The 57,057-nt window shown below is 66.9% G+C and carries 49 protein-coding genes, 1 tRNA gene and 1 pseudogene (2 of these 51 running past the window's edge); 16 read left to right on the forward strand and 35 right to left on the reverse strand.

Translation table 11 applies throughout. The annotated features are described in order from the left end of the window. Positions 1-35, forward strand: a tRNA-Leu gene (locus F3I62_RS20230); it begins 152 nt to the left of the window's first position. Positions 36-133: 98 nt separating this feature from the next. Here the strand turns inward: F3I62_RS20230 and F3I62_RS20510 are convergent. From F3I62_RS20510 to F3I62_RS09165, 14 genes and pseudogenes are all read right to left on the reverse strand, one after another. Next, positions 134-1,018 (reverse strand): methyl-accepting chemotaxis protein, encoded by an 885-nt coding sequence (locus F3I62_RS20510; protein ID WP_372240106.1) that lies wholly within the window; start codon positions 1,016-1,018, stop codon positions 134-136. Next, positions 992-1,999 (reverse strand): annotated as a pseudogene (locus F3I62_RS20515) (HAMP domain-containing protein); the annotation flags it as partial. The pseudogene F3I62_RS20515 and the gene F3I62_RS20510, both read right to left, overlap by 27 nt. A 225-nt stretch (positions 2,000-2,224) precedes the next feature. Then, entirely contained in the window at positions 2,225-3,520 is a 1,296-nt protein-coding gene (locus F3I62_RS09110) for an adenylosuccinate synthase (protein ID WP_160489329.1), read from the reverse strand. Positions 3,521-3,576: 56 nt separating this feature from the next. Beyond that, positions 3,577-4,764, reverse strand: coding sequence for an ATP phosphoribosyltransferase regulatory subunit (locus F3I62_RS09115; RefSeq protein ID WP_160489330.1), 1,188 nt, complete (start codon positions 4,762-4,764; stop codon positions 3,577-3,579). Positions 4,765-4,798: 34 nt separating this feature from the next. Then, positions 4,799-4,984: a DUF2065 family protein gene (locus F3I62_RS09120; RefSeq protein ID WP_160083466.1), complete on the reverse strand. Its 186-nt coding sequence runs from the start codon at positions 4,982-4,984 to the stop codon at positions 4,799-4,801. Between the two features lie 111 nt (positions 4,985-5,095). Continuing rightward, a complete protein-coding gene (gene hflC / locus F3I62_RS09125; RefSeq protein WP_160489331.1) occupies positions 5,096-5,965 on the reverse strand; it encodes a protease modulator HflC in 870 nt (289 codons plus the stop codon). Then, the gene (hflK, locus tag F3I62_RS09130; protein ID WP_160489332.1) at positions 5,965-7,113 is read right to left on the reverse strand and encodes an FtsH protease activity modulator HflK; all 1,149 of its coding nucleotides are present in this window, start codon (positions 7,111-7,113) and stop codon (positions 5,965-5,967) included. Before hflK ends, hflC begins: the two co-directional genes overlap by 1 nt. A gap of 96 nt (positions 7,114-7,209) precedes the next feature. Further along, positions 7,210-8,511 (reverse strand): ribosome rescue GTPase HflX, encoded by a 1,302-nt coding sequence (gene hflX / locus F3I62_RS09135; protein ID WP_160489333.1) that lies wholly within the window; start codon positions 8,509-8,511, stop codon positions 7,210-7,212. Between the two features lie 12 nt (positions 8,512-8,523). After that, positions 8,524-8,778 (reverse strand): RNA chaperone Hfq, encoded by a 255-nt coding sequence (gene hfq / locus F3I62_RS09140; protein WP_021701802.1) that lies wholly within the window; start codon positions 8,776-8,778, stop codon positions 8,524-8,526. Between the two features lie 97 nt (positions 8,779-8,875). Next, on the reverse strand, positions 8,876-9,850 hold the full coding sequence (miaA, locus tag F3I62_RS09145) for a tRNA (adenosine(37)-N6)-dimethylallyltransferase MiaA (RefSeq protein WP_160489334.1): 975 nt from the start codon (positions 9,848-9,850) through the stop codon (positions 8,876-8,878). Between the two features lie 35 nt (positions 9,851-9,885). After that, a complete protein-coding gene (gene mutL / locus F3I62_RS09150) occupies positions 9,886-11,763 on the reverse strand; it encodes a DNA mismatch repair endonuclease MutL (RefSeq protein ID WP_160489335.1) in 1,878 nt (625 codons plus the stop codon). Next, complete coding sequence (locus tag F3I62_RS09155) at positions 11,760-13,256, reverse strand: N-acetylmuramoyl-L-alanine amidase (protein ID WP_218572797.1); 1,497 nt, start codon at positions 13,254-13,256, stop codon at positions 11,760-11,762. The genes mutL and F3I62_RS09155 overlap by 4 nt, the downstream gene beginning before the upstream one ends. 16 nt (positions 13,257-13,272) lie before the next feature. Then, the gene (gene tsaE, locus F3I62_RS09160) at positions 13,273-13,740 is read right to left on the reverse strand and encodes a tRNA (adenosine(37)-N6)-threonylcarbamoyltransferase complex ATPase subunit type 1 TsaE (RefSeq protein WP_160489337.1); all 468 of its coding nucleotides are present in this window, start codon (positions 13,738-13,740) and stop codon (positions 13,273-13,275) included. Next, positions 13,728-15,227, reverse strand: coding sequence for an NAD(P)H-hydrate dehydratase (locus F3I62_RS09165; RefSeq protein ID WP_160489338.1), 1,500 nt, complete (start codon positions 15,225-15,227; stop codon positions 13,728-13,730). Before F3I62_RS09165 ends, tsaE begins: the two co-directional genes overlap by 13 nt. Before the next feature lie 65 nt (positions 15,228-15,292). Here F3I62_RS09165 and queG point away from each other — a divergent pair, with 65 nt between their 5' ends. After that, positions 15,293-16,357, forward strand: coding sequence for a tRNA epoxyqueuosine(34) reductase QueG (gene queG / locus F3I62_RS09170; RefSeq protein ID WP_160489339.1), 1,065 nt, complete (start codon positions 15,293-15,295; stop codon positions 16,355-16,357). Between the two features lie 70 nt (positions 16,358-16,427). Here queG and orn read toward each other — a convergent pair whose 3' ends face one another. Together orn and F3I62_RS09180 are read right to left on the reverse strand one after the other, a co-directional pair. Beyond that, positions 16,428-16,973, reverse strand: a complete 546-nt coding sequence (orn, locus tag F3I62_RS09175; RefSeq protein ID WP_160489340.1) for an oligoribonuclease — start codon at positions 16,971-16,973, stop codon at positions 16,428-16,430. Positions 16,974-17,021: 48 nt separating this feature from the next. Beyond that, on the reverse strand, positions 17,022-17,792 hold the full coding sequence (locus F3I62_RS09180; protein WP_160489341.1) for a class I SAM-dependent methyltransferase: 771 nt from the start codon (positions 17,790-17,792) through the stop codon (positions 17,022-17,024). 113 nt (positions 17,793-17,905) lie between these two features. Here F3I62_RS09180 and rsgA point away from each other — a divergent pair, with 113 nt between their 5' ends. Beyond that, positions 17,906-18,937 carry a small ribosomal subunit biogenesis GTPase RsgA gene (rsgA, locus tag F3I62_RS09185; protein WP_160489342.1) on the forward strand — a complete coding sequence of 344 codons (1,032 nt, stop codon included), beginning with the start codon at positions 17,906-17,908 and terminating at the stop codon, positions 18,935-18,937. Positions 18,938-19,018: 81 nt separating this feature from the next. Here the strand turns inward: rsgA and motB are convergent, their stop codons facing one another. Together motB and motA are read right to left on the reverse strand one after the other, a co-directional pair. Continuing rightward, positions 19,019-20,047 carry a flagellar motor protein MotB gene (gene motB / locus F3I62_RS09190; RefSeq protein WP_160489343.1) on the reverse strand — a complete coding sequence of 343 codons (1,029 nt, stop codon included), beginning with the start codon at positions 20,045-20,047 and terminating at the stop codon, positions 19,019-19,021. Positions 20,048-20,052: 5 nt separating this feature from the next. After that, positions 20,053-20,904: a flagellar motor stator protein MotA gene (gene motA / locus F3I62_RS09195; RefSeq protein ID WP_160489344.1), complete on the reverse strand. Its 852-nt coding sequence runs from the start codon at positions 20,902-20,904 to the stop codon at positions 20,053-20,055. A 118-nt stretch (positions 20,905-21,022) separates the two neighbouring features. Here motA and F3I62_RS09200 point away from each other — a divergent pair, with 118 nt between their 5' ends. The 7 genes from F3I62_RS09200 to F3I62_RS09230 all read left to right on the forward strand — a co-directional run bounded on the left by F3I62_RS09200 (position 21,023) and on the right by F3I62_RS09230 (position 30,606). Then, positions 21,023-22,540: an HDOD domain-containing protein gene (locus tag F3I62_RS09200; protein ID WP_160489345.1), complete on the forward strand. Its 1,518-nt coding sequence runs from the start codon at positions 21,023-21,025 to the stop codon at positions 22,538-22,540. Positions 22,541-22,640: 100 nt separating this feature from the next. Next, positions 22,641-23,456, forward strand: coding sequence for a rhodanese-like domain-containing protein (locus F3I62_RS09205; protein WP_160489346.1), 816 nt, complete (start codon positions 22,641-22,643; stop codon positions 23,454-23,456). A 17-nt stretch (positions 23,457-23,473) separates the two neighbouring features. Beyond that, positions 23,474-24,337 carry an archaetidylserine decarboxylase gene (asd, locus tag F3I62_RS09210; RefSeq protein WP_160489347.1) on the forward strand — a complete coding sequence of 288 codons (864 nt, stop codon included), beginning with the start codon at positions 23,474-23,476 and terminating at the stop codon, positions 24,335-24,337. A 3-nt stretch (positions 24,338-24,340) separates the two neighbouring features. Next, positions 24,341-25,342: an HPP family protein gene (locus F3I62_RS09215; RefSeq protein ID WP_256667719.1), complete on the forward strand. Its 1,002-nt coding sequence runs from the start codon at positions 24,341-24,343 to the stop codon at positions 25,340-25,342. Positions 25,343-25,476: 134 nt separating this feature from the next. Continuing rightward, on the forward strand, positions 25,477-27,285 hold the full coding sequence (locus F3I62_RS09220; RefSeq protein WP_160489348.1) for a molecular chaperone: 1,809 nt from the start codon (positions 25,477-25,479) through the stop codon (positions 27,283-27,285). 65 nt (positions 27,286-27,350) lie between these two features. Then, positions 27,351-29,417, forward strand: a complete 2,067-nt coding sequence (locus F3I62_RS09225; protein WP_160489349.1) for an EAL domain-containing protein — start codon at positions 27,351-27,353, stop codon at positions 29,415-29,417. A gap of 115 nt (positions 29,418-29,532) precedes the next feature. Further along, complete coding sequence (locus F3I62_RS09230) at positions 29,533-30,606, forward strand: NAD(P)-dependent alcohol dehydrogenase (RefSeq protein ID WP_160489350.1); 1,074 nt, start codon at positions 29,533-29,535, stop codon at positions 30,604-30,606. 33 nt (positions 30,607-30,639) lie between these two features. Here the strand turns inward: F3I62_RS09230 and serB are convergent, their stop codons facing one another. Then, on the reverse strand, positions 30,640-31,854 hold the full coding sequence (gene serB, locus F3I62_RS09235) for a phosphoserine phosphatase SerB (protein WP_160489351.1): 1,215 nt from the start codon (positions 31,852-31,854) through the stop codon (positions 30,640-30,642). Positions 31,855-32,020: 166 nt separating this feature from the next. On the opposite strand from serB, the gene F3I62_RS09240 reads away from it, so the two are divergent. Together F3I62_RS09240 and F3I62_RS09245 are read left to right on the forward strand one after the other, a co-directional pair. Further along, a complete protein-coding gene (locus F3I62_RS09240) occupies positions 32,021-33,565 on the forward strand; it encodes a histidine kinase (RefSeq protein ID WP_160489352.1) in 1,545 nt (514 codons plus the stop codon). Next, positions 33,562-34,116, forward strand: a complete 555-nt coding sequence (locus F3I62_RS09245) for a metal-dependent hydrolase (RefSeq protein ID WP_160489353.1) — start codon at positions 33,562-33,564, stop codon at positions 34,114-34,116. Before F3I62_RS09240 ends, F3I62_RS09245 begins: the two co-directional genes overlap by 4 nt. Here F3I62_RS09245 and waaA read toward each other — a convergent pair. Continuing rightward, entirely contained in the window at positions 34,084-35,364 is a 1,281-nt protein-coding gene (gene waaA, locus F3I62_RS09250) for a lipid IV(A) 3-deoxy-D-manno-octulosonic acid transferase (protein ID WP_160489354.1), read from the reverse strand. The two genes, F3I62_RS09245 and waaA, sit on opposite strands and share 33 nt — an antisense overlap. A gap of 150 nt (positions 35,365-35,514) precedes the next feature. Between waaA and F3I62_RS09255 the strand changes: the two genes are divergently transcribed. The 3 genes from F3I62_RS09255 to F3I62_RS09265 are packed head-to-tail and all read left to right on the forward strand — an operon-like array spanning position 35,515 to position 38,468. Next, complete coding sequence (locus F3I62_RS09255) at positions 35,515-36,690, forward strand: FAD-binding oxidoreductase (RefSeq protein ID WP_160489355.1); 1,176 nt, start codon at positions 35,515-35,517, stop codon at positions 36,688-36,690. Then, a complete protein-coding gene (locus tag F3I62_RS09260; protein ID WP_160489356.1) occupies positions 36,687-37,505 on the forward strand; it encodes an aldo/keto reductase in 819 nt (272 codons plus the stop codon). The genes F3I62_RS09255 and F3I62_RS09260 overlap by 4 nt, the downstream gene beginning before the upstream one ends. A 57-nt stretch (positions 37,506-37,562) precedes the next feature. Then, on the forward strand, positions 37,563-38,468 hold the full coding sequence (locus F3I62_RS09265) for a metal ABC transporter ATPase (RefSeq protein WP_160489357.1): 906 nt from the start codon (positions 37,563-37,565) through the stop codon (positions 38,466-38,468). 45 nt (positions 38,469-38,513) lie between these two features. Here F3I62_RS09265 and hldE read toward each other — a convergent pair whose 3' ends face one another. The 4 genes from hldE to msbA all read right to left on the reverse strand — a co-directional run bounded on the left by hldE (position 38,514) and on the right by msbA (position 44,125). Further along, entirely contained in the window at positions 38,514-39,935 is a 1,422-nt protein-coding gene (gene hldE, locus F3I62_RS09270; protein ID WP_160489358.1) for a bifunctional D-glycero-beta-D-manno-heptose-7-phosphate kinase/D-glycero-beta-D-manno-heptose 1-phosphate adenylyltransferase HldE, read from the reverse strand. A gap of 62 nt (positions 39,936-39,997) precedes the next feature. Beyond that, on the reverse strand, positions 39,998-41,398 hold the full coding sequence (locus tag F3I62_RS09275) for a PIG-L deacetylase family protein (protein ID WP_160489359.1): 1,401 nt from the start codon (positions 41,396-41,398) through the stop codon (positions 39,998-40,000). A 4-nt stretch (positions 41,399-41,402) separates the two neighbouring features. After that, positions 41,403-42,299, reverse strand: a complete 897-nt coding sequence (locus F3I62_RS09280; RefSeq protein WP_160489360.1) for a GNAT family N-acetyltransferase — start codon at positions 42,297-42,299, stop codon at positions 41,403-41,405. Next, entirely contained in the window at positions 42,299-44,125 is a 1,827-nt protein-coding gene (gene msbA / locus F3I62_RS09285) for a lipid A export permease/ATP-binding protein MsbA (RefSeq protein WP_160489361.1), read from the reverse strand. Before msbA ends, F3I62_RS09280 begins: the two co-directional genes overlap by 1 nt. A 34-nt stretch (positions 44,126-44,159) precedes the next feature. Between msbA and F3I62_RS09290 the strand changes: the two genes are divergently transcribed. Beyond that, positions 44,160-44,771, forward strand: a complete 612-nt coding sequence (locus F3I62_RS09290) for a lipopolysaccharide kinase InaA family protein (RefSeq protein WP_160489362.1) — start codon at positions 44,160-44,162, stop codon at positions 44,769-44,771. A 190-nt stretch (positions 44,772-44,961) separates the two neighbouring features. On the opposite strand, the gene F3I62_RS09295 is transcribed toward F3I62_RS09290, so the two are convergent. The 11 genes from F3I62_RS09295 to waaC all read right to left on the reverse strand — a co-directional run. Continuing rightward, positions 44,962-46,140 carry an O-antigen ligase family protein gene (locus F3I62_RS09295; RefSeq protein ID WP_160489363.1) on the reverse strand — a complete coding sequence of 393 codons (1,179 nt, stop codon included), beginning with the start codon at positions 46,138-46,140 and terminating at the stop codon, positions 44,962-44,964. Position 46,141: 1 nt separating this feature from the next. Next, positions 46,142-47,248 carry a capsular biosynthesis protein gene (locus tag F3I62_RS09300; protein WP_160489364.1) on the reverse strand — a complete coding sequence of 369 codons (1,107 nt, stop codon included), beginning with the start codon at positions 47,246-47,248 and terminating at the stop codon, positions 46,142-46,144. Positions 47,249-47,290: 42 nt separating this feature from the next. Then, positions 47,291-48,406 carry a hypothetical protein gene (locus tag F3I62_RS09305; RefSeq protein WP_256667720.1) on the reverse strand — a complete coding sequence of 372 codons (1,116 nt, stop codon included), beginning with the start codon at positions 48,404-48,406 and terminating at the stop codon, positions 47,291-47,293. 154 nt (positions 48,407-48,560) lie between these two features. Next, positions 48,561-49,469: a glycosyltransferase family 2 protein gene (locus F3I62_RS09310; RefSeq protein ID WP_160489365.1), complete on the reverse strand. Its 909-nt coding sequence runs from the start codon at positions 49,467-49,469 to the stop codon at positions 48,561-48,563. After that, complete coding sequence (locus tag F3I62_RS09315; protein ID WP_160489366.1) at positions 49,456-51,210, reverse strand: carbamoyltransferase; 1,755 nt, start codon at positions 51,208-51,210, stop codon at positions 49,456-49,458. Before F3I62_RS09315 ends, F3I62_RS09310 begins: the two co-directional genes overlap by 14 nt. 12 nt (positions 51,211-51,222) lie before the next feature. After that, on the reverse strand, positions 51,223-52,665 hold the full coding sequence (locus F3I62_RS09320) for a lipopolysaccharide kinase InaA family protein (RefSeq protein ID WP_160489367.1): 1,443 nt from the start codon (positions 52,663-52,665) through the stop codon (positions 51,223-51,225). Continuing rightward, positions 52,662-53,411, reverse strand: coding sequence for a lipopolysaccharide kinase InaA family protein (locus F3I62_RS09325; RefSeq protein ID WP_160489368.1), 750 nt, complete (start codon positions 53,409-53,411; stop codon positions 52,662-52,664). Before F3I62_RS09325 ends, F3I62_RS09320 begins: the two co-directional genes overlap by 4 nt. Then, positions 53,408-54,142 carry a lipopolysaccharide kinase InaA family protein gene (locus F3I62_RS09330; protein WP_160489369.1) on the reverse strand — a complete coding sequence of 245 codons (735 nt, stop codon included), beginning with the start codon at positions 54,140-54,142 and terminating at the stop codon, positions 53,408-53,410. The genes F3I62_RS09325 and F3I62_RS09330 overlap by 4 nt, the downstream gene beginning before the upstream one ends. Continuing rightward, positions 54,142-54,963: a lipopolysaccharide core heptose(I) kinase RfaP gene (rfaP, locus tag F3I62_RS09335; RefSeq protein ID WP_160489370.1), complete on the reverse strand. Its 822-nt coding sequence runs from the start codon at positions 54,961-54,963 to the stop codon at positions 54,142-54,144. Before rfaP ends, F3I62_RS09330 begins: the two co-directional genes overlap by 1 nt. Further along, on the reverse strand, positions 54,960-56,081 hold the full coding sequence (locus F3I62_RS09340) for a glycosyltransferase family 4 protein (RefSeq protein ID WP_160489371.1): 1,122 nt from the start codon (positions 56,079-56,081) through the stop codon (positions 54,960-54,962). Before F3I62_RS09340 ends, rfaP begins: the two co-directional genes overlap by 4 nt. Beyond that, positions 56,081-57,057, reverse strand: partial view of a lipopolysaccharide heptosyltransferase I gene (waaC, locus tag F3I62_RS09345; protein WP_160489372.1) — the 3' portion only. The gene runs 28 nt beyond the window's last position; 977 of the gene's 1,005 nt are visible here — the last part of the coding sequence; the start codon falls outside the window, past its right edge; its stop codon occupies positions 56,081-56,083. The genes F3I62_RS09340 and waaC overlap by 1 nt, the downstream gene beginning before the upstream one ends.

Raw genomic sequence — 57,057 nt, forward strand, 5'->3', positions numbered from 1 at the left:
ACACCGTGGAAGTTCGAGTCTTCTCCTGGGCACCACTCTTCAAAACAAAACCGAGCCTCTGGCTCGGTTTTGTCTTTTCTGGCTTCTGAAAACCCGTCACGAGGCGAGCTCACATGAGCTCGCCCTTGCACAATCAGACCTTGAACTGGGCGAAGCTGGCCTTGAGCTGGTTCACCAGCCCCTCCACCACGCGACCGCTGGCCGCCGTCGCACTGACCTCGCGCGCCGCACGCTGCGCCTCACTGTGAATCACCTCGACGCGGCCACGCACCGCACTGGCACCATCGGCCTGATGCGCCGCCGCGCGACTGGCGCTATCGATGGCGCCATGCACCTCATCCACCGATGCCTGCACCGACTGCTGCAGCCGGGCACTGTCACGCAGTGCCTGCAGGCCTTCGGCCGCCTGCTCGCCAGCCTGACCGATCACCGCCACCGCCTCGCGCGCGCCCTCCTGCAACGCCGTGATATGCGCCTGGATGTCGCCGGTAGACTGCTGGGTCTTGCTGGCCAGGGCACGCACCTCGTCGGCCACCACAGCAAAACCGCGACCGCTCTCGCCGGCACGCGCCGCCTCGATGGCCGCGTTCAGCGCCAGCAGGTTGGTCTGCTCGGCGATCGAACGGATCACCGTCAGCACCACCTCGATCTGCTCGCTCTGCTGTGCCAAACGCTCGATCACCGCCGAACCATTATCCACCCGCGCCACCAGCGCCTCGATCAGGCCACCGACCCGCTGGGCAATCGCGGCGTTGTCATGCGCCGCCTGGCGAATCGCCCCCACGCGCTGCTGCGCCTCATGCATCGCCTGGTTTTCCGCCTGGGCGGCGCCGGCCATCTCCTCCAGCGCCTGCAGACTGCCGGCCACTTCATCGCGCTGACGCGACGAGGCCGCCTCGGCCGATGCACTGCGCTGGGCAAGACTGCGGATTTCCTCGCCGGTACGCTGCGCCACCTCGCCCGCCTCGCGCACGATGGGCTGCAACTTGGCGATGAAGCGATTGACCGCCTCGGCCATGTCGCCCACCTCGTCGCGACTATCCAGCTGCACCCGCCGGGTCAGATCGCCCTCGCCCGCCGCCAGATCACGCAACGCCGCGATCAGCAGCTGCAAGCGGCTGAGCACGCGCCAACCGAGAACCAGCGCGACCACCACGATCACCAGCAAACCGACTACCAGCAGCCCCACGGCGATCCGCCAGCGCAGCCCCTCGGTCGCCGCGCGCACGGTCTCGCTGCCGTTGCGCGCCATGTCCTGGGTCGCCTCTTCCGCCAGCTTGAGGCGCTGCTGCAGGGCCTGGGCGCTTTCCTGCGCCGCCCCGGCCAGGCTGCTGTCCACCAGCGCCCCGGCATTGCCGACCAGCGTCGCGAAGCGACCGTCGAGGGCGACCAGCTCCTTCTCCACCGCATCCAGGGAAATGCCCAGCTGGATCTTGCCGATGGGTGCACCCATCGGATTGATCTCGACCTCGACCATGTGCACCCGAGGATCACGCGAGGCCGCATCGACCAGGCGCTCCAGCGGCGTCTTGCCCTGCCCGGCGGCAACCAGCCCGCGCACCTGTTCGCTGCTGCGATTGAAGTTGCGGGTCAGGCGCTGCCCCTGGGCGTCGTAGTACACCGCGAACAGCACCGCCGGATCGCGCTGAGCAATGCGCGTGAAGGCGGTCAGCGCCGGCGCATCGTTGTCCCAGATCGCCTTGGGAGCGACACCGGCCAGCAGCTGCGCCAGCGAACTGCCGGATTGCTTGAGGTTTTCCTCGAGCACCTGGCGCAGCTGCGCCTGCTCGTTCTTCAGCTGGGTGGAAAGGCCATCACCCAGACGCTGCCGGGTATTGCTGGAAAGCGCAGCCATGCCGTCGCGCATCTCCTGCTCGGCCTTGCCCAGCTCGCCGGCCAGGCGCTCGCTTTCGCCGCCGAGACGCCGGCTCAGATCGGCGACTAGGCCGTCGACACTGGCATGGGTCAGCCATACGGCCAGACCGACCTGCACCAGCATGGCGACACTCAATGTAATGAAGACCGGCCGCAACAGGCGGCTGCGCAACAACGAGAATAGAACGGACACTGCTCAACTCCTTCCGTCGGAACGACCCATATACCTACATCGGCGGCGGGCCGCAAAGCTGTAACCCAAAGCAAGGTATAGGCCAGCCCCGGTACTTTCGCGCCAAACAAAAAGGCCGCTCGAAAGCGGCCTTTTGTCACTCAGCACAAGCTCAGATCAAGCGAACGGGTGACGCAGCACGATGGTCTCGTTGCGGTCCGGGCCGGTGGAGACGATGTCGATCGGCGCACCAACCAACTCTTCCACGCGCTTGATGTAGGCACGCGCCGCCGCCGGCAGCTCGTCGAGGCTCTTGGCGCCGAGGGTGGATTCGCTCCAGCCCGGCATTTCCTCGTACACCGGCTGCAGGCCGATGTAGCTGTCGGCGTCGGTCGGCGCATCGACCAGCAGCTTGCCCTCGGCATCCTTGTAACCGGTGCAGATCAGGATGGTTTCCAGGCCATCGAGCACGTCCAGCTTGGTCAGGCACAGGCCGGAGATGCTGTTGATCTCGATGGCGCGACGCAGGATCACGGCATCGAACCAGCCGCAGCGACGGGCACGACCGGTGGTGGAGCCGAACTCGTGGCCACGCTTGGCCAGGAAGGCGCCCGTCTCGTCGAACAGCTCGGTGGGGAACGGACCGGAACCGACACGGGTGGTGTAGGCCTTGGTGATACCGAGGATGTAGTCCAGGTACAGCGGGCCGAAACCGGAACCGGTGGCGGTGCCGCCGGCGGTGGTGTTGGAGCTGGTGACGTAGGGGTAGGTGCCGTGGTCGATGTCCAGCAGAGAGCCCTGGGCGCCTTCGAACATGATGTCCTTGTCGGCGCGACGCAGGTCATGCAGGGTGGCGGTCACGTCGGCCATCATCGGGCGCAGCAGCTCGGCGTAGGCCATGCACTCGTCGAGGGTGGTCTGGAAATCCACCGCCGGCTCTTTGTAGTAATTGGTCAGGACAAAGTTGTGGTAGTCGAGCAGCTCGCCCAGCTTGGAGGCGAAGCGCTCGCGATGGAACAGGTCGCCGACGCGCAGGCCGCGACGAGCCACCTTGTCTTCGTAGGCCGGGCCGATGCCGCGACCGGTGGTGCCGATCTTGGCATCGCCCCGGGCCTTCTCACGGGCCTGATCGAGGGCCACGTGATAGGACAGGATCAGCGGGCAGGACGGGCTGATACGCAGGCGCTCGCGCACCGGCACACCCTTCTCTTCCAGCTTGGTGATCTCGCGCATCAGGGCGTCGGGAGCGACCACCACGCCGTTGCCGATCAGGCACTGCACGCCTTCGCGCAGGATGCCGGACGGAATCAGGTGCAGCACGGTCTTCTCGCCGTCGATGACCAGGGTATGGCCGGCGTTGTGGCCGCCCTGGTAGCGCACAACGGCAGCTACCTGCTCGGTCAGCAGATCGACGATCTTGCCCTTGCCCTCATCACCCCACTGGGTGCCCAGGACCACGACATTCTTACCCATAACACTTGTCCTCTATTCGAAAAGCTCGGTGCCGGCCACGGCCGACGGAAAATCACTCAGGACGCCAGGGGCGCCACCTGCCAACGGCCATCGCGCAGCTGCAACTGGCGGTCGCAGCCCGCCTCGACGGCACCACCCGACTCCTGGCCCGGCAATGCCTGCACCACGCGCACCCCCTCACGACGCAGACGCTGCACGGCCTGCCACAGGTAGACATCATGGTGGTCCGGCGCCCAGACGCCAGGCGCCGGCTCGGCGACCTGCATGTCGCCGAGGCTGACCAGGGTCTTCAGGTCGGTGGAAAACCCGGTGGCCGGCCGCGCGCGACCGAAATCGGCACCGATGTCGTCATAGCGACCGCCCTGGGCGATCGACTGCCCCATACCGGGAACGAACGCGGCGAACACCGCGCCGGTGTGGTAACGATAGCCGCGCAGCTCGCCCAGATCGAAATACAGCGGCAGCTCGGGATAGCGCAGCTCCAGCTCGTCGGCAATCGCCACCAGCTCGTCGAGCGCGGCATGCACCTCGGCCGGCGCCTCGACCAGGCAGGCCTGGGCCAGCTCCAGCACTTCGCGACCGCCGCACAGCTCGGCCAGCGCGCGCAGCATGGAGGCCAGCTCGGCCGGCAGGCCGGCGGTCAGCGCCGCCACTTCATCCACGGCCTTGCGCTGCAGGGCGTCGAACAACTGCTGCTCGACCTCGCCGGACAGCTCGGCGGCACGGGCCAGACCGCGGTAGATGCCGACATGACCGAGGTCCATGTGCACATCCGGTACGCGGGCCAGCTCGAGCATGTCGAGCATCAGGCTGATGACTTCCACATCGCTGGCCGGGCTGGCGTCGCCATACAGCTCGGCGCCCAGCTGGATCGGGCTGCGCGAGGTGGACAGTGCGCGCGGCTGCGCATGCAGCACGCTGCCGGCATAGCACAGGCGGCTCGGCCCTTCGCGGCGCAGGGTGTGCGCATCGATGCGCGCCACCTGCGGCGTAATGTCGGCACGAAAGCCCATCAGGCGCCCGGATTGCGGATCGGTCACCTTGAAGGTGCGCAGATCCAGATCCTGGCCAGCTCCGGTCAGCAGGGATTCGAGGTATTCGATGTGCGGGGTCACGACGAATTCGTAACCCCAGCGCTGGAACAGATCCAGCACCTGGCGGCGTGCCGCCTCGATGCGCGCCGCTTCCGGCGGCAGTACTTCTTCGATGCCATCTGGCAGCAGCCAGCGGTCTACCGTTGCCATTTCGCCATTCCCCTCTCGGTACGGGCGGCAGCCTTCAGTGAAGCAAATACAGGAGGGCGGTTCCCAGCAGCATGCTGGCGAGCCCCATCAGGCGCAGCCGACCATCAGACAGCTGCGTCAACTGCGTAAGCGCCGTGCGCCAACGCCGCGGATAGAGGAAGGGCAAGACGCCTTCCAGCACCAACATCAGGCACAACGCGATGCCGAATTCCTGCCACATGATTCCCGCAGACGCAAAAAAGCCGGGCTGTTTACCCGGCTGGCTCATGATAACACGTTTTCCGAAACGGTCACCCCGGCGGGCCGAATGGCCGCACCGGGGATACGCCGATCAGGGCTTGGAGCGCTCCATGTAACGGAAGAACTCGCTGTCCGGATCCAGCACCAGCACGTCGCTCTTGCTGGAGAAGCTGTCGCGGTAGGCACCCAGGCTACGGTAGAACGCGTAGAACTCCTGGTCCTGGCCGTAGGCCGCCGCATAGATGGACGCCGCCTTGGCATCGCCATCACCGCGCACTTCCTCGGACTCGCGATAGGCTTCGGCCAGCAGCACGCGCTTCTGCCGGTCGGCATCGGCACGAATGCCCTCGGCCAGCTCCTTGCCCTTGGCACGATGCTCGCGAGCCTCGCGCTCGCGCTCGGAAGCCATGCGATCGAACACGCTGCGGTACACCTCTTTCGGCAGGTCGATGGCCTTGACACGCACGTCGACCACCTCGATGCCCAGCTCCTTCTGCGCCATGCCGTTGAGCGACTTGGTGATGGCGGCCATCAGCGCATCGCGCTCACCGGAAACCACCTCATGCAGGGAGCGGGTACCGAACTGGTTGGACAGCGCGGAGACCAGACGCTGCGACAGGCGGTCGTCGGCGATCTGCTTCATGCCGGAAGTCGCGGTATAGAAGCGCTCGGCATCCGCCACCCGCCACTTGGCATAGGCATCGACCATGACCGCCTTCTTTTCCAGGGTCAGCACACGCTGGATCGGCGATTCCAGGGTCAGCAGGCGGCCGTCGAACTTGCGCACCTGGTTGACCATCGGAATCTTCACGTGCAGACCGGGCTGCACATCGGCCACCTGGATCTTACCGAACTGCAGGAGCACGGCCTTTTCCGTCTGGGTGACGATGTAGAAGCTGTTCCAGGCAACGACCGCCAGGACCACGCCGGCGATCAGGGCAAACAGAGATTTATTGCTCATCAGCGGCTCTCCCGCGTACGCAGATCGCGACGCTCCAGATCATTGATGATCCGCGTGGTCGTTTCACTGCTGGCCGGCTGTGCGGCACTGGCCGCGCCAGTCGCTCCACGGCTGTCGATCATCTTGTCCAGCGGCAGGTACAGCAGGTTGCTCTGCCCGTCCTTACCGGTCACCAGCACCTTGCTGGTATTGCGGTAAACCTCCTGCATGGTGTCCAGATACAGGCGCTGACGGGTGATTTCCGGGGCCTTGCGGTATTCCGCGACCAACTTGGTGAAGCGATCCGCCTCACCCTGGGCACGCGACACCACTTCATCCCGGTAACCGTTGGCGTCCTCGATGATGCGCTGGGACTGACCGCGCGCTTCCGGTACCACGCCGTTGGCATAGGTTTCCGCCTGGTTCTTCTCGCGCTGCTCGTCTTCGCGGGCGCGGATCACGTCGTCGAAGGCATCCTTGACCTCGGCCGGAGCCGTGGCGCGCTGGATGTTGACCTGGGTGACGGTGATGCCGGTGCCGTAGGTATCGAGGAAGGTCTGCAGACGCTTGCTCACCTCCAGCGACATCTGCTCGCGACCGAGGGTGATCACCTCATCCATCGACGTGGAGCCGGCGACATGCCGCAGGGCACTCTCGGTGGCGTGCTGCAGGCTGATCTCCGGCTGATCGACGTTCAGCACGAAGGCTTCCAGGTTGCTGATCTTGTACTGCACGGTCAGCGGCACCTCGACGATGTTCTCGTCTTCGGTGAGCATCTGCCCCTGCACGGAGAACGTCCGCTCGCGCGTCACGTTTTCCTGGAATTTCTTGTCGATCGGCGGGAAGTAGATGTTCAGACCCTGGCCGACCGTCTCGTGGTACTTGCCGAGACGCAGGATGACTGCCTGCTCCTGGGCATCGACGATGTAGATCGCGTTCCACAGCCAAACCGCAAACAGCAGTGCCACGCCGATACCCAGCAGGCCGAAGCCGCCGCCCTCGCCCTCGCCGCCACTGCGTTTCTTGCCGCCACCGAAGATCCCGTTGAGGCTCTCCTGCAGCTTGCGGAAGGCCTCATCGAGATCCGGCGGGCCCTGGCGTCCACCGCCTTTGCGGCCGCCCCAGGGATCCTGATTGTTCGAATTGCCACCCGGCTCATTCCAAGCCATAGCGCTCTCCATCTGATAAAGCGAAGACGCGCCCGCGGCGCGCCGCCCAATGCTACAGAATGCCCGCCTGCCGCCGCAAAAACGATGGCACAGGCTTTATTGCAAAGTGTGTTGCGCGAGGAACTCCTGCGGTTCCCAGCCGGCACGACTAACCAGGCGATTCAGCTCGACCCGCGGCAGGCGGATGGCCAGCAGAATATCGCCGTTTTCGTCATGGGCCTCGCTCTGTACCGCATTCAAGGCGAAAAACTGCGCGCGTAGCCGCCCCAGACGCTGCGACAGGCGCAGGGTGCCGACGAACAGATCCTCGCCGAGCAGCTCGGCAATCGCCTGGCGCAGCAGGTCCAGGCCGGCACCGTCGCGCGCCGACAGCCATACTCGCACCGGCTTGCCGTCGCCGTCGCGCTGAATCTGCGGCTCGACGTGCTCCAGCAGGTCGATCTTGTTGTACACCTCGAGCATCGGCAGCTCGTTGGCACCGATCTCGCCGAGCACGGCCATGACCTGCTCGATCTGCTGATCGCGCTCCGGCTCGTAGGCATCGATCACGTGCAGCAGCAGGTCGGAGTTGCTCGACTCCTCGAGGGTGGCGCGAAACGCCTCCACCAGCTTGTGCGGCAGGTGACGAATGAAGCCAACGGTATCGGCCAGCACCACCGGCCCCAGGTCGTCCAGCTCGAGACGGCGCAAGGTCGGGTCGAGGGTGGCGAACAGCTGGTCGGCGGCATAGACCTCGGACGTGGTCAGCGCATTGAACAGGGTGGACTTGCCGGCGTTGGTATAGCCGACCAGGGAGACCGACGGGATATCCGCGCGCTTGCGCCCACGCCGAGCCTGCTCGCGCTGGCTGCGGACCTTCTCCAGGCGCTGCTTGATCTGACGGATGCGCACCCGCAGCAGGCGCCGGTCGGTCTCCAGCTGGGTTTCCCCCGGACCGCGCAGACCGATACCGCCCTTCTGCCGCTCGAGGTGGGTCCAGCCGCGGACCAGGCGCGTGCTCATGTGGTCGAGCTGAGCCAGCTCGACCTGCAACTTGCCTTCATGGGTGCGCGCGCGCTGGGCGAAGATATCGAGGATCAGGCCGGTGCGATCGAGCACCCGGCATTCGAAGGCACGCTCGAGGTTACGTTCCTGGCTGGGAGTCAGGGTGTGGTTGAAGATGACCAGATCGGCCTCTTCGGCCTTGACCAGGTCGCGCAACTCCTCGACCTTGCCGCTGCCGACCAGGTACTTGGCAGTCGGCTGATGGCGCGGCACGTTGGCGAAGGCCACCACGTCCGCACCAGCAGAAAGCGCCAGCTCGCGAAATTCCTGCGGATCTTCGCGCGCCTCGGGATTCTGGCCATCGAGGTGAACGAGAATGGCCCGCTCACCACCACCGTGGCGCTCAAAAAACAAGGCAGACTCCCGTCAAGCGTTGCCCGGCTCGACTTGCTCGCCTTCGGTCGCACTCGGCAGGCGCACCGGACGGCTCGGCACCACGGTAGAAATGGCGTGTTTGTAGACCATCTGGCTGACGGTGTTCTTCAGCAGAATGACGAATTGGTCGAAGGATTCGATCTGGCCCTGCAGCTTGATGCCGTTCACCAGATAGATGGAAACCGGTACGCGTTCCTTACGCAGGGTATTCAGGTAAGGGTCTTGTAGCGAATGCCCTTTTGACATATGCCGCACTCCTGTAGGGGTCAAAATGTAGTAAAGCAAAAATGGCTTATGCCGTATCGCGCTCAATAAGCAAGGATAGACGGCCGCCGAAAAGGTCTCACGTCAATATGGAGACCGCTTTCAGGTATTTCAAGGCACAAAAAAGATTGTCATCGGCCAGACTGTCCAGCCAATGCAGATCTGCCCAACTGCGCAACCAGGTGAACTGCCGCTTGGCCAGTTGGCGCGTGGCGATGATCCCCCGCTCCGTCATTTCCTCGCGATTCAGCTTGCCGTCCAGATAATCCCACACCTGGCGGTAACCGACCGCGCGAATCGACGGCAGGCCCGCGTGCAAATCGCCCCGCGAGCGCAATGCTTCGACCTCTTCGATGAAGCCGTGTTCCAGCATCTGCCGAAAACGCAGAGCTATCCGCTCGTGCAACACGTGCCGCTGCACCGGCGCAATGGCCAGCTGCGCCACAGTATAAGGCAAATGTGCCATGCCAGGGGCGTCTAAACCGCGATTTTCCGCGGCCTGGCGCTGCCTATGCGCGGTCATGCTCAGGCCGCTGACCCGATAGACTTCCAGCGCCCGGATCAGGCGCTGCGGATCATTGGGATGGATGCGCGCCGCCGACTCCGGGTCGACCTCGGCCAGTTCGCGATGCAGGGCCGGCCAGCCGAGCAGCGCGGCGCGCGCCTCCAGCTCGGCGCGCACCGCCGGATCGGCGCCGGGCATGTCGGCCAGCCCCTCCAGCAGCGCCTTGAAATACAGCATGGTGCCACCCACCAGCAGCGGAATCCGGCCGCGCGCGCTGATCTCGGCCATAGCGGCCAGGGCATCGGCGCGGAACTCGGCGGCGGAATAGCTCTCGGCCGGGTCGCGGATATCGATCAGACGGTGCGGGTAGCGCGCCAGTGTCTCCCGGTCCGGCTTGGCAGTGCCGATGTCCATGCCGCGATAGATCAGCGCCGAATCGACGCTGACCAGCTCGCACGGCAGGGCATCGGCCAGGGCCAGGGCCAGATCGGTCTTGCCGGCGGCGGTCGGCCCCATCAGGAAGATGGCGGGAGGCAGGCGTTCGGACATCGGGTAAAGGCGCTCCAGGCGCAGGCGGCAACGCCTCAGCGACCGCGAAGAAAGAGCTTGTCGAGATCGTCCATGCCCAGCTGGGTCCAAGTCGGCCGCCCATGGTTGCACTGGCCGCTGCGCTCGGTGTGCTCCATGTCGCGCAGCAGGCCGTTCATCTCGGGCAGGGTCAGGCGCCGGTTGGCACGCACCGCACCGTGGCAGGCCATGGTCGCCAGCAGCTCGTTGAGATGGGCCTGGATGCGATCGCTGGTGCCGTATTCGAGCAGGTCGGCGAGCACGTCGCGCACCAACTGGGTGGCCTCGGCCTGCTTGAGCAGGGCCGGTATCTGCCGGATCGCCAGGCTCTCCTCGCCCAGGCGCTGCAGCTCGAAGCCCAGGCGCTGGAACCAGTCGGCATGCTCCTCGGCGCAATCGGCCTCGCGCTGGCTCAGGGCGATGGACTCCGGCACCAGCAATGGCTGGCCGCGCAGCCCCTCGCTGGCCATGGCGGTTTTCAGCCGCTCGTAAGTGATCCGCTCGTGGGCCGCGTGCATGTCCACCAAGACCATGCCCTGGGCATTCTCGGCAAGGATGTAGACGCCCTTGAGCTGGGCCAGGGCATAGCCCAGCGGCGGAATGTCGCCCTGGGGCTGCGGCAGGCCGACCGGCACCGCGTCGGGCAACGGCGCGAAATACTCGCGATAGGCACCCTGCGCCTCGGCGGCCGGCAGCGCCGCCTCGGGGCGCGGCGCCTGGTAGCCGGCACCAGGCGAGCGCCATACGGAGGTCGGCGCCGCCGGCTGCTCCAGCATATTGGCCGCCAGGCCCATCTCGCCTTGCGGGCCGAACTCGCCGGCGGCTTGGCCGCTCGGGCGCACCATCTGGCTCACCGCCGCGGGCGCCGCCAGTTGGTCTTCCGGGCGCACCTCGCCCAAGGCGCGGTGCAGGGTGCCGTAGAGGAAGTCATGAACCATGCGGCTGTCGCGAAAGCGCACTTCATGCTTGGTCGGGTGCACGTTGACATCGACCACCGTCGGGTCGATCTCGAGGAACAGCACGAAGGTCGGGTGACGACCATTGAACAGCACGTCGCGGTAGGCCTGGCGCACCGCGTGGGCGACCAGCTTGTCGCGCACCATGCGCCCGTTGACGTAGAAATACTGCAGGTCGGCCTGGCTGCGCGAGAACGTCGGCAAGCCGACCCAGCCCCACAGGCGCAGGCCGCTGCGCTCGATCTCGATCGGCAGCGCCTGCTCGAGGAACGCCGGGCCGCACACGCTCGCCACGCGCCGCGCGCGGCTAATCTCGTCCGGCGCCTCGTGCAGGGCGAACACCGTCTTGCCGTTGTGGCGCAGGTGGAAGGCCACGTCGAAACGGGCCAGGGCCAGGCGCTTGATCACCTCCTGCAGGTGATCGAATTCGGTTTTCTCGGCACGCAGGAACTTGCGCCGCGCCGGGGTATTGAAGAACAGGTCACGCACCTCCACCGAGGTGCCGACCGGGTGCGCCGCCGGCTGCACCCGCGCCGCCATGTCGCGCCCCTCGGTTTCCACCTGCCAGGCCTGCTCGGCCTCCGGGGTGCGCGAGGTCATGGTCAGGCGCGCCACCGAGCTGATCGAAGCCAGAGCCTCGCCACGGAACCCCAGGCTGATCACGCTTTCCAGGTCTTCCAGTTCGCGGATCTTGCTGGTGGCATGCCGCGCCAGGGCCAGCGGCAGGTCATCGGCGGGAATGCCGCCGCCATCGTCGCGCACCCGCAGCAGCTTGATGCCGCCTTGCTCCACCTCGACATCGATGCGCTTGGCACCGGCGTCCAGGCTGTTTTCCAGCAGTTCCTTGATCACCGAGGCCGGACGTTCGACCACCTCGCCGGCGGCAATCTGGTTGGCCAGCCGCGGACTGAGCAGCTGGATGCGCGCACCGCCGCTCACGGCTGGGCCGCCAACGCGGTAGCCGGGATGCGCAGGGTCTGACCGACCTTGATCACGTCCGAACGCAGCGAGTTGGCGCTGCGCAGCGCGGCCAGGCCGACCTGGTAGCGCTGGGCGATCAGCGCCAGGCTTTCGCCGGACGTCACCACGTGCTCGCGCGGCCCCGGGGCGATCTTGCCGGTGTCACGCAGCCAGGCGATGTAGGTGCCGGGCGGTGGGTTCTGCTGGAAGAACTGCCGTACCCCGGTGGTGATCGAGCGAGCCAGGGCCTGCTGATGGCCGTGGCTGGACAGCTTGCGTGCCTCGTTGGGGTTGGAGATGAAGCCGGTTTCGACCAGGATCGACGGAATGTCCGGCGATTTCAGCACCATGAAGCCGGCCTGCTCGACCCGGCGCTTGTGCAGCGGGGTGATGCTGCCCATGTGGCTGAGTACCTTCTGCCCGACGTTGAGGCTGGAGGACAGCGAGGCGGTCATCGACAGGTCGAGCAGCACCCCGGCGAGCATGCGGTCCTTGTCGTCGAGGCTGACGTTGCCGGCGCCACCGATCAGGTCCGACTGGTTTTCGCTGTCGGCCAGCCAGCGCGCGGTTTCCGAGGTGGCGCCGCGATCCGACAGGGCGAACACCGAGGCGCCGAAAGCCGAAGCCCGGGGCGCGGCATCGGCATGGATGGAGACGAACAGGTCGGCGCCCTTCTTGCGCGCAATCTCGGTGCGTTTGCGCAGCGGAATGAAGTAATCGCCGGTGCGCACCAGCTCGCCGCGGAAGCCCTTCTCGGCATTGATCTGCCGCTGCAGCTCCTTGGCGATGGCCAGGGTCACGTTCTTCTCGAACACGCTCTTGTTCGGCCCGAGCGCGCCCGGGTCTTCGCCGCCATGGCCGGCATCGATGGCCACCACGATCTCGCGCTTGCCGCTGGGCATCGGCGGCAGCTTGGCGGGCGCCGTGCTGGCCACCTCGGCAACCGGCACCTGCGCCGGCGGGTTGGCACTGCCTGCGGTATTGGCTGGAGCTGGCGTGCTGGCGTTGTTGCCGCCGGGCGGCGCACTGGGCGCGACCGCGGCCGAGCCGGCAGGCACCGATTCCTGATCGAACAGGTCGACGACCAGGCGATGGCCATACTGTTGATTGGGCGCCAGGCTGAAGCTTTTCGGCGCAACCGTCGCCGACAGGTCGAGGACCAGGCGCAGGTCGGTCGGCGAGCGCTGGGCCGAGCGCACCGCGGTGATCGGCGTGTTGCCCAGCGACAGCTGATCCAGGCGGCCGACCATCTGCGCGCCGTTGATATCGATGACGATGCGATTCGGTGCGGCCAGGGTGAACACGCTGTGCTGCACCGGGCCGGACAGGTCGAAGACCAGGCGGGTGTTATCCGGCGCGCGCCACAGGCGCACGCTGCGCACTTCCGTGGCGGCCAGCACGTCGGCAGCCAGCGCCGCCAAGACTATCCCTACCCCGCTGAACAGCGCACGAATGCGCATAGCCTTCCCCATTTTTATATACAGACTCTTATAAGGCGGCAGATAAGGCAGCACACCACGCCTCGGCGCGGGCGCTGTGCGGTTGCAGCAGCAACGCACGGCCGGCTTCATGTGGGGTAATGGTAATGTCCAGGTCGGCCTTTGGCAAAACGCCGGCACCGCGCTGCGGCCACTCGATCAGGCACAGGGCGTCCGCGCCGAAATAGTCGCGGATGCCGAGAAATTCCAGCTCCTCCGGGTCGGCCAGGCGATACAGGTCGAAGTGGAAGATACGCGTGTCGCCCAGCTCATAGGGCTCGACCAGGGTGAAGGTCGGGCTCTTCACCGCCCCCTGATGCCCAAAGCCGCGCACGATGCCGCGCGACAGGGTGGTCTTGCCGGCCCCCAGATCGCCATGCAGACAGATTATGCCGCGCCCCTCGGTCAGCGCCGCCAGGCGCGCGCCGAGGGCCAGCATGGCCTCCTCGCCAGCGGCGTACAGGGTTACTGCAGACATGGACAATGCTCCTCAAGCAACTGACGAATGGTCGGCAACAGGTCGCTGGCCGCCAACCCGCGACCGCCGGCCCCGAGCTGCTGGCCGGCACTGGCGTGCAGCCAGACCGCCAGCGCAGCGGCCTCAAAGGCGGCCAGGCCCTGGGCCCGCAGCGCGCCGACCAGCCCGGCCAGCACATCGCCAAAGCCGGCACCGGCCATGGCCGGATGCCCACGATCGCACAGCAGCAGGCGACCGTCGGGGGCGGCGACCAGGCTGCCGGCGCCCTTGAGCACCACCACCGCGGCGAACTTCGCGGCCAGGGCCCGGGCCGCCGCCGGTCGATCGGCCTGCACCGCGGCCGTGCTGCAGCCGAGCAGGCGCGCCGCCTCGCCGGGGTGCGGGGTCAGCACGCTATCGACGGGCAGCGTCACGACAGCGCTTGCCAGCAGGTTCAGCGCGTCGGCATCCCACACCTGCGGCCGCGGGCTGGCCGCCAGCGCACTGAGCAGGCTGCGCCCCCAGGCCTGCTGGCCGAGGCCGGGCCCGGCCACCAGCACGTCGGCCTGCTCGCACAGCCCCGGCAACTGGTAGGTGGAGTCGCAGGCCACGCACATGATTTCCGGGCGCCGTGCCAGGGACGCCGGCACATTCTCGCCCCGGGTCGCCAGGGAAACCAGGCCGGCGCCGCCACGCAGGGCGCTCTCGGCCGAGAGCAGGGCGGCGCCGCCAAAACCGCGATCGCCGCCGACCACCAGCACATGGCCGAAACTGCCCTTGTGCGCGGTGCGCGAGCGCGGTGCCAGCCGCGGCAGCGCCGCGCCCGCCAGGCGCATGGCCTGGCAGGACTGCGCGGCGACCAGCTGCGGGTCGGCGCGCAGGTCATCGAACACCAGCTGGCCGATCCAGTCGGCGGCATCACCGGTGAACAGGCCGAGCTTGAGACCGATGAAGCTGACGGTGAGGTCGGCGCGTACCGCCAGCTCCTCGACCAGGCCGCTGTCGGCATTCAGCCCGGAAGGGATATCCACCGCCAGCACGGGCAGGCCGCTGCCATTGATCTGGGCGATGGCCGCCGCATACGGCTCGCGCAAGGCTCCGCGAAAGCCGGTGCCGAGCAGGGCATCGACCAGCACCCCCTGCAGCTCGGCGTCGGCCCGCCAGGGCTCTATCGTCACCCCGGCCGCGCGTGCAGTGGCACAGGCCTGCGCCGCATCGCCGTCGAGTTGCTGCGGTGCGCCGACCGCCAGCACGCGCACCGCCCAGCCGGCCTGCTGCGCCAGGGCGGCGAGCAGAAAGCCGTCGCCGGCGTTGTTGCCGGCCCCGCTCAGCACCGTCACCGCAGCGGCCTGCGGCCAGCGCCGGCGCAGCGCGCGCCAGGCCGCATGGGCGGCACGCTGCATCAGTTCAAAGCCCGGGGTACCGGCGGCGATCAGCCGCGCATCCAGCTCGCGAACCTGGGCGGCGCTGTACAACGGCAGGGGTAATAGGGTTTCAGCAAGCGACATGGTTCGGTGATTCCGGCGAGGTCTGGCAGAATTATACCCTCCTCGCCTCCGGTTTCCCGCCTGCCATGTCTGCCACCGCTCTCGACCTTGTGCACCTCGCCCAGTCCATCAAGGACTGGGGCCGCGAGCTGGGCTTCCAGCAGGTCGGCATCGCCGGCGTGGAACTGGGCGAACATGAGCGGCACCTGCAGCGCTGGCTCGACGCCGGCTACCAGGGCGAAATGGACTACATGGCCGCCCACGGCAGCAAGCGCTCGCACCCGGAGCAGCTGGTGCCCGGCACCCTGCGCGTGGTGTCGCTGCGCATGGACTACCTGCCCGGCGACACCCGCATGAGCGAGTGCCTGGCCCAGCCGGAAACCGCCTACGTGTCGCGCTACGCACTGGGCCGCGACTACCACAAGCTGATCCGCAAGCGCCTGCAGCAGCTGGCCGAACGCATCCAGCAGGCCATCGGCCCGTTCGGCCACCGCGCCTTCGTCGACAGCGCCCCGGTACTGGAGAAGGCTATCGCCGAGCAGGCCGGCCTCGGCTGGATCGGCAAGAACACCCTGATCCTCAACCGCAAGGCCGGCAGCTGGTTCTTCCTCGGCGAGCTGTTCGTCGACCTGGCGCTGCCGGTGGATGCGCCGCATGCCTCGGAACACTGCGGGCGCTGCACGGCCTGCCTGGATATCTGCCCGACCGCCGCCTTCGTCGCCCCCTACGTGCTGGATGCGCGACGCTGCATCTCCTACCTGACCATCGAGTACAAGGGCAGCATCCCCGTCGAACTGCGCCCGCTGATCGGCAACCGGGTGTTCGGCTGCGACGACTGTCAGCTGGTCTGCCCGTGGAACCGCTTCGCCAAACCGACCGCGCAGAACGACTTCCAGCCGCGCCACGGGCTGGACAATGCCGCGCTGAGCGCACTGTTTCGCTGGAGCGAAGAGGAGTTCCTCAGCCGCACCGAAGGCTCGCCGCTGCGCCGCGCCGGCTACGAGCGCTGGCTGCGCAACCTGGCCGTCGGCCTGGGCAATGCACCCTCGAGCATTGCGGTGCTGGAGGCGCTCGCGGCGCGCCGCGACGATCCGTCGGAACTGGTGCGCGAGCATGTATTGTGGGCCTTGCAGCGCCATGGCCAGGCATAGCAGCGGCTGAAGCCGCGCCCGGCCTTCGGCCGCCATGCATAAGCCCGCACGAGGCGGGCTTGGTAGCGCGTCAGACCTTGAGGAAGTGCTCGCGGTAATGGCGCAGCTCGGCAATCGACTCGCGGATATCGTCCAGCGCCTGGTGGCTGCCCTGCTTCTGGAAGGAGTCCTTGACCGCCGGCGCCCACAGGCCGGCGAGAATCTTCAGGGTCGACACGTCCAGGTAGCGGTAGTGGAAGTAGGCCTCCAGCTCCGGCATGTACTTGTAGAGGAAGCGCCGGTCCTGGGCGATGCTGTTGCCGCAGATCGGCGACTTGCCTTTCGGCACCCACTGCTCGAGGAAGGCGATGGTCTGCGCCTGCGCCTCGGCCGGGCCGATCTTGCTCTCGCGCACGCGCTGGGTCAGGCCGCTCTCGCCGTGGGTGCGGGTGTTCCACTCGTCCATGCCGGCCAGCAGCTCATCGCTCTGGTGCACGGCGATCACCGGGCCCTCGGCGAGGATGTTCAGGTCGCTGTCGGTGACGATGGTGGCCATCTCGATGATGACGTCGCGCTCCGGCTCCAGCCCGGTCATTTCCAGGTCGATCCAGATCAGGTTGTTGGGGTTCTGCGGCATGGCGGTTACTCCTGGGTGCAAGGCGCCAGTTTAGCAGCAGGCCAGGCCCTAGAGCCGCCAGATCAGCAAACGCGAAGCGCGCCAGTCCGGCACCTCGACAACCTCATGGGCCGGCACCTGCGGCACCTCGAAGCTGTTGCTGATCAGCAGGGCGCCGGGGCGCATTTGCGCCCGCGCCTGCTGCCACAGCCGCGCCATCGGCGCCGGCGAGAGAAAGCAGTAGACCACGTCGTAGTCGCCCAGCGCCTCGCGCCACAGGCTGCGGTAGCGCACCCGGCAGTTGCGGTAGGGCAGGCAGCGCAACCAGGCACAGAGGAACACCAGCGGCGCGGTCTCCACCCCGCACAGGCGCGCCTGCGGGTAGTCGCGCGCCAGCTGCACCAGGGTGCCGCCCAGGCCGCAGCCGAGGTCGACGAAACGGAAATCCGCCGCCTGCCCGGCCAGCAGCCGGCTCAGGCGCTGCCGCGTCGGCGCCCCGCTCAGGTACAGCGGCACCTGCTCGCGCAAGCTGTTCCAGTTGCTCAGCAACAGCAGCAGGAAAGCCCCGAGAAACCACCAAGACGGCAGCTCGCGCGCCTGCAGCGCCACCAGGGCCGGGACGAAGGCGAAGTTCAACGGCAGCCACCAGCGGCGCAAACCCAGGCCATGACCGCACGCCGCGGCCAGAGCGCCCTGCAGCAGCGCCGCCGGCCACAGCGGCACGTGCCAGCCGGCCAGCTGTTTCAGCAGCACCAGCAGCAGCGCCACAACCAGCACGGCCAGCAACTGGGCCAGCAAGGCACGCAGGGCCGGGTAACGGCCGGGCAGAGGATCGAACATGGGACATCCGGCAAGCGAGGAAGAACGCCAGTTGTACCAGCTCCGGCGGCGCCACAGCCAGCCCGAGGCCCCCGTGCTAAACTCGCGGCCGTTTCACTAACCCCGGAAAGGTCATGGCCAAACGCCAACTCACTCGCCGCCAGAGCTGGCGCATCGACAAGGTTCAGGAAGAGCGTGCGGCACGCGCCGCCAAGCGCGAATCGCGCATGCTCGAAGAGCTCGAGGGCGGCGATCTCGGCCCCGAGCAGACCGGCCTGGTCATCGCCCACTTCGGCGTACAGGTCGAGGTCGAAGCCCTGGAGGGCGAACAGGCCGGCCAGGTCTGCCGCTGCCACCTGCGCGCCAACCTGCCGGCGCTGGTCACCGGCGACCGCGTGGTCTGGCGGGCCGGCAACCAGGGCATCGGCGTGATCGTCGCGCAGCTGCCGCGCTGCTCCGAGCTGTGCCGCCCGGACATGCGCGGTCAGCTCAAGCCGGTGGCGGCCAACGTCGACCTGATCGTCATCGTCTTCGCCCCGCTGCCGCATGCGCACGCCAACCTGATCGACCGCTACCTGATCGCCGCCGAGCACGCCGGCATCCAGCCGCAGCTGCTGCTGAACAAGGCCGACCTGGTCGACGCGGAGAACGCCGCGCACCTCAACGGCCTGCTTGCCACCTACCGCCAGCTCGGCTACCCGCTGCTGGAAGTGTCCGCCCACGAAGGCGGCGGCATGGATGAGCTGCGCAAGCGTCTGGACGGCCACGTCAGCGTATTCGTCGGCCAGTCCGGGGTCGGCAAGTCGTCGCTGGTCAACAGCCTGCTACCCGGCGTCGACACCCGCGTCGGCCCGCTGTCGGAAGTCACCGGCAAGGGCACCCACACCACCACCACCGCGCGGCTGTTCCACTTCCCCGGCGGCGGCGAGCTGATCGACTCTCCCGGCATCCGCGAATTCGGCCTCGGCCATGTCAGCCGCGACGACGTCGAAGCCGGCTTCATCGAGTTCCGCGACCTGCTCGGCACCTGTCGCTTCCGCGACTGCAAGCACGACCGCGAACCCGGCTGCGCCCTGCTCAAGGCCCTGGAAGACGGCCGCATCCAGCCGCAACGGATGGCCAGCTACCGGCACATCATCGCCAGCCTGCCCGAGACGGAATACTGAGCCCCGCCGCAGCAGAAACGACAAGGCCGCGATCATCGCGGCCTTGTTCATCGTGCAGTCCTGCAGACGCGACCCGAGCCGCTACTCCCTGGGCTCGTCGAACTGCAGCGCGCCATCCTCGAAGATATTCAGTTTCTCGCGCAGCTCCGGCGACTGCACCGGGGCATCGGCCGCCGGCATCGGCTCGGCCGGCACGGCGCCCTCGGCGGGCGGCGGCGCGTCGCCCTGCTGTTCCTGCTCGCCCTCGATGGCGCGCTGCGCCTTCTTGGTCAGCACGGTGATGTCGATGCGCCGGTTCACCGGGTTGAGCGGGTCCTGGCGATCGAACAGCGCCGAGGAGGCATAACCGACCACCCGCGCCACGCGCTCGTCCGGGTAGCCCCCGGCGACCAGGGCCCGGCGCGCCGCATTGGCGCGGTTGGCGGACAGCTCCCAGTTGCCGAACTCGCCATCGGCGGCAAACGGCTTGGCATCAGTATGGCCGCTGACGCTGATCTTGTTCGGCACTTCCTTGATGGTCTCGGCGAGGATCAGCAGGATGTCCTCGAAGTAGGGCTGCAGACGCGCGCTACCGAGGTCGAACATCGGCCGGTTCTCGGCATCCATGATCTGGATGCGCAGGCCGTCCTGGGTGATCTCGAAGAGGATCTGGTCCTTGAACTTCTGCAGCTGCGGATTTTCGTCGACCTTGGTCTGCAGCTCCTGCAGGAGCATTTCCAGGCGTTCGCGCTCGACCTGCTCGGCGAGCTGTTCGGCCTGGCTGGGGCTGACTTCCTGCTGATCCTCGGTTTGCGCGTCGATCGCCGCCTCCTCGGCATCCGGGGCGTCTTTTAGCTCGGGATTGAGGGTGCGATCCGGGGCCGGCGTCGGCGTGCCGCCGAGGTCGATCACATGGGGGCTGGCGCTCTCGGTGAAGCCGATGGGGTCCTGGAAGTAACCGGAGATAGCCTTCTTCTGCTCGGGGGTAGCCGAACTCATCAGCCACATCACCAGGAAGAACGCCATCATCGCCGTGGCGAAGTCGGCGAAGGCGATTTTCCAGGCGCCACCATGGTGACCGCCAGCGGTCTTCTTGACCCGCTTGACGATGATTGGCTGATTGTTTTCCATGGCCCTTAGTTACCGCGCATGGCCTGCTCGAGCTCGCTGAAGCTCGGCCGGTGCGCGGGAAACAGCACCTTGCGCCCGAACTCCACAGCCAGCGTCGGCGGCATGCCGGAAGCGGAAGCCACCAGCGTGGCCTTGATCGCCTCGTACAGGTTCAGCTCTTCCTTGGCATCGTGTTCCAGGGCACCGGAGAGCGGGCCGAAGAAGCCGTAGGAGGCCAGGATGCCGAGGAAGGTCCCCACCAGGGCGGTACCGACCTTCTCGCCGATCTGTGCGTTGTCCGCGGAAGCCAGGATCGACATGGTGATCACGATGCCCAGTACCGCCGCCACGATACCCATGGCCGGCATGCCGTCGGCCACCTTGGCCACCGCATGGGCCGGGTGCTCCAGCTCTTCCTTGAGCCCGTTGAGCTCCATGTCGAAGAGGTTCTCCAGCTCGTGCGGCGCCATGTTGCCGGACGACATGATGCGCAGGTAATCGCAGATGAAGGCGGTCATCCCCGCGTCCTTGAGCACCGAGGGGTACTTGCTGAAGATCGGGCTGGCGTTGGGATCCTCGACGTCCGCCTCGATGGCCATCATGCCTTCGCGGCGGCTCTTGTTGAGAATCTCGTAGAGCAGCTTCAGCACCTCCAGATAGAAGGTGTGAGTGAAGCGCGAGCTGAACATCTTCAACGACTTCTTGAAGACGGTCATGAAGGTGCTGCCGGGGTTGGCCTGCAGGAAGGCGCCCAGGGCGGCGCCGCCGATGATCATCACCTCGAAGGGGTGGATCAGCGCCATGAACTTGCCGCCGGACAGGATGAAGCCGCCGAGCACGCTGCCGAATACGACCAAGATGCCGAGGATTTTTGCCATGGGAGATGAGCTTGAAGAGTCAGTCGGAAGGGTTATGCAAAACAACCCTTCTATTTATCGGAAGTATTGCGCCAGACTATAGGCAGTAAAGGCGAAAAGCCAGTTTGGCTCAATCTGCATGCCCACTTCCAAAGCCGCTCCACGCACACTCGACGCCTGGCTCAAGCAGCTGGATGCCGTTCGCCTACCGGTTGCCGCCAGCCAGCACGAACGCGTGCGCCGCACCCTGGTCGACAGCCGCCGTTCGCTGCGCGAGATCGCCGAGCAGATGCAGCACAGCCCGACCATCGCCCTGCTGCTGCTGCGCGAAGCCAATCGCAGCAGCAACAGCTTCAGCGAACCGGCCGAGAGCCTGGAGATGGCACTCAACCGCCTCGGCCTGAGCCGCGCCGAGACCCTGCTGAACCAGATGCCGGTGGTCGACGAGGCGCAGATCCCCCTGGCCCTGCGCCAGCTGCTGCTGATCAGCCAGCACGCCTCGCAGCAGGCCAACGGCCTGTTCGCCAACCGCCTGGCCCGCCTGTGGCAGGAGATCCACTGGGGCAGCCTGCTGTTCCTCGCGCCGCTGTGGCCGCTGGTCATGGCCTACCCGCAGCTGTTCGACGCCTGGGAACGCCGGGTGCTGGGCCAGGGCGAGCCGGCCAGCCGGGTCGAGCGCGAACTGCTCGGCGTGCCCCTGCTGCAACTGTGCCTGGCCCTGGCCCGCCACTGGCGCCTGCCGGAATGGATAGTCCAGGGCTACCGCCTGCTGGTCGCGGACCGCCGTCTGCTGGTCAAGGCCCTGCATATCGCCCACGACAACGAGCATCCCCTGCACCAGCAGCAGCTTCTCGATGCCGACCCGCACCTGCGCCGCTGGCTGACCCTGCCGGGCAACAGCATCCTGCTGGCCAACGGCCTGGCGCTCTCCGCCCACCACAACTGGAGTTGTCAGCATCACCTGCGCTGGCAGCGCCTGACCGGCCTGTACCTGCACATGGCCCTCGGCGAGCTGCAGCCGCTGGTTCACCAGCAGGCCGTGCACAGCGCCCACCAGCATGCCCAGCCCGACCTCTGGCACCCCGCCGCGGCCCTGCTCTGGCCCTGGGACGCCTGCCGCCTGCAGCACCGGACCCCGCCCGCGGCGATCAAGGGCGAGCTGGAGCCGTGGAAGGAGCACTGCGCGCGCCTGCTGGCCAGCCCTTCCGTCTTCGCCAATGTGCTGCAGCTGACCGACTGCGCCCGCGCCGCCCTGCAGGCCGCCGGCATGCAGCGCATCCTGGTGCTGCTGGCCGACCGCACGCAGAGCAAGCTGCTGGCCCAGCAGGCCGCCGGCCTGCCGGCGGAAGCCGCCCAGCTGCGCCTCGACCCGGCGCACAGCCAGGTGCTCCAGCGCCTGCTCAGCCAGCCCGGGCAACTGCGCCTGAGCCCGGCCAATATCGCCCAGTTCTCCGCCCTGCTGCCGGGCAGCCTGAAGGCCCTGTTCAGCGGCGAGCACCTGCTGCTGCGCTCGCTGGCCAGCAACGGCCGGGTGGTGATGCTGCTGGTGGCCGACCAGCAGGGCGCACCGATCAGCGACAGCCAGTTGCAGGTGTTCGGCAAGACCGCCCAGTGCATCGAGCGCGCCCTGGCCAGCTTTGCCCGCCGCGGCACATAGGGTCTGTTCAAGCTTCGTTCGCAACCCGCAGGGACGAAACGGCAACAGACCCTGGTCTTCCGCTACAATCGCGCCTTTTCCCCATCGCCGGAGGCTTCCCATGTCCGCCTTCTCCACCCTGCCGCTGGTCATCGAACCGGCCGAACTGGCCACCAGCCTGCAGGCCAGCGAGCTGATCCTGGTCGACCTGAGCGGTGCCGCGCGCTATGCCCAGGGGCATATTCCCGGCGCCCACTGGGTCGACAGCAAGCGCACCCAGCTGGGCCTGCCACCGGCCCCCGGCCTGCTGCCGGAGCGGGCGCAACTGGAAGCGCTGTTCGGCGAACTGGGCCATCGCCCGGACGCGGTCTACGTGGTCTACGACGACGAGGGCGGCGGCTGGGCCGGGCGCTTCATCTGGTTGCTCGACGTGATCGGCCACCGCCACTACCACTACCTCAACGGCGGCCTGCAGGCCTGGCTCGGCGAGGGTCGCGAACTCAGCCAGGCACAGCCGGTAGCCGGCACCGGCCAGGTCGGCCTGACCCTGCACGACGAACCCACCGCCAGCCGCGAATACCTGCAGAGCCGCCTGGGCGCCAGCGACCTGGCGATCTGGGACGCCCGCTCGCCCGCCGAATTCAGCGGAGAGAAAGTCCTGGCCGCCAAGGGCGGGCATATTCCGGGGGCCGTCAACTTCGAGTGGACCGCCGGCATGGACGCCCAGCGCGACCTGCGCATCCGCGGCGACCTGGCCACGGTGCTCGCCCAGCTGGGCATCACCCCGGACAAGGAACTGATCACCCACTGCCAGACGCACCGCCGCTCGGGCTTCACCTACCTGGCGGCCAAGGCCCTCGGCTACCCACGGGTCAAGGCCTACGCCGGCTCCTGGTCCGAGTGGGGCAACCATCCAGACACCCCGGTCGAGTCTTAACCGCTTCAAGGAATCTTATGAAACAGCGCCTGTTCATCCTCAGCCAGTACCTGCTGCCGCACCACCTGCTGTCGCGCCTGATCGGCTGCGCCGCCGAATGCCGCGCCGCCTGGTTCAAGGACCGCCTGATCGGCTGGTTCGCCAAGCAGTACCAGGTCAACATGAGCGAGGCCCGGGTCGAAGACCTGACGGCCTACGAGCACTTCAACGCCTTCTTCACCCGCGCCCTGAAAGACGGCGCGCGCCAGCTGGACGCCAGCCCCGGCGCCATCCTCAGCCCCGCCGACGGCGCGGTCAGCCAGCTCGGGCCGATCGAGCAGGGCCGCATCTTCCAGGCCAAGGGCCACAGCTACAGCGTGCTGGAGCTGCTCGGCGGCGACGTCGAGCGCGCCAGCCCGTTCATGGGCGGTGACTTCGCCACCATCTACCTGTCGCCCAAGGACTACCACCGCGTGCACATGCCCCTGGGCGGCACCCTGAAGGAGATGGTCTACGTGCCGGGCCGGCTGTTCTCGGTCAACCAGACCACCGCGGAGAACGTGCCCGAGCTGTTCGCCCGCAACGAGCGGGTAGTCTGCCTGTTCGACACCGAGCGCGGGCCGATGGCCGTGGTGCTGGTCGGCGCGATGATCGTCGCCAGCATCGAAACGGTCTGGGCCGGTCTGGTCACCCCGCCCAAGCGCGAGCTGAAAACCACCCGCTACGACGAGGCCGCGCGCGCGCCGATCGCGCTGGACAAGGGCGGCGAACTGGGCCGCTTCAAGCTGGGCTCGACCGCCATCGTGCTGTTCGGCCCGCAGCAGGTGCAGTGGGCCGCCGGCCTGGTCGCCGGCAGCCCGGTACGCATGGGCCAGGCCCTGGCCATGCCGCGCAACGCCTGAGGCATGGCCCAGCAACAGACACCGGGCAGCCCCATGCACTACCTGCTGCGCCTGCTGGGCTGGGGCAATGACGCCACCAGCCACCTGGAGAAGTTCCTCGCCGGCCTCGGCGCCTTTGCCGGCATCGGCCTGATCTATGCCGTGACCCACTGGCTGCTGCCCAGCGAAGCGGCCTTCTGGGTCATCGCCTCGATGGGCGCCAGCGCCGTGCTGCTGTTCGCCGTGCCGCACGGCGCCCTCTCGCAGCCCTGGGCGGTCATCGGCGGGCACGGGCTGTCGGCGCTGATCGGCGTCGGCTGCCAGCAGCTCTGGCCCGAGGCCGCCTTCACCCCGGCCCTGGCGGTGGCCCTGGCCATCCTGGTGATGCAGTATGCGCGCTGCATCCACCCGCCCGGTGGCGCCTCCGCCCTCAGCGCGGTGATTGGCGGCAGCGCCATCCACGACCTCGGCTTCGCCTTCGTCATCAGCCCGGTGCTGCTGAATGTCGCCGTGATCCTGCTGGTCGCCGTGCTGTTCAACTGCCTGTTCCCCTGGCGCCGCTACCCGGCCGCCCTGGCCCGCCAGCCACTGCCGCCCAGCATCCCCGGCGGGCTCAGCGCCGAAGACTTCTACCACGCCCTGCGCCAGGTCGATTCCTACCTGGACATCCGCTTCGACGACCTGCTGGAAATCGTCCAGCTGGCCCAGCAGCATGCCCAGGCCCAGCTCCTGCAGGGCGGCGACATCCTCCTCGGCGCCTGCTACAGCAACACCCGGCCGGGCAATGCCTGGGCGGTGCGCCAGGTGATCGATGCCGGCAAGCCGGGCCGCGGCCTGCGCGACCAGGTGATCTACAAGGTGGTCGCCGGCGCCGGCATGGGCAATACCGGCGTCTGCCGGCGCCAGGACATGGCGGCCTGGGCCACCAGCGCGGTGCTGCGCGTCGGCGATGGCTGGGTGCGCGTCAGCCCGGCCGAGTCGGCCGGCGCCGCCGGACTCGCCCCGCCCGGGAACGGCCAGGCGTAACGCCGGTCACAACTAACGCGCTAGCCACCGGCCACCGGCTGCAGCGTCGCTGCGATGCTGCTAGAGTGGCGCGAAACCTGGGCAGAACGGCCTGGTGCAGCACTCGCAGCATGAGCCCGCGGACAACATCGAGCATGGATAAACAGAGCCCCCATCTGCACTTGCGCGTCCCCGTACCGGACCAGCCGGGCCTGTCCCTGTTCGAGCCCACGCCACGCGAACTCAAGCGCTGGCTCGCCGGCCTGCCCAAGGCCAACATCGGGGAAACGGCCCGCCAGCTGTACCAGAGCCTGACCGAACTCAACCAGCTGATCACCCCGGCGGACAACCGCCTGCACCTGCTCGAACTGCTGCGCCCCGAGGTGTACTTCGTCTGCCGCCATCTGGAGCGGCACTTCCTCAACCAGTCCATCGTGCTCGACGAGCGCCCGCGCAAGGTCGCCAACCTCTGCCAGGCGCTGCAGAACCACCTGGCCATCGGCTACAAGCTGGTGATCACCCAGGAGCTCGCACACTTCAGCAAGGAGCGCGCGCCGCTGCTCACCGCCGCCCTGCAGCGCGCCAGCCACAGCCTGCTCGGCCCCCTGGTGCGCGCCAGCCAGCTGTACTGCCCGGTGCCGGAAGGCCTGTGGCTGGAACTGCACCAGCTGCAGCGCATCGCCCGCCAGTACGCCCTGCAGCACGTGCAGGTGCGCGATGCGCTGGCGCACAACGGCAAGAGCCTGAGCCAGGAGCAGACCTACCTGGCCGCCCTGCTGCTGGGCTGCGCACGCTGCAACCAGTTGCGCCAGAACAGCATCGCCCGCCTGGCCGAGGCGCTGGAAGACTGGACGACGCTGGTCAGCCTGCAGGCGGCCGAGCAACCACACAGCCTGTTCGTCATCGCCCCCCTGCAGGATGGCCCGCCGCGCTACAAGTCCCTGCTCAAGGACCACGAGCTGCACAACCTGCTGGGCCTGGACCCGCACCGCCTGGTCGACGCCATCAAGGAACACCTGCTGCTGCCCGCCGGCAGCCACGAGGCGCAGCGCCTGCCCGTGCCGGAAGGCATGAGCCCGGACCTGCTGCAGCACCTCAGCGCGGCCTGGGGCGAAATTTCCGAGCGCACCTTCCAGCGCAGCCAGGGCAAGGGCAGCCTGACCCTGTGCATCGGCATGAGTGCGGTGCACTTCTTCGTCGGCGGACAGCAGAGCTTCAACGAGCTGCTCAGGCGCCCCGAAGAACCGAAAACCGCGCAGTTCAACCCCGTCGCGCAGCACAAGCCGGATATCTGGACCATCGCCTTCGACGCCCAGCCGACCAGCAGCTGGGAACGCGGCCTGAGCATGCAAGACATCCAGTACAAGGCCGCCAGCACCCAGGTCGACGCAGAGCCGGACAGCAGGAGCGAGAGCTACCCGCTGTTCGAGCTGAGCATCGTCAACCACAGCCCCGGCGGTTACTGCCTGAGCTGGGCCAGGGAAGTCCCGGGGCAGATGCAGGCCGGCGAGCTGCTCGGCGTCCAGGATGTGCCGGGGCAAGGCTGGAGCGTGGCCGTGGTGCGCTGGATCCGCCAGGTACGCGGCGGCGGCACGCAGATGGGCATCGAGCTGATCGCGCCGCAGGCGCAAGCCTGCGGCCTGCAGCTGGTGCGCAAGAGCGAGCAGAACAGCCAGTACCTGCGCGCCCTGCTGCTACCGGCGATCGCCGCCATTTCCCGCCCGGCGACGCTGCTCGCGCCGCGCCTGCCGTTCCAGGAAAGCAACAAGGTCAGCATCAACCTGCACGGCCAGGAATTGCGCGCCATACTCAGCCGGCGACAAACCAGCACCGGCAGTTTCAGCCAGTTCGAATACCGCCTGCTGGAGCAGCCCAGCCCGGCCGCCGGGACACCCGTCACAGCTCAAGGACGCCTCGTGCCGAGCGGGGAGGAAGATTTTGACTCGCTCTGGAAGTCGCTGTAGATTCCAAGACCCCACATTTTGTCGCCCTTTTTCGCCCCTTCTTCGGCGCATTCCTAGCAAATACCATGGCCATCGAAAAAAAAACCATCCGCCTGCTGATTCTTGAAGACTCGCAGAACGAGGCCGAGCGACTCGTCAGTCTGTTCCGCAATGCCGGGCGCGCCACCCGCGTGCACCGCATTACCTCGAGCGACAACCTGGCCGAAGCCCTGCAGCAGAGCTGGGACCTGCTGATCACCGCGCCCAGCAGCGAGCACCTCGAACCCAGCGAAGCGATTACCGCGATTCGCCGCCAGGCCAAGGACATCCCGATCATCCTGCTGGTGGCCGGCAACGACTCTGACGACATCACCGAGGCCCTGCAACTCGGCGCCCAGGATGCCATCCCCCAGGGCGAGGATGAGCGCCTGATCCTGGTCGCCAACCGCGAGCTGGCCAACCTCGAGGAACGCCGCGCGCGGCGGGTCGCCGAGGTGGCCCTGCGCGAAGCGGAGAAGCGCTGCCAGCTGCTGCTGGAAAGCTCGGTGGATGCCATCACCTACGTGCACGACGGCATGCACATCTACGCCAACCGCGCCTACCTGCAGCTGTTCGCCTACGAAGATGCCGACGAGCTGGAAGGCATGCCGATGATCGACCTGATCGCCGCGCAGGACCAGGGCGCCTTCAAGGACTTCCTCAAGAACTACAGTAACGACGGCAGCGCCGAGCTGGCCTGCACCGGCATCAAGGCCAACGGCAAGTGCTTCCAGGCGCGCATGAGCTTCTCCCCCGCCACCTACGACGGTGAGCCCTGCATCCAGGTGGTGATCCGCGCCGAAAGCGGCAACGCCGAGCTGGAAGAGAAGCTGCGCGAGATCAGCAGCCAGGACCTGGTCACCGGCCTGTTCAACCGCACCCACTTCATCGGCCTGATGGACGCCGCCGCCGAGCGCGCGGTGAATGCCGGCGTGCCGTCGAGCCTGGCCTACATCCGCATCGACCGCTATACCGCGATGGTCGGCGAAGTCGGCCTGGCGGGCATCGACCTGCTGCTCACCGACCTGGGCAACCTGCTGCGCACCCACTTCGCCGCCGATGCCCAGCTGGCGCGCTTTGCCGATGACGTGTTCAGCGTGCTGCTGCCCGGCCTGGCGCCGGAGCAGACCCAGGAGCAACTCGGCAGCCTGCTGAAGAAGGTCGAGGGGCACCTGTTCGACGTCAACGGCCGCACGGTGCAGACCACCCTGTCGATCGGCGTCGCCGGGCTCAACGAGAAGACCGCCCGCGCCCAGGACGTGGTCGACCGCGCCCACCGCTGCGCCGACGAACTCGGCGACGGCAACGCGATCAAGCTGTACAACCCGGCCGACGAACTGGCCGCGGCGGCCAGCCGCGGCAGCCTGGTGGCGATGGTCCAGCAGGCCCTGGAAAACAACAGCTTCCGCCTGCTGTTCCAGCCGGTCATCAGCCTGCGCGGCGACAGCGACGAACACTACGAGGTGCTGCTGCGCCTGCTCAGCCCGCAGGGCCAGGAAGTGGCCCCGGCCGACTTCCTCGCCGCCGCCCGGGACGCCGGACTGGCCGAGAAGATCGACCGCTGGGTGATCCTCAACTCGATCAAGCTGCTCGCCGAGCACCGCAGCAAGGGCCACAGCACCCGCCTGTTCGTGCACCTGTCGACCAGCAGCCTGCAGGACCAGACCCTGCTGCCCTGGCTCAGCGTGGCGCTCAAGGCTGCCCGCCTGCCATCGGACACCCTGGTGTTCCAGATCAGCGAACCCGACGCGATCGCCTACCTGAAGCAGGCCAAGGCCCTGACCCAGGGGCTGGCCGAGCTGCACTGCAAGGTGGCCCTGGGCCAGTTCGGCTGTGCGCTGAACCCGTTCAACACCTTCAAGTACCTCAACGTCGACTTCGTCAAGGTCGACGGCTCGTTCACCCAGGACCTGTCCCAGGCCGAGAACCAGGAGGCCCTGAAAACCCTGCTGGCCAGCTTGCACGCCCAGGCCAAGCTGACCATCGTGCCCTTTGTCGAGAGCGCCAGCGTGCTGGCGACCCTCTGGCAGGCCGGGGTCAACTACATCCAGGGCCACTACCTGCAGGGCCCCAGCCAGTCGATGGACTACGACTTCTCGGCCGGCGACGAGTAAGGCCTGGCAGGCGCGGCCGGGCGCTTGCCCGGCCGCGCCCATTGACCCCGGTCACCTCCCCGCCGCAAGGGCCGCCTAGACTGTACGCTCCAATCGCGCGCACAGGACTCCCGCCATGGCCATGATGAAAGCCGCCGTTTTCGTCGCCCCCGGACGCATCGAGCTGCAGGACAAGCCGATCCCGGAAGTGGGCCCCGACGATGCCCTGCTGCGCATCACCACCACCACCATCTGCGGCACCGACGTGCACATCCTCAAGGGCGAATACCCGGTCGCCAGGGGCCTGACCATCGGCCACGAACCGGTGGGCATCATCGAGAAACTCGGGCGCAACGTGCGGGGCTACCAGGAAGGCCAGCGGGCGATCGCCGGCGCCATCTGCCCGAACTTTTCCTCCTACGCCAGCCAGGACGGGCTGTCCTCCCAGGACGGCGGCTGCAGCTGCCACGGCTACAAGCCCATGGGCGGCTGGCGCTTCGGCAACAGCATCGACGGCACCCAGGCCGAATACGTGCTGGTGCCCGACGCCCAGGCCAACCTGGCGCCGGTACCGGATGCGCTGAGCGACGAACAGGTGCTGATGTGCCCGGACATCATGTCCACCGGCTTTGCCGGCGCCGAGGCGGCCAAGATCAAGATCGGCGACAGCGTGGTGATCTTCGCCCAGGGCCCGATCGGCCTGTGCGCCACCGCCGGCGCCAAGCTGCGCGGCGCCAGCACCATCATCGCAGTGGACGGCGTCGACTCGCGCCTGGCGATCGCCCGGCAGATGGGCGCGGATGTCACCCTCAATTTCCACCACGTCGATGTGGTCGAGGAAATCCTCAGGCTCACCGGCGGGCGCGGCGTGGATGCCGCCATCGAGGCCCTGGGCCAGCAAGCCACCTTCGAGAGCGCCCTGCGCGTGCTCAAGCCAGGCGGCACCCTGTCCAGCCTGGGCGTGTACTCCAGCGACCTGGTCATTCCGCTGGGCGCCTTCCATGCCGGCCTCGGCGACAACAAGATCGTCACCTCGCTCTGCCCCGGCGGCAAGGAGCGCATGCGCCGCCTGCTCAACGTGGTGGCCTCGGGGCACGTCGATCTCGGCCCGCTGGTGACCCACCAGTACGCGCTGGACGACATCGAGGCCGCCTATGAGCTGTTCGCCAACCAGCGCGACGGGGTGCTGAAGGTGGCGATCAAGCCCTGAGCCGGATGCCGGGAGCCCGCGCTCCCGGCCCGTTCACTCGTGGCCGTCGCGGTCGCGGAACCCGAGCAGGTAGAGGATGCCGTCCAGGCCCAGGGTGGAAATCGCCTGCTTGGCCGACTGCTTGACCAACGGCTTGGCGCGGAAGGCCACGCCGAGGCCGGCCAGGCCGAGCATCGGCAGGTCGTTGGCACCGTCGCCGACGGCGATGGTCTGCTCCAGGCGCAAGCCTTCCTTGGCCGCCAGCTCGCGCAGCAGGTCGGCCTTGCGCTGGGCGTCGACGATCGGCTCGACCACCTGGCCGGTGACCTTGCCGTCGACGATCTGCAGCTCGTTGGCGAACACATAGTCGATGCCCAGCCTGGCCTGCAGCTGCCGGGCGAAGTAGGTGAAGCCGCCGGAGAGGATGGCGGTCTTGTAGCCCAGGCGCTTGAGCTCGGCGAACAGCACTTCGGCACCCTCGGTCAGGCGCAGCGTGGCGCCGACTTCGGCCAGCACGGTCTCCGGCAGGCCCTGCAGCAGGGCCATGCGCTCCTTGAAGCTGGCGCGGAAGTCCAGCTCGCCACGCATCGCCCGCTCGGTGATCTCGGAAACCTGCGCACCGACGCCGGCGGCCTTGGCCAGCTCGTCGATCACCTCGGCCTCGATCAGCGTCGAGTCCATGTCGAACACCGCCAGGCGACGGTTGCGACGGAACAGCGAGTCGCGCTGGAAGGCGATGTCGACGTCCAGTTCCTGGGCCACGCTGAGGAACTCGGCACGCAGCGCGGCGGCATCGGCCGGCTCGCCGCGCACGGAGAACTCGATGCAGCCCTTGCCCTGGTTGGCCGGCGTATCCAGCGGCATGCGCCCGGACAGGCGGTCGATGTGATCGATGTTCAGGCCGTACTTGGCGGTGATCGAGCTGACCCGCTGCAACTGCTCGGCGGTGACCTTGCGCGTCAGCAGGGTGACGATGTAGCGCGGCTTGCCCTGACCGCCGACCCACTGCTGGTAGTCGCTTTCCGAAACCGGGGTGAAGCGCACCTGCTGGTCCAGCTTGTAGGCGGTGAACAGCACATCCTTGAGCACCGAGGAGGCCTGTTCGGTATCCGGGATCTCGACCAGGATGCCGAACGACAGGGTGTCGTGGATCACCGCCTGGCCGATGTCGAGGATATTCACCCCGCCCTGCGCCAGCACGCCGGTGATGGCTGCAGTCAGCCCGGGACGATCTTCCCCGGTGATGTTGATCAGGACGATTTCGCGCAAGGCGTTCACTCCCAGCTTGCCAGATGATCCGCACGGGGCCGGCGGCCCCATGAAAAGGCGCACATTCTAACCAGTTTCAGCGCTGCCGGGGCATGCACGGCGCTTTGCCCGCCTGGGGGTGGTGGTTATACTGCGCGGCAATTCCATTCAAGAAGAGCCGCGCTCTGTGAACCGGCCAGCCCAGGTCAAACCCGACAATTTCTTCCTGCTGCTGTTTCACGCCCTGCGCCAGCGGCGCGTGCCTCTGGCCCTGCGCATCGCCAGCCACAGCCTGCTGCTGGTGGCCCTGGCCCTGGTGATCTACGCCTGGGTGATGGGCATGCAGTTCAAGCAGGCCATGCAGCAGCAGGCCGACGCCCTCGGCCAGAGCCTGACCGTGCAGACCGCCGCCTCGGCCACCGAGCTGCTGGTGTCCAACGACATCCTCAGCCTCAACGTGCTGCTCAGCAACCTGGTGAAGAACCCGCTGGTGGCCCATGCGGCCATCTACAGCGTGGACAACCGCATCCTCGCCGAAGCCGGTTCGCGCCCCAGCCAGGGCCTGCTGGGCGACACCGAAGGCCTCTACTCGACGCCGATCACCTTCCAGGAAGTGATCGCCGGGCAGCTGCGCATCAGCCTGGACATGCAGCAGTTCCAGCAGCCGATGACCATCAGCCTGCAGAGCATGGGCCTGCTCAGCCTGATCCTGCTGGCCCTGGCCCTGTCGCTGAGCCTGCGCCTCGGCCGCTACATCTCCACCCCGCTGCTGCAACTGCGCCTGTGGCTGCGCGACCCGGACGACCCGGCGCCCGGCGCCGGCCGCCAGGACGAGATCGGCGACCTCGCCCGCCAGCTGCAGGCCCGCCTGGTGCCGGAAAAACCACCGGTGGTGGCGCCCGCCGTGGCCGACGATTTCGCCGACGAGCAGGCGTTCTACGTCGACGAACCCGCCGAGCCCGAGTTCCGCGTGCCCGACCTCCACGAGCCGGACTTCGACGAGCGCGTCGAGAATTACCTGGAAGAAGACCGCGACCTGCCGCGCAGCGGTCAGGCAGAGGACGATCCATTCGCCGACCTGCGCCCGGTCGAGGACGGCGCGCCGCTGGCAGCCGCCGCCCCCGCAGACTTCGCCGAGGCGCCGGCCAGCGTGCCGGTGCTCAGTGCCGTGCTGGCCATCCAGCTCGGCGCCCAGGAGCAGCTGCGCCATCTGCCGCGCTCGCGCCTGCTGGAACTGCTGCAGCGCTACCGCGACTGCCTGGAACAGGCCGCCGCGCTGTACCAGGGCAAGCTGTACACCCTCAACGACGGCAGCAGCCTGATGCTGTTCAGCAGCAGCCACAGCGGCGAGGACTACCTGACCCACGCCCTGTGCTGCGGCGAGCTGATGCGCGCCCTCGGCCATGCCCTGCAGATCGAGGTCGCGGACAGCGGCATCACCCTGCAACTGCAGCTGGGCCTGACCTGCAGCGACCAGGAAATCATCCCCAGCCAGGCCGAACTGCTGCTCAGCGAAGCGGCGCAGGACGCCCTGGCCCTGTCCCAGCACAGCCGCAACCTGCTGCTGGTGCAGCGGGCGATCGGCGATGACCCGCTGCTGCGCCAGCGCGCGCGCATCCGCCCGATCGCCAGCCCGGAAGGCGCCAGCTGCGTCGAGCGCCTGCTCGAGCCCTACCCGTCGCTGCTGGAACGCCAGCTGACCCGCATGCACGAGCATCGCGGCCAGCCGTGACCACCCTGATCAGCCACCCGCTGCCGCTGCTGGCAGTCGGGCTGGCCCTCGGGGCACGGGTGATCCCGCCACGCCTGCTGCTGGCCGGCCTGTTCTGCACCCTGCTGCCCGATGCCGACGTGCTGGCCTTCAAGCTGGGCATCGCCTATGCCGACGCGTTCGGCCACCGCGGCTTCAGTCACTCTCTGTTATTTGCCGGTATCGCCGGGTTACTCGGCGCCCTCGCCTGCCGGTTACTGGCCTGCGGCCCGCTCAAGGCCTTCATCTGCATAGCCCTGGCGACCGCCTCGCACAGCCTGCTGGATGCGGCCACCGACGGCGGCCTGGGCGTCGCCTGGCTGTGGCCATGGAGCGAGCAGCGCTTCTTCCTGCCCTGGCGGCCGATCGAGGTGTCGCCGTTCGTGCGCGGCTTCTTCAGCGCCCGCGGCCTGGCCGTGCTGGCCAGCGAGGCGCGCTGGGTCTGGCTGCCCTGCCTGACCCTGGCGCTGAGCGGCATCGCCCTGCGCGCCTGGCAGGCCTCAGGCCGGCGCGTGCGGCAAGAGGCGCTCTAGGCCGTCGAGCAGGCGCCCCAGCGCGCCTTGGTTGGCGCGCAACACGCCCAGCCCGCCGGCGGCCATCTGCGCGGCCCGCTCGGGCTCGGCGAACAGCTGCTGCAGGGCGCCCAGCAACTCCCCGGCATCGCGTACCTGCAGCAGATCGCCGGCGGCCTGCAGCTGGTTGGCGATCTCGAGGAAATTGAACAGGTGCGGCCCGCTCAGCAGCGGCTTGCCCAAGGCGGCCGGCTCCAGCAGATTGTGCCCGCCGTTCTCGACCAGGCTGCCGCCGACGAAGGCCAGATCGGCCAGGGCATAGAGGAACAGCAGCTCGCCGAGGGTATCGCCGAGCAGCACGCCGGTCTGCGTCGACACCGCCTCCTGGCACGAACGCCGCGCCGTGGCGAAGCCTTCGCGCAGGCACAGCTCGAACACCGCGGCGAAGCGCTCCGGGTGGCGCGGCACCAGGATCAGCAGCGCCTCGGGAAAGCGCGTCTGCAACTGGCGATGGGCCGCCAGGATGATCTCGTCCTCGCCGGCATGGGTGCTGGCGGCGATCCACACCGGCCGCGCCTGCGCGCCCCATTCGCCGCGCAACTGGCTGGCGCGCTGCTGCAGCGCGGCATCCACCTGCAGGTCGAACTTGATCGAGCCGGTCACCGCCACGCAGCCGGGGCGCGCCCCGAGCTGGCGGAAGCGCTCGGCCTCGGCCTCGGTCTGCGCGGCGATCAGGCTCAGCTCGGCGAGCATCGGCGCGGTCAGCCCGGCAAAGCGGGCGTAGCCACGCGCCGAGCGCGCGGACAGCCGCGCATTGGCCAGCACCACCGGCACGCCCTGCCTGGCGCACTGGTGGATATGGTTCGGCCACAGCTCGGTCTCCATGATCAGCGCCAGCCGCGGCTGCACCCGGCGGAAAAAGCGCGCGCAGGCCCAGGGCAGGTCATAGGGCAGGTAGCAGTGCTGGATCCTGTCGCCGAACAGCGCCTGGATCCGCTCCGAGCCGGTCGGCGTCATGCTGGTGACGGTGATCGGCAGGTGCGGGTAGCGCTGCAGCAGCTCGCGGATCAGCGGCGCGGCGGCGATGCTTTCGCCCAGCGACACCGCATGCACCCAGATGCCACCGCGGCGCAGCGGCGGCAGGCCCAGGGCGAAGCGTTCGCCGACACGCCGAGCGTAGGCCGGCGCCCGCCAGGCCCGCCACAGCAGACGCAGACAGATGACCGGCAGGGCCAGGTGCAGCAGCAGGGTATAGAGCGATCTATTCATGGGCGCGCAGCTTAGCAAAGGCGCGTGGCGGAATGCGCGCCAACCTGCCTGGGCTCCGGCCGCTATCCGGGCATCGCCATGGATGCCGGGGCCGCCGGCAGGCAGCCGAGGCGTTATACTGCGCGCCTGTTTTTCAGCGAGCCGTTGCGCATGTCCCAAGCTCTCAGCACCGATGTCCTGATCGTTGGCGGCGGTATCGCCGGCCTCTGGCTCAATGCCCGCCTGCGCCAGCTGGGCTACGCCACCCTGCTGGTGGAAAACGCCAGCCTCGGCGGCGGGCAGAGCGTGAAGTCCCAGGGCATCATCCACGGCGGCGCCAAGTACGCCCTGCACGGCGCGCTGACCGGCGCCTCGGAGGCCATCGCCGATATGCCGCGGCGCTGGCGCGAGGCCCTGGCCGGCAGTGGCGAACTGGACCTCTGCGGCGTACGCCTGCTGTCCGAGGCCCACTACCTGTGGTCGCCCGGCAGCCTGGCCGGCAACCTGACCAGCTTCTTCGCCAGCAAGGCGGTACGCGGGCGGGTCGACCAGGTCAAGGGCGAGCAGCTGCCGCCGGCGCTGCAGCATGCGAAATTCAAGGGCAAGGTCTATCGCCTGGCCGAACTGGTGCTCGACGTGCCCAGCCTGATCACGCGGCTGGCCACACTCGCCGGCGACAGCCTGCTGGCCGGCCGCGAAATCGCCCCGCTGCGCGAGCACAGCGAGCTGGCCGGACTGATCGTCGATGGCCGCGAGATCCGCGCCCAGCGCGTGGTGCTCAGCGCAGGTCAGGGCAATGCTGCCCTGCTCGCCACCCTCGGCGTCAGCCAGCCGGCCCAGCAGCTGCGCCCGCTGCACATGGTGCTGGTCAAGGGGCCGAGCCTGAAGCCGCTGTATGCCCACTGCCTGGGCGGCGGGCCGAAGCCGCGGGTCACCGTGACTACCCATCCGGCGGCAGATGGCCAGTGGGTCTGGTACCTCGGTGGCGATATCGCCGAAGCCGACGGCGTGGCCCGCGACGCAGCCGCACAGATCCGCGCCGCACAGAAGGAACTGGGCGACCTGCTGCCGTGGATCGACCTGGCCGACGCGCGCTGGGCCACCCTGCGCGTCGACCGCGCCGAGCCGGCGCAATCCGGCCTGGTGCGCCCGGACAATGCCTTCCTCGCCGACCAGGGCAGGCTGCTGGTCGGCTGGCCGACCAAGCTGGCCCTGGCCCCGGACTTCAGCGACCGGGTGCTGGCCGCCCTGAGCCGCGATGGCATCCGGCCCAGCGCGCAACCGCCGCTGCCCGAGCTGCCGCGCCCCGCCATGGCCCGCCCGGTGTGGGAGGAGCTGCTGCCATGAGCCTGCACGACCTGCATCGCCCGCTGGGCGCGACCGGCCTGCGGGTGTCGCCGCTGGGCCTGGGCACGGTCAAGCTCGGCCGCGACCAGGGGGTGAAGTACCCCAATGGCTTCACCATTCCCGACGATGCCGCCGCGCGCAACCTGCTGGCCCAGGCCCGCGAGCTGGGCATCAACCTGATCGACACCGCCCCGGCCTACGGCGTCAGCGAGCAGCGCCTGGGCCCGCTGCTGCGCGGCCAGCGCCAGGACTGGGTGATCGTCAGCAAGGTCGGCGAGGAGTTCGAGGCCGGCCTGTCGCACTACGACTTCACCCCGGCCCATGCCCGCCTGTCCCTGGAGCGCAGCCTCAAGCGCCTGGAAACCGACTGCATCGACCTGCTGCTGGTGCACTCGGACGGTCGCGACCTGGCCATCCTGCAGGACAGCGGCCTCTACGAGGCGCTGGCCGAGTTCAAGCGCGAAGGCAAGATCCGCGCCTTCGGCCTCTCCGGCAAGACCGTCGAGGGCGGCCTGCTGGCCCTCGAGCGGGGCGACTGCGCGATGGTCACCTACAACCTCGCCGAGCAGGCCGAGAAGCCGGTGCTCGACTACGCCGCCACCCAGGGCAAGGCCATCCTGATCAAGAAAGCTCTGGCCAGCGGCCATGCCTGCCTGGCCGCCGGCCAGGACCCGGTGCGCGCCAGCTTCGAGCTGCTGTTCGCCCACCCGGCGGTGAGCAGCGCCATCGTCGGCACCATCAACCCGCAACACCTGGCGGCGAACGTGGCCGCCGCCGCCGCGGTGATCCGCGGCTACACTGCAAAACTCCGGTAAATCGCTGCCAGCCCACCGCGCCGGCAGTACGCACCGCCCGCAGCCGCAGGAGCCGACATGCCGAGACTATTGGCCCGCAAAGACCCTGGCGCCTTCCAGACCCTGGCGTTGCAGGTGAACGCCGGCGCGGACGGCCTGCACTATCGCAGCCAGGGCCTGCCGCTGAACTTCGCGCAGATGCAGGAGCGGCGCCGCCCGATCGAGGTGAGTGACAGCCGGCAGTTCGCCGTGGCACTGGCCAACCTCGGCGTCTCGGTGCGCCTGACCCTCGACTGGCAGGGGCGTGACTACTGGCTGCTGGTGCGCCAGCGCCGCCCGGATCGCGGCGACGTGGTGCTCAAGCTGATCTCCGGCTACGTGCCAGCCCATGAACTGAACCTGCCGCTGCTCACCGCCCTCCAGGAAGTCGCCGAGGAGTGCCTGATCGAGACCGCCGACGGCTGGCTGGGTGGGCGCTTCGGCGACACCTGGCTGCCGACGCCCTACCAGCCCAGCCTGCGCTACCGCGAACGCAGTCACTTCCGCCTCGCCCCGCTGAGCGGCGCGGCACGCCCGGTACAGTGCGCCAACCTGAAGCTGCTGGAGCGGCCGCAGGCCTACGTGCACCTGCCCACGGCCTCGCTGCAACTGGTCTACGACCTGCGCCTGGAACTGCCCCGGGACTGCCGCCAGCCCAGCCTGTTCCACGTCGACGAATGCCTGGAGGACGGCACGCTGGTCGCCCGCCTGGAGCGCCGCCGGCCCGATCTCTACCTGCTGCCGCTGCGCCAGGGCCGGCCGAGCGGCGAACTGTTCACCCTCAGGCGCGGCGAACTGCGGCCGGCCAGCTGCCGCGGGCTGTGGCTGTCGGAGAGTTTTGCCGAGCAGGAGAACTGGCTGGTGCGTGACGAGCGCATCGCCTGGAAGGACTGGCTGGCACGGCTGCACCAGGAACCGCAGGAGCCGGGGCGCAGGGCCGGCTGAAGTGTGCCGGCGGCAGGCAGCCGCGGGCACGCAGGAGGGCAAGCCTTACTTGCTGCGGATCTTCTCGACGATGGCGGTGGTCGAGCTGTTTGCCACCAGACCCAGCACCCGCACCTCGCCGCCATAGGCGCGGACGATATCGGCGCCCACCACGCCCTCGATGCCGTAGTCGCCGCCCTTGACCAGCACATCCGGCTTGATCGCCCGCAGCAGGTTTTCCGGGGTGTCTTCGGCGAAGCTCACCACCCAGTCCACCGCGCCGAGGCCGGCCAGCACGGCCATGCGCCGGTCGACCGCGTTGATCGGCCGGCCCGGCCCCTTCAGGCGGCTGACCGAGGCATCATCGTTGACCGCCAGCACCAGGCGATCGCCCTGGGCCCTAGCCTGCTCCAGGTAGGTCACATGGCCGGCGTGGAGGATGTCGAAGCAGCCGTTGGTGAAGACGATCTTCTCGCCGTGGGCGCGGGCATCCTCGATCACCACCAGCAACTGTTCCAGGCTGACCACGCCGCGCTCGGAGCCCTGCTCGCGCTGCACCGCCCGGCGCAGTTCCGGCGCACTGATGGCCGCGGTGCCCAGTTTGCCGACCACGATGCCGGCAGCCAGGTTGGCCAGCGCCACCGCCTGCGGCAGCTCCTCGCCGGCGGCCAGGCTGGCGGCCAGGGTGGAGATCACCGTGTCGCCGGCACCGGTCACATCGAATACCTCGCGAGCACGCGCCGGCAGGTGCAGCGGGCCGTGATCCGGGCGCAGCAGGGTCATGCCATGCTCGCCACGGGTGACCAGCAAGGCGCCCAGCTCCAGCTCCAGCATCAGCTTGGCACCCCGACTGACCAGCTCGGCTTCATCGGCGCAATGGCCGACGATGGCCTCGAACTCGCTGAGGTTCGGCGTGATCAGGCTGGCTCCGCGGTAGATGGAGAAATCCTTGCCCTTGGGGTCGGCCAGCACCGGAATGCCCTTGGCCCGCGCCAGTTGCACCAGGGCCTGGTGGTTCTGCAGCGCGCCCTTGCCGTAGTCGGACAGCACCAGCACCTTGACCCCGTCCAGCAGCGCCTCGACGTCGGCGGCCAGGGCCTCGGCATCGGTATGGAAGGGTTCCTCGAAGTCCATGCGCAGCAGCTGCTGGTGGCGGCTCATGACGCGCAGCTTGACGATGGTCGGCTGGTCGTCGATGCGCTGGAAATGCGCCTGCACCCCGGCCGCATGCAGGCTGTCGGTGAGGCTGTGGGCCGCCTCGTCGCGCCCGGTCACGCCGACCAGCAGCGCCGGCGCACCGAGGGCGGCGATGTTTAGCGCGACGTTGGCCGCGCCACCCGGACGGTCCTCGATCTGCTCGACCTTGACCACCGGCACCGGCGCTTCCGGGGAAATCCGCGAAGTGCCGCCGTGCCAATAACGGTCGAGCATGACATCGCCCACCACCAGAACGGGGGCTTGATCGTAACGGGGCATGGACAACTTCATGGGTACTCCGGAGCGGCAAAATCGCCGCGGATCATAACATGTGGGGTAAAAGCGGCCCGGGCTCACTCGCCCAACGGACGCACCCAGAACAGTTCGTGGCGACGCACGGCCTTGCGGAAGAATTCGTCCTCACCGGTCGCGGGCCAGCGCCGCCCGGCCAGCAGGCGCTGGATCAAACGCCGCAACTTTCTCTTCAGCGGTAACGGCCCTTGCAGATCGTGCTGCATGGCCAGGGCCATGGCCTTGTCGAGTTGCACTTCGGCACTCAGGCTCGGACTCCATAGACCATCGGCAGGCAACGCCTCGATGGCGGGTGGCAAGGCGATGCCATTGCCAGCCGGCCCCATCGGCCAACGGTCGTTGTCGTGCAGATGATTGGCATACAGAAGCTGGGTTTTCGGCTGCCAGGCGCTGAGCTGGATAGCCTCAAGCAAGGCGCGGGTAGCGGCGACATGGTCGCTGTGCGGGTCCAGTTCGGGATGCGGGGTGACCACCACTTCCGGACGGAAGTGCTCAAGCAACGCCGCCAGATCGGCTATCAGGTTGCGCCAGCTGGGTTGGCCATCGGCATCGCCAGGCAGGGTCAGTGGGTTGTGGCGGCGCACGCTGCGGATATCGCTGGCGCCAGACTCGCGGGAAGCGAAGCCCTGTTCGGGCTGTTCGGCCATCGCCGGCAACTGCAGGCAGTAGTAGCCAAGCTGCACGCAACGCTGCTGCGGCACGCCACCCCACAGCGGGATGGCCAGGCTGTCCCAGGCGCGCAGGCGGCCCTTGAGCTGCGCCGCCTGCTGGCTGTTCAGGCCCAGCCCCCGGTAGCCATCGGCTTCGATTTCGCCTTGGGTCAGGGTGACGATGCTGGTCTCGGCGGCACCACTGTACAGGCCGAAGGCGGCCAGCTCGGCATCGTCGGCATGCGGGGCGATGACCATCACCCGCCGCTCGCTATAGTCGGCATTGCTGAGGGCGAACAGGCGCGCCACTCTCACCAGCCGGCAATAACGCCCGCGCAGCATCAGCTCACCCGCCGCCAGCGCCGCAGCCTGCCCGGAGAGGTTGAGGTAACGCCGGCCATCGACACCGCGCTCGAAGTCCTGGCGATCATCACCCAGCCACACCTGCGGATCGAACAACCGTCCCAGCCAGGTTGCACGCACAGTGCATTCGAGGACTAGCGTATCGGCAGCGGCGAAATCACCCTCGACAAACAGCCTTCCCGCCTCCACACGCACCGCGAACTGCGGCGTCCCGGCCGGAAAGTCATAGCGGTAGTCATCCCGGGGCGAATAGAACAGGTGATCGGCAAACCAGGCCTCATGGGCGATCCAGCCCAGCAACAGGAGCAACGGCACCAGCCACCAGGCCAGCAGCACATCCAGCAAGGCCAACAGCACCAAGGCCGCCAGCAAGGCGATACGTTTATGCCGACGATGGCGCTTGAGCAACTGCTGTTTGCGTCCACTCATGGCGTCACACCTGATAGACCGCAACGCGGTTGCACCAGCGGTCCTTGTATTCGCGGTCGGCGCGACCGAAGGAATAGCGCAGCGGTTTGCCCAAGGCCCGCGCCTCGCTCCAGGCGGCCTGGGTATTGACGAAGCTGAGCACACTGCCGGGACTGAATTCGCGGTTCTGCGGATCGACCCCACCATTGATGTACTCCAGGCTGACCCACTTCGGCGCCTCCACCCGGTAGAGAACCTGGATCGCCACCGGCTCGTCGTTCAGATAGATCAACGAGCCGGTCATGAACTCGCGCAGCAGGCCAAAGACCTCGGCCAGGTGCGCCTTGCCGGTGGCCTCGAAGCCCCAGCGGCGCTGGAACAGGTCAGCGTAGATACGCGCCTGCTCCTCGGCAGACAGCTCCAGCATCGGCCGGATCACGCCCCCCGCCTCCTCCAGCAGGCGCTGCTCGCGGCGCTGGTTGTAGCGGAACTTCTTGCTGTATGCCTCCGGTTCGCGGGCCAGGGCCAGCCCTTCCGGTTGCTCGCGCAGGGTACTTACCTGCCCGGCATTCAGCGGCGAGACATAGCGCGCGCGGTGCCGTAGCGGCAGCCGAACGCCCGGCGCCACCGGCAGGATCAGCTCGGCATTGCCCAGGTCGTACAGGCCGCGCTTGCCCTGCTGCTTGAGCACATCCTTGGCCAGGGCCAGATAACGCCCCCAGGTGGGGATCGCCGCCACCAGCTCGCCACTCTGCTGCCAGCCCAGATAGCGCACCGGAATCGCGGCTAGCCCGGCCAGGCGCTCGACCACCAGCGGGTGAGTGGCGACACTGCCACCGAAGCGCGACCAAGCCGCGGCATAGGCCGCCGCATCGATCTCCGTCCAACCGCGCTCACGCCAGGCACGCCAGTGGCTCAGCATCAGTTGTTCTGCTCCAGGGCTGCTGGCTCGCCAATCTCTTCGAAGTGCCGGGCGTGCAGGCGTGCGTAGTAGCCATTGAGCGCCAGTAGCTGTCCATGGGTGCCCCGCTCGACGATCTGCCCCTGGTCCATCACCAGGATCAGGTCGGCCTTCTCGATGGTGCTCAGGCGGTGGGCGATGACCAGAGTGGTGCGGCCCTTCATCACCTGATCCAGGGCGCCCTGGATATGCCGCTCCGACTCGGTGTCCAAGGCGGAAGTGGCCTCGTCAAGAATCAGCAGCGGCGCATCCTTCAGCAGCGCTCGGGCGATAGCCAGGCGCTGGCGCTGGCCACCGGAGAGCAGCACGCCGTTCTCGCCAACCTGGGTGTCATACCCCTGCGGCAGCTTCTCGATGAACTCGGCGGCGAAAGCGGCTTCGGCCGCCTTGCGCACATCCTCCAGCGGCGCGCCGGCCAGATCGCCATAGGCGATGTTGCTGGCCACGCTGTCGTTGAACAGGGTGACGTGCTGGGTGACCAGGGCGATATGCCGGCGCAAGTTGCGCAGGCCGTATTGCTCGACATCCAGACCATCCAGCAGGATCTGCCCCAGCTCGTGGTGGTAGAAGCGTGGGATCAGGTTGGCCAGGGTCGACTTGCCGCTGCCGGAGCGCCCTACCAGGGCCACCATCTGCCCGGGCTCGGCGACGAAAGAGATGTTGTTCAGCACCGGCTTCTCGGTGCCCGGATACTGGAAGATCAGGTCGCGCACCTCGAGACGGCCGCTGACCCGCTCGCGCACCTCAGTGCCACGGTCAACCTCCTGCTGCTCGTCGAGCTGCTCGAAGATGCTCTCGGCCCCGGCTACCCCGCGCTGGATGGTCGAACTGACCTCGGACAGCTGGCGAATCGGCTTGGGCAACAACCCGGCGAGGGTGATGTAGGCCACCAGATCGCCTGCCGAGGCATCGCCGCGCATGAACAGCACCAGAAACATCAGCACGGCCATGGCGCTGTAAATCACCAGTTGCAGCATGGGTGTGTACACCGCGCCGGTCTTGGTCATGCGCAGCTGCTTCTGCCGGTTGCTATCGCTGGCGGCGAAGAAGCGCCCCTGCTCGTAGGCTTCGCCACCAAAGCTGCGCACCACGCGGTAGCCCTGGATGGTTTCGGAGGCGACATGGGTGACGTCGCCCATCGCCACCTGGATCTTCTTGCTCTGCTTGCGAAACTTGCGGCTTGCGCTGGTCACCATCAGGCCGATCAGCGGCAGAATTGCCAGCATCACCAAGGTCAGCTTCCAGTTCATAACCAGCAGGGTGGCGAACAGGAACACCACGGTCATCCCTTCGCGCACCACCACCTTGATCGCATCGGTGGCGGCGCCAGTGACCATGGTCACGTTGTAGGTAATGCGCGAAATCAGGTGCCCGGAGTTGTGGTTATCGAAATAGCGGTTGGGCAGCACCAGCAGGTTGTTGAACAACGCCACCCGCAGGTCATGCACCAGGCCCAGCGAGACCCGGGCGAGAAAATAGTTGCCCAGGTACGAGCCGATTCCCTGCCACAGCGCGATCAGCACGATCAGCAGCGGCACGGTCTGTAGCAGCTTGAGCTCAACGAGAAAGGGCACGTCTTTCAGGTACGGGACCTCGGCGAAAAAGCTGGCCCCCGGGTTGGCCAGACCATCGACGAAGTACTTGAGGATGTAACCCAGCATCGGCTGGGTCGATGCAAAAATCAGGAACCCCAAGATACTGATGGCGAACAGCCCCCAGTACGGGATCACGTATTTCAGCAATCGCAAATAAACCCTGAGGCTGGATTGCTGGTTAGAATTGGCCATTCGGCGAGCCCTGTACCACGACTAGAGAAACAAGATGCGGATTGTATCAGCGAACGAACTGCAAAACTGGCTGCAGAACGGTGAAGTCCTTGAACAAGACAGCCACGGCCCGAAAGTCGTGCACCTGGCCGATGGCAGCTTCCTGAAGATATTCCGCAGCCGCCGCCCCCTACTCGCCCGCTGGCTGCCCGAGGCCGTGCGCTTTCAACGCAACGCCGAACGCCTGCAGCAACTCGGTATCCCCACGCCACAGATCGAAGAGTGTGCCTGGCTGAACCGCGATCAGGTGATCAGTGCCTGCCGCTACCAACCGCTGGCCGGCACGCCGCTGGACAAGCTGTTCCACCAGCAGCGCCCGCTATTCGATGCGCAACTACCAGCACTGGCGGCCTATATCCACAGCCTGCACCAGAAAGGCATCTACTTCCGCTCGCTGCACCTGGGCAACATCCTGCTCACGGCAGAACGGCAGTTCGGCCTGATCGACTTCCTCGACATCCGCTTCAAACGAGGACCACTTCGCCGCGCCATGGTCCGGCGCAACTTTGCGCATTTGCAGAACTACCTGCAGCGCCGCAAAGTCCAGAACTTCCCCTGGGACGAACTGCTGGCGGCCTATAGAGTGGTCAGCAGCTCGCCTGCCTGAGCGGGACGAAGCCAGGGCATTACGCTGGTCGGCAAGCGACTCTGCGGAGGTATAGGCTGTAGGCGCAAAAACCCGGATGGTGTAGCCCCTGTACGATGACGGTAAAGGCCCAGCCAGCCGTTCGCCTGGTTCAGTCACGCAATCCTCCTCCGCGACAACCGCTACCTGCCCATGCAGGCAGGCCATGCCATCAGCGCTCGCTCTTGTCCTCCACATTGACCGCTGCACAACGCATGGCCAGGACCATGCCCAGGGCAATCGGCAACCACGTGATCAACCAGTCGGCATTGGGCTTGAGCCACAGGCCGATACCATCGGTGAGCAGAGCCACGCTGGCGAATGTCCACAAGGCCAGCAGCGCCCGCCCCAAGGGCTCACCACGGTTCAGCCAGGCACGCCACAACGTTGCCAGCCAGAGCAGACTGAACAGCATCAACCCGGGCAGCCCCAGGCGCACGGCGATATCCAGAAACAGATTGTGTGGATGCTTGAACGAGACATGGATGGCCGGCACAGCAATCTCGTAAGGTTTGAAGCCCAGCCCCAACAGCCAATTGTCACTGAACAGCTGAATCCCGCCCATCCACAGAGTCGGCCGGTACGACACCCCTCGCTCCACAATGCTCTGCGGCTCAACAATAGCTAGCGCTGCCACCCCGACGAGCATCAGCAAAATAACCAGGAACCCTTTCCGCGTTGGCTTGGCGAGCAACAAAAAAATCAGCGCAACAAAGAGTGCCAGCCAGACACCACGAGTATGGTTCAAACCTAGAAAGACCACATAAGCCAGCGCGACCAGCGCCAGTGAAACGCTCAGCGCAGGCTTATTGATCGGGCGGATATAGAGGAATACCCCCAGCAGACTGAGTGCGCCCACTGCATGAGCAGCCATGATGGCCGTGTCCCACAGTCCCAACGCAATCAGACGCTGACCTGGCGCAGGCCCAGCACCAAAGTAGTACAGCGTGGACGCTGCGGCCCCTAGACCACCCAGCCACACACACAGGCGCAACAAGCTTTCCAGCGACCAGCGGACATCAAGCGCCGCCAGCATCACCCCGAGCAGGGACAGGGCCACATAGAAGGGCAGTTTGACCTTGCTCTGCGGCTCAGCCGCGCCCTGCACCAGCAGCACCAGCAGAGTCCATAGCGCCAGAGCGGCGAACAGCAGGATCTCCGGCTGCCTCAGGCGTGCACGGAAGTCGTTATGGAACAAGGCCAGCAAGGCCGGCAACCAGAGAAACACAGCAGTCAACTGGTGGTAGAGCTTGCTGCTCGGCAGCACCCAGGGCGCACAGAGCAGTATCAGCAGGCCGATTACAGCCCAACGTGCTAGGACCTCCTGGCGTAGCGACAACAGCTTCAACACTTCAAGAATCCCGCCGCAACATCCGCGCTGCCACTAGATCCAGATGGACCTGATCGGCACTTTTCCAACTACCCGGCACGCAGTATTCGGCCGCCATGTAACGCAGGAAACCCTCGCGTACCGGCGCCTCCAGCGACCACTCAGGGAAAGCCCGAGCAACGGCCAGCAACTCCTCGACAGTATCGGCATGCATCACCAGACCAGGGATATTGAAGAATGCCTGACCCAAGGTCAGCAGTGGCTTGCCCAGTAACAGACTTTCCAATCCGACCGTAGAGTTCAGGGTAATGACGAACTGACTGGCCTGGATCAGCTCCTGGGTCGGATTGCCGTTAGCAAACAGCAAGCGCTCATGGGTCCGCAACTGCAGGTCCGGATAGGTTTCACGACTAGACGGATGCTCCTTAAACACTACGGTCAAGCCGGTCTCGGCAACCAGGCGCTCCCCCAGAGCGAACAATTCGCGCATATCGCCGACCCAGGGCGAGAACAGACGCACCTGGGTATCACGGTCGTCCTGAAACGGGATGAAGACAAAATGCTCGGGCAGCTTGATCGGTGCGCCCCCCGCGCTGCGCGACTTGCGCGGGACCAGAGTGAGCTGTGCCTCGGCAGCACCGGCCGGCGCCTGGTAATGACGGTAAAATTCGGCATCGCGCGGCACCGAGTTGCGGTAGTTAACTCCGCGCGTATCGACCGTGGTGGTGTTCGGCAACAGGCCGTTCTCAAAGAAGAAAGTACGGCAGTCGGCTGGCAACAACGACAACAGCAACTGGCAGTGACGGCTTGAGCCATTCCACACCCCTACCGCATCCGGGCACTCTCGCGCCAGCAGCGCCTGCGCGCGCAGAGCAACTACCAGCATTTCCAGGCGCAACAACAGGCGATAGAGCCACCCCTCGTACTTGCCCTTGATACGTCGTTCCTGGCATTTCTCCTCAACCAGTACCGACCAGTTGACTCGCGCAATCACCCGGAACAATGCGCCCAGCGCCGGCCAAGGCATCTGCCCGGGGGTCACCACCTTGCCCTGCATGCCTGGCTGCTCCAGCAGCTTGTTGAAGTACAGGTTCTGGTGCTTGGCCAGAGCCAGGAACAGCACTTTCATAGACGACCCTTGGTTTGATTCGAACAAGATGGCGCTCCGCCCTCAGTGCCGACCTATTTCAGCCGACAACTTCTCTCCTGGCAGAGCATGACCACCAACGAGCTGTTCCACGCACTCCACCAGCGATGCCAATGGCCGCTCCGATTGATCGATATGAAATGCCATGAACTGCGCAAGGCTACGCCGGTAATCCTCAGGGGACTTGGCAACGCCTTCAATACTGCTAGCCAACTGGCTTTCGACTCGACACCTGGGCAAACCGAAACGCTCGACCGAGAAGTAGTCTTCATCGTTGCCCAGCAAGACAAAGGGAATGCCTGCGCGAGCGACGTCCAGCACGGCATTGGTGTAGCCGCACAGCACCAGATCAAACCTTCCGGCACATTCATCCAGACTCACACTGCCCGCAAGCATGCGAACCCTTGCGTTAGCTGTTGCATGGGCCACCCAAGGGTGGCCAGAGGCCCGCGGATGAATCTTTACCGTCAAATCGGCATCTGGGTGCTCTTGCAACCACTTCATGACCCACGCACAGCACTCCAGATAGTCCGGAGTCTGTTCGTAATCGGGCCCTGAACCAAGAAAGAGCAGTTGCGGCCTTCCACCTGGACTGCTTACAGGCGCTTCAGGCTGCAGACGATCCGACAGGTAGTACGGCCCGGCAAAAACAGTGACGCACGAGCCAAAACGGCCGGGAATAGATGCCAGGTACTCGAAGGAGCTTCTCCCGAACAGCGCATAGTAGTCGTAATCGAAATAATCATAACGACTGGACTGCCCGGAAGGCACCGAATGAGCCAGATGCATGACCTGCGCGCCCTCTTCGCGCAGCGCCTTCACAAGACTGGGAACGACCCAGGCATTGCGTTCGGTCAGCACGACCTTGGGCCTGTAGCGCTGGAGCAGATAGGCCGCATGCGCCGCGTAGAAATGCAGCAGAAAGGGCACGGGGCGTCGCGGTACGGCGAGTTGTCGGGCGAAAATCAGCCTGCGCTCGCTGTCCTCGACAAACTCTTCGACTCGCATCCCGCGCGCCCGCAAGGCGGCCACCAATGGTTTCTTGCGCCCCTGCAGATAGGACTTGCACGATGGGTGGATCAGCAGAACATCACAACACCCTTGCTCTCCAGTGCCCCGGCGACACACCAACCAAGCCATGACGGCCTTGCTCCATAGCTGCAAGGCAAGCCTGATCACACCGGGCCAGCCCTTGCCACGCCTCCTGGGCCGATCCAAGAGGAAAGCCTGCAATGCACGTAGCGGACTATCCATGTGGTGCCGTGCCAGACCTACGCATGCATGACTCCTGCATTCAAGAGAGCCACAGCTTTACCGCCTTGCGCGTATAAGACCAGCGCAGCGCAGCGCGCCAATCGGCGCGTAATGCCTGACGGTAGAAATGCCTGGCCTGGTCGCGCTGCCCGGCCAGTAGGAAGTTACGAAACAGCGATAGGTAACGCTGCGCGGTAAAGGCCCGACGCAGGCACTGCACGCTTTCGGGCAGCCGCCCGCTGGCAAATACCTCATCGACCAGCCGCTCGCCGATCTGCAAGTCATAGGTCAGATTGTGGCGCAGGCTGTCTCCGTGCTTGTAGATACGAGCCATAGGGCTGGCCAGACAGCTGCAGGGGTAACGCGCAAACACCTGGGCAAAGACCGGGATGTCTTCGGCATTGCGGAAAGACTCCGGGTAACGTCCGTGGGTGAAGACCTCGCGGTGCATGGCACAAGCGCCATTCGAGACGGCCAGCGTCTTGTCCAGCAGATAGGCCTTCACCCGCGCCAGCTCGCCCGCGGGCAAAGCGTGCGGGCGATGCAGGGCAACACGCCCATCTTCACGCACGGAATAATGCCCGGCGATGACCAGACGTGTATCCGGATGTTGGTCTAGGTGTGCCGTCAGCTCCGCCAGCGCCCCTTCGACCATTTCATCATCGGCATCGAGGAAGACCAGATAGTCACCCCGGGCCTCGTCTATCCCCCTATTGCGTACAGCCGCCAGGCCCGCATTGTCCTGCCGGATGGAGCGGAAGCCTCCAGGATGCCGCTCGTGCAGGGTAAGCAGCACATCTGGCGTGGCGTCTGTCGAGCCATCATCAATGACCAGCAGCTCAGCCCGTTCATTGAGCTGTGGCATGACCGAATCTACCGCACGCGGCAAAGTCGCCGCATAGTTGTAGGCCGGAATGACAACGCTGACGAGCGGCTTAGACGTGGTCATACCAGTCCTTGCCATCCTTGACCACGAGGATGTCTTCCATGATCAGGTACTGCAGGTCGGAGCCGTAGAACATGTTCAGGGCGTCGGTCGGCGAGCAGATCATCGGCTCGCCGCGGCGGTTCAGCGAGGTGTTCAGCGACACGCCGTTGCCGGTGAGTTTCTCCAGCTCCAGCATCATGTCGTAGTAGCGTGGGTTGTACTCGCGCTTGAGCACCTGGGCGCGCGAGGTACCGTCCTCGTGCACCACTTCGCCGACGCGGCTCTTCCACTCTTCGTTGACTTCGAAGGTGAAGGTCATGAACGGGCTCGGGTGATCGACCTTGAGCATCTGCGGGCCGACGGTGTCGAGCATCGACGGGCAGAACGGCCTCCAGCGCTCGCGGAACTTGATCTGCTCGTTGATCCGGTCGGCCACGCCCGCCACGCTCGGGCAGCCGATGATCGAGCGACCGCCGAGGGCGCGCGGACCGAACTCCATGCGGCCCTGGAACCAGGCCACCGGGTTGGCGTCGACCATGATCCTGGCGATGCGCTGCGGCATGTTGTCGATCTGCTTGAACACCGGCTTGCTCGGGTGACGGGCACAGGCAGCGATCACATCCTCGTTGGAGTAGGACGGGCCGAGGTAGACGTGTTCCATCTTCTCCACCGGTACGCCGCGCTGGTGCGAGACGTAGGCGGCTGCGCCGACCGAGGTACCGGCGTCACCGGAAGCCGGCTGGACGAACAGCTCCTTCACTTCCGGACGGGCGATGATCTTCTGGTTCAGCTTGACGTTCAGCGCGCAGCCGCCGGCGAAGGCGATCTTGCCGGTTTCCTTGATGATGTCACCGAGGTAGTAATCCATCATCTCCAGCGCCAGCTTCTCGAACAGTGCTTGCATGCTGGCGGCGTAGTGGATGTAGGGGTCGTCGGCGATGTCGCCCTGACGTTTCGGGCCCAGCCACTCGATCAGCTTGGGCGAGAAGTAGTAGCCCTTGCCGTTTTCCTTGTAGCGCCGGAAACCGATGACGTTGGCGTAGTCGGTGTTGATGATCAGCTCGCCGTTCTCGAACTTGGCCAGGCGCGAGAAATCGTACTTGGCCGCGTCGCCGTAGGGCGCCATGCCCATCACCTTGAACTCGCCGTCGAGCATCTCGAAGCCGAGGAATTCGGTGATCGCGCCGTACAGGCCGCCGAGCGAGTCCGGGTCGTAGAATTCCTTGATCTTGTGGATCTTGCCGTTCTCGCCGTAGCCGAAGAAGGTGGTGGCGTACTCACCCTTGCCGTCGATGCCGAGGATCGCGGTCTTCTCGGTGAAGCCCGAGCAGTGGTAGGCGCTGGCGGCGTGGGCCAGGTGGTGCTCGACCGGCTCGATCTTGATCTTCTTCAGGTCGAAGCCGAGCTGCTGCAGGCACCACTGGATGTGCTTGTAGTAGCGCTTGTAGCGGCGGTTGCCCATGAGGATGGCGTCGAGGGCGCGGTCCGGCGCGTACCAGTAGCGCTTGGCGTACTGCCAGCGGGCCTTCTCGAAGATGCTGATCGGCGCGAAGGGGATGGCCACCACGTCGACGTCGCCCGGCTTGATCCCGGCCTGCTCCAGGCAGAACTTGGCCGACTCGTAGGGCATGCGGTTCTTCGCGTGCTTGTCGCGCACGAAGCGCTCTTCTTCCGCCGCCGCTATCAGTTTGCCGTCGATGTACAGGGCGGCGGAAGGATCGTGACTGAGCGCGCCGGACAGGCCAAGAATCGTCAGTGCCACAGGTGAAAACCTCTATTCAGGGCAGGTGCCGGGCACCTGCGGTAAACGTTCGTCGAGCAGCTTGAACAGCTGTGAATCAGCCGGCCAGTTGCGCAGAAAGCGGGCGCGATCGCGGGCATAGGCCCGGGCGAAGCTGCGCGCGTTGCGGTGCTGCTGCATGGCATCCAGGTCGATCAGCGACCAGCCACCGTGCAGCTCATCCCAAAACAGGTTGTGTCCCTTGAAATCGCCGTGGCTGATGCGCTCGCGCAGCAAGGCGGCGAACAGGCGATCCAGTGCCAACAGGTCGGTTTCCGGGGGCGATCCGTCATGGAACGCCTGAAAACGCGCGATTATATCCTGCCCGCCGCAGTATTCGGTAATCAGGTAGGCACGCCCGCGCAGCCAGCACCAGCGCCGCTCTAGCACGGCCAATGGCCGCGGGGTGGCAATGCCCAGCAGTTCCAGGCGATGGCCCTCGACCCAGCTGTGCCAGGCCCGGCTGGGACGCCAGAAACGCTTGAGCCAGTGCAGGACGTTCTTGATGTTGTAGCGCTTGACCACCAGCGGCTGCCCGGCCAGCTCCACCCGCGCCACGGTCGCGGCACCACCGGTCTTGTAGATATGACCGCCTTCGATGAGCGCATCGAGGTTGTCCAGCAGCGGCTGCAGGTCGCTCTCCGCTTCACGACGCACCACGCGCAGGCCGAAGGCGCCGACTTGGGCGCTGAACAGACTGCAATCGCGGGCGACCTTCTTCAGATAGTCGCGCAGGCGCCAGCGGCGCACCTTGACCACCTGTTTAAGCAGCACCTCCAGGGGCAGGGCATGCTCGCCGTTGACCAGCAAATAATGCACCAGCAGCTCTTCGGTGAAAGGCTCCAGTTCGGCCGGCAACTGGGCGAAGAACACCCCGAGGTTTTCCAGCACCTTGCCGCGCGACAGCGGCTGGCCGGCCGTTTCAAGCTGCACGCCGCCGCCGTCGATGACGAACAGCCGACCGTCATGCCGCAGCAGGTTGTCCAGATGCAGGTCGGCCTGCCACAGACCCTTGATGTGCAGCTGCGCGATGGCGACCAGTGCCTCGCCCAGCACGACCTGCTGCGCATCGCTGAGCAGCGGCTGGCGCTCCACTGCACGCCAGGCATCCCATAGGCTCTCGGCACCCGCCAGATAATCGAACAGCAGCCAGCCACCCTCACCCGCCTGCCATCCCTGGGCCAGCAGCTCAGGGGTAGCCAGGCCTTGCTCGGCGAGCAGGTTCGTCCCCTGCAGCTCGCGCTGGAAATGCCGCTCGCCCCTGCTACCGACCAGCAGCTTGGCCAGCACCTGACGCCCGCGCCACGTGGCGACGCCAACGTAGCGCTGCTCCGGCAGCACGCGCAGCCAGACATTCACCTTGAGAGACTCGCCATCGCCCAGCAGCAGCTCGAGCGGCAACTGCGGGGTACGACCATGCAGGTGCTGCAGCCTCATCGACGCGATGCCTTGTCTTGCAGGCGCGCCACCAGGTGACGAGACCACTGCTCGACGTCCACCCCACCTCCCAGATAGTCAGCCAGGAAGCGCCCCATCTCCGCTTTGCTCCAGCTACGCGCCGTCCTGCGCAGCAAGGGCTCCAGATCCTTGACCCGATCCCGCTTGCCAAACCACAACGGCCGGGTTTTCTCCAGGTCGATCAGGCACGCCTGGTAATCCTCACCGGCCGCCCGCAGGAAAATGTGCTTGGGGTAGAAACAGCCATGCATCTGCCCCTGCCCATGCAGGTGTGCCGCCAGCCTGGCCACGGCATGCAGCACGGCCTGGCGCTTCGCCGGCGCCAGCTCAGACCACTGATCAAGCAGGCGATAGAGATCCGTCCAACCATCCAGGGCACGGCTCAGCAGGATGGCGCGCCGCTCGCCGGGTGCGCGGCGCTCGGCGAAGAAGGCCGCCTGCAACGCAGGAATGCCAAGTTGCTGGTAGTGACGGATATTACGAAACTCGCGAGCGAAGGTCGGCTCGCCCATAGGGCGACGCAGGCTGCGGGTCAGGTGATTGCTCTGCCGCTTCAGGTAATACGCCGCGCCATCCAGCTCCAGGCGGCACACACTGCTCCAGCCGCCACGCTCGACATTGGGCTCATCCACCGCATCCAACTTGAGCGCCCACAGCGCCTCGAAGCTGGCCAGGCCATGACGTTCGAGGACAGCGCGATCCTCGCTGGCGATAAAGTCGCTCATTCCCTGCCCTCGAAAAATTGCACGATCTGCCGCACGTGACGCTTGTCGCTCGCACTCAGACGCTGGTGCCCGCGATATTGCAGGTAGAAGCGCAGGCGCTGACTGCGCGACAGCTGGCGCTTGGCCACCTTATCCAGGCAGGCCAGGTCCTTGACCATGCGATAGCGCAGCAATGGCCCCCACCAGAAAGCCCCGGCCGGGCAGTCGATCAGAAACAGCTCGGCCCGTTCGTTGACCAGCAGGTTGCGCCACTTCAGATCGTTATGGGTGAAGTGATGCTCATGCATGATCCGCGTGGCATCGGCCAACTGGCGACTGACCTGCTCGACCCAATCGCGGTCGCGCAGGCGTGGATCGTCATGTTTGGCCAGCAGCGCCAGGTCCCGAGTGTTTTCCAACTCGCGGGTGATCAGTGCACCGCGCACGAAGGCCCCAGCCTGACGCTCCAGACCATAGGCGACGATGGGCGCGGTCGGAATCCCCCAGCGAGCGAAATGCTTGAGGTTCTGCCACTCGGCCTTGACCCGCGGCCGCCCGATAAAACGCCGCAGGCCCTTGCCGGCGCCCCAGTAGCGCTTGACGTAATAGCGCACACCCGCGCGCTCGACCAAGATCACCTCGGACAACGGGTCATGGGTCAGGCGGCGCCCCTCCAGGGCAAACACCCGCCGCACATCACCGAATTCGTTGGCCAGTTGCGCGTAGACCGGATCGAGGTACCAGCCCGTCATCAGAGTGCATCCCCATAGCGTTGCTTGCGCGCATACAGCTTGTCCGCCTTGCGTTCCAGCCAGGCCAGCAGCCGGGCCTCGTCGCGCAGGACCTGTCGCAGCGGCTGCGCGCCTTTCAGCGCAGCAAAATAGCCCTGCAAGAAACGAAGCTTGTCGCGCCGGGTCAGGCCGATGTCCAGTGCGGAGAAATACAGCGCCGCCAGGTCCTTGTTGCGCCAGCGCAGGGGCACGGCGCCGCGCACCTGGGCGCGGTGCAGGTCGATCACCGACAGGCGGAAATCGTCCGCCGTCACCGGCCGCTCGGTATGCAGCAGGAAGTGGCAGATGTAGCAGTCGCGGTGGTTGACCCCGGCGCGGTGCATGGCGCCGACCATCCGTGCCACCTCGGCGATCAGCGCGCGCTTGAGGCGTGGCTCGGGCGGCTGCTGACGCCAGTTGAGGCTGAGCTGCTCCAGGTCGGTGGTCGGCGCCAGCTCCTCGGTGACGATGAAGGAGTGCTGGGTCGCCGGATTGGCCCCGCGCTCGCCATAGGCCACGGCGGTCATGGTTGGCACGCCGACCTCGGTCAGACGCTGGATCGCCTGCCACTCCTGGGCTGCCCCAAGCACCGGCAGCTTGGCCGTGAGCAGGTTCTTGACGATCTCGCCCCAGCCGATGCCGCGGTGGATCTTGACGAAGTAGCCGCGCCCGGCGACTTCGGTGCGCAGCGTGCGGCGCCCTTCCAGTTCACGGTAGACCTGGCCCTGCAGGGCCTCGACCGCGGCGAAGGCGTCCTGGCCGGCCCACAGCGACTCGAACGGTTCGGTGAGGATCAGCTTCATGCCCGCTCCGCCAAAATCACATCGGCCGCATGCTGCGGCATGGAATACAGATCCGCCGTATCGGCGAAGGCCAGACCGTTGGCGCCCCAGCGGGCGCGGCCGGCGGTGTCGGCGAGCATCTCGGCGAGCTGGACGTTGAGCCGCTCCTGCTGGAACGGGCTGGCCAGCACGCGGCCAGCATCGGCCTCGGCGATGTAGTGGGCGTAGCCGCAGACGTCGGTGACCAGCACCGGCAGGCCGGAGACCAGCGCCTCCAGCAGCACCGTGCCGGTGTTCTCGTTGTAGGCCGGGTGGATCAGCAGGTCGGCGCCGAGCAGGAAGCGCGGGATGTCGCTGCGCCCCTTGAGGATCTGCACCTGCTCGGAGATGCCGAGGGTCTTGGCCTGCAACTGGAACGCGCGCGGGTCGTCCTGGCCGATGGCGATCAGCCGGGTGCGCTGTTTCAGCTCGCGCGGCAACGCGGCCAGGGCCTTGAGGCTGCGGTCCAGGCCCTTGGTCTTGAAGCCGGAGCCGATCTGCACCAGCAGCAGCTCGTCGCCCGCCAGCTTGAACTCGCGACGGAATTCGGCGCGGATCTCGGCGGCATTGGCCGGCGCGCGGCGATCCGCGGCGATGCCCGGCGGCAGCAGGTGGAAGCGCTCGATCGGCGTGGCGTAGTGCTTGATAAACAGCGGCTGCTGCACTTCGGAGATCATCAGGATCTCGGTCTTCGACTCGGGGGCGAACACCGCCCGCTCGTAGTCGGCGAAGTGCTTGTAGCGCCCCCAGCGCTTGTAGATCGGATTGCGCAGGGTCTGCGCCTTGTCCTCGTAGCAGCCGTCGGCGGCGTAGTAGACATCCAGCCCCGGCATCTTGTTGAAGCCGACCAGCCGGTCCACCGGGTCACGGGCCAGGTCGGCGGCCAGCCAGGCGCTGAACTTCTCGTTGCGGTGATGGTTGAACAGGGCCTTGATCGGCGCCACCCGCACATCGAAACCGGCGGGCACCTCGCCCTCCCAGATCGGCGTGTAGACGCGGATGGCATGGCCACGCTGCTGGCATTCCAGGGCGATGCGCAGGAAGTCGCGCTGCAGGCCGCCATAGGGGAAATACTTGTAGAGCACGAAAGCCAGTTGCATCACACCGTCTCCTGCTGCGCCAGGAGCAAGGCGTTCAGCTCGTTGCCCACGCGCTCGGCGCCCAGCCCGTCGAAACAGGGCTTGTGGCGGTCGCCGCCGCCGGCATCCGGGCCACTGGCGCACAGGTGCACCTGGCCACGCCCGTAGGCGCCGACCCGGCCCGGCAGGGTCGGCCCGTACAGGGAAATGCACGGTACATCCAGCGCGGCGGCCAGATGCCCTAGACCGGTATCTACCGCCACGCAGGCCGTGGCGCCGGCGATCACCTTGGCCACCCCGGCCAGGTTCAGCTTGGGCAGCACGGCGGCGCCATCGATGCCGGCGGCGATGCGCTCGGCGCGCGCCTTCTCGGCCGCGTTGCCCCAGGGCAGGCGGATCGCCCAGCCCTGCCCGGCCATGCGCTGGGCCAGCGCGCGCCAGTCGGCTTCCGGCCAGTGCTTGCTGGCCCAGGTGGTGCCATGCAGGAACAGCAGGTAGGGCTGCGAGCCGGGCGCGGCCATGGCCGCGCGATCCAGGCCGTAGTCGCCGAGGCCGGCCGGCAGCGCATAGCCGAGGGCCTGGGCAAACAGCTGGCGGGTACGCTCCAGGGCGTGCTGGTCCTTGGCCACGGCGTAGCGGCGGTCGTAGAAGCGACAGGCGATCGGCTCGCGCGCCGAGTCGCGGTCCAGGCCGGCCACCGGCGCCGTGACGTACCGGGTCAGCCAGGCACTTTTCAGCAGGCCCTGGGCGTCGAGCACCAGGTCGTAGTCGGCCTCGCCCAGGCGCGCCTTGAAGCGGCGCCAGTCGCCGTTCTTCAGGGTTTGCCAGAGGTTCTTGCGCCAGCGACGGATGGCCACCGGGATCACCTGGGCCACGGCCGGGTGCCAGGCCGGAATCTCGGCGAAGCCCTCCTCCACCACCCAGTCGAACTGGATGCCGGGGATGGCGCGGGCCGCATCGGTGAGCGCCGGCAGGGTATGGATCACGTCGCCGAGGG

Origin of the sequence: Pseudomonas sp. R-28-1W-6, assembly GCF_009799925.1 — a bacterium.
Taxonomy (GTDB): Bacteria; Pseudomonadota; Gammaproteobacteria; order Pseudomonadales; family Pseudomonadaceae; genus Aquipseudomonas.

What these genes read in the sequence shown, in the direction of transcription:
- motB (WP_160489343.1), bottom strand. Translation starts at nt 20,047, where the DNA reads ATGGAAAACAATCAGCCAATCATCGTCAAGCGGGTCAAGAAGACCGCT.
- rfaP (WP_160489370.1), bottom strand. Translation starts at nt 54,963, where the DNA reads ATGAAGCTGATCCTCACCGAACCGTTCGAGTCGCTGTGGGCCGGCCAG.
- F3I62_RS09340 (WP_160489371.1), bottom strand. Translation starts at nt 56,081, where the DNA reads ATGCAACTGGCTTTCGTGCTCTACAAGTATTTCCCCTATGGCGGCCTG.
- F3I62_RS09300 (WP_160489364.1), bottom strand. Translation starts at nt 47,248, where the DNA reads ATGAAAGTGCTGTTCCTGGCTCTGGCCAAGCACCAGAACCTGTACTTC.
- F3I62_RS09305 (WP_256667720.1), bottom strand. Translation starts at nt 48,406, where the DNA reads ATGGCTTGGTTGGTGTGTCGCCGGGGCACTGGAGAGCAAGGGTGTTGT.
- F3I62_RS09275 (WP_160489359.1), bottom strand. Translation starts at nt 41,398, where the DNA reads ATGAGTGGACGCAAACAGCAGTTGCTCAAGCGCCATCGTCGGCATAAA.
- F3I62_RS09230 (WP_160489350.1), top strand. Translation starts at nt 29,533, where the DNA reads ATGGCCATGATGAAAGCCGCCGTTTTCGTCGCCCCCGGACGCATCGAG.
- F3I62_RS09215 (WP_256667719.1), top strand. Translation starts at nt 24,341, where the DNA reads ATGGCCCAGCAACAGACACCGGGCAGCCCCATGCACTACCTGCTGCGC.
- F3I62_RS09220 (WP_160489348.1), top strand. Translation starts at nt 25,477, where the DNA reads ATGGATAAACAGAGCCCCCATCTGCACTTGCGCGTCCCCGTACCGGAC.
- hflC (WP_160489331.1), bottom strand. Translation starts at nt 5,965, where the DNA reads ATGAGCAATAAATCTCTGTTTGCCCTGATCGCCGGCGTGGTCCTGGCG.
- F3I62_RS09205 (WP_160489346.1), top strand. Translation starts at nt 22,641, where the DNA reads ATGTCCGCCTTCTCCACCCTGCCGCTGGTCATCGAACCGGCCGAACTG.
- orn (WP_160489340.1), bottom strand. Translation starts at nt 16,973, where the DNA reads ATGCCGCAGAACCCCAACAACCTGATCTGGATCGACCTGGAAATGACC.
- F3I62_RS09200 (WP_160489345.1), top strand. Translation starts at nt 21,023, where the DNA reads ATGCCCACTTCCAAAGCCGCTCCACGCACACTCGACGCCTGGCTCAAG.
- F3I62_RS09265 (WP_160489357.1), top strand. Translation starts at nt 37,563, where the DNA reads ATGCCGAGACTATTGGCCCGCAAAGACCCTGGCGCCTTCCAGACCCTG.
- F3I62_RS09320 (WP_160489367.1), bottom strand. Translation starts at nt 52,665, where the DNA reads ATGAGGCTGCAGCACCTGCATGGTCGTACCCCGCAGTTGCCGCTCGAG.
- F3I62_RS20510 (WP_372240106.1), bottom strand. Translation starts at nt 1,018, where the DNA reads ATGGCCGAGGCGGTCAATCGCTTCATCGCCAAGTTGCAGCCCATCGTG.
- F3I62_RS09165 (WP_160489338.1), bottom strand. Translation starts at nt 15,227, where the DNA reads ATGTCGCTTGCTGAAACCCTATTACCCCTGCCGTTGTACAGCGCCGCC.
- F3I62_RS09225 (WP_160489349.1), top strand. Translation starts at nt 27,351, where the DNA reads ATGGCCATCGAAAAAAAAACCATCCGCCTGCTGATTCTTGAAGACTCG.
- hflK (WP_160489332.1), bottom strand. Translation starts at nt 7,113, where the DNA reads ATGGCTTGGAATGAGCCGGGTGGCAATTCGAACAATCAGGATCCCTGG.
- F3I62_RS09110 (WP_160489329.1), bottom strand. Translation starts at nt 3,520, where the DNA reads ATGGGTAAGAATGTCGTGGTCCTGGGCACCCAGTGGGGTGATGAGGGC.
- F3I62_RS09330 (WP_160489369.1), bottom strand. Translation starts at nt 54,142, where the DNA reads ATGACGGGCTGGTACCTCGATCCGGTCTACGCGCAACTGGCCAACGAA.
- rsgA (WP_160489342.1), top strand. Translation starts at nt 17,906, where the DNA reads ATGGCCAAACGCCAACTCACTCGCCGCCAGAGCTGGCGCATCGACAAG.
- F3I62_RS09325 (WP_160489368.1), bottom strand. Translation starts at nt 53,411, where the DNA reads ATGAGCGACTTTATCGCCAGCGAGGATCGCGCTGTCCTCGAACGTCAT.
- motA (WP_160489344.1), bottom strand. Translation starts at nt 20,904, where the DNA reads ATGGCAAAAATCCTCGGCATCTTGGTCGTATTCGGCAGCGTGCTCGGC.
- hfq (WP_021701802.1), bottom strand. Translation starts at nt 8,778, where the DNA reads ATGTCAAAAGGGCATTCGCTACAAGACCCTTACCTGAATACCCTGCGT.
- miaA (WP_160489334.1), bottom strand. Translation starts at nt 9,850, where the DNA reads ATGTCCGAACGCCTGCCTCCCGCCATCTTCCTGATGGGGCCGACCGCC.
- msbA (WP_160489361.1), bottom strand. Translation starts at nt 44,125, where the DNA reads ATGGCCAATTCTAACCAGCAATCCAGCCTCAGGGTTTATTTGCGATTG.
- queG (WP_160489339.1), top strand. Translation starts at nt 15,293, where the DNA reads ATGTCTGCCACCGCTCTCGACCTTGTGCACCTCGCCCAGTCCATCAAG.
- F3I62_RS09280 (WP_160489360.1), bottom strand. Translation starts at nt 42,299, where the DNA reads ATGCTGAGCCACTGGCGTGCCTGGCGTGAGCGCGGTTGGACGGAGATC.
- asd (WP_160489347.1), top strand. Translation starts at nt 23,474, where the DNA reads ATGAAACAGCGCCTGTTCATCCTCAGCCAGTACCTGCTGCCGCACCAC.
- F3I62_RS09115 (WP_160489330.1), bottom strand. Translation starts at nt 4,764, where the DNA reads ATGGCAACGGTAGACCGCTGGCTGCTGCCAGATGGCATCGAAGAAGTA.
- F3I62_RS09310 (WP_160489365.1), bottom strand. Translation starts at nt 49,469, where the DNA reads ATGACCACGTCTAAGCCGCTCGTCAGCGTTGTCATTCCGGCCTACAAC.
- tsaE (WP_160489337.1), bottom strand. Translation starts at nt 13,740, where the DNA reads ATGTCTGCAGTAACCCTGTACGCCGCTGGCGAGGAGGCCATGCTGGCC.
- F3I62_RS09180 (WP_160489341.1), bottom strand. Translation starts at nt 17,792, where the DNA reads ATGTTCGATCCTCTGCCCGGCCGTTACCCGGCCCTGCGTGCCTTGCTG.
- F3I62_RS09155 (WP_218572797.1), bottom strand. Translation starts at nt 13,256, where the DNA reads ATGGGGAAGGCTATGCGCATTCGTGCGCTGTTCAGCGGGGTAGGGATA.
- F3I62_RS09255 (WP_160489355.1), top strand. Translation starts at nt 35,515, where the DNA reads ATGTCCCAAGCTCTCAGCACCGATGTCCTGATCGTTGGCGGCGGTATC.
- waaA (WP_160489354.1), bottom strand. Translation starts at nt 35,364, where the DNA reads ATGAATAGATCGCTCTATACCCTGCTGCTGCACCTGGCCCTGCCGGTC.
- F3I62_RS09290 (WP_160489362.1), top strand. Translation starts at nt 44,160, where the DNA reads ATGCGGATTGTATCAGCGAACGAACTGCAAAACTGGCTGCAGAACGGT.
- hldE (WP_160489358.1), bottom strand. Translation starts at nt 39,935, where the DNA reads ATGAAGTTGTCCATGCCCCGTTACGATCAAGCCCCCGTTCTGGTGGTG.
- F3I62_RS09260 (WP_160489356.1), top strand. Translation starts at nt 36,687, where the DNA reads ATGAGCCTGCACGACCTGCATCGCCCGCTGGGCGCGACCGGCCTGCGG.
- F3I62_RS09120 (WP_160083466.1), bottom strand. Translation starts at nt 4,984, where the DNA reads ATGTGGCAGGAATTCGGCATCGCGTTGTGCCTGATGTTGGTGCTGGAA.